At 59.5% G+C, this 57,671-nt stretch carries 51 protein-coding genes and 2 pseudogenes (1 of these 53 running past the window's edge); 22 read left to right on the plus strand and 31 right to left on the minus strand.

Annotation, left to right across the window (positions count from 1 at the left end; genetic code table 11):
* Positions 1–477: 477 nt before the first annotated feature.
* On the plus strand, positions 478–3,324 hold the full coding sequence (locus ACI77D_RS26480) for a valine--tRNA ligase (protein WP_073637252.1): 2,847 nt from the start codon (positions 478–480) through the stop codon (positions 3,322–3,324).
* A 216-nt stretch (positions 3,325–3,540) separates the two neighbouring features.
* Positions 3,541–8,697, plus strand: coding sequence for an RHS repeat domain-containing protein (locus ACI77D_RS26485; RefSeq protein ID WP_407017790.1), 5,157 nt, complete (start codon positions 3,541–3,543; stop codon positions 8,695–8,697).
* A 261-nt stretch (positions 8,698–8,958) separates the two neighbouring features.
* On the opposite strand, the pseudogene ACI77D_RS26490 reads toward ACI77D_RS26485, so the two are convergent.
* Positions 8,959–9,222, minus strand: a pseudogene (locus tag ACI77D_RS26490) (transposase); the annotation flags it as partial.
* On the opposite strand from ACI77D_RS26490, the pseudogene ACI77D_RS26495 reads away from it, so the two are divergent.
* Positions 9,213–9,361, plus strand: a pseudogene (locus tag ACI77D_RS26495) (hypothetical protein); the annotation flags it as partial. The pseudogenes ACI77D_RS26490 and ACI77D_RS26495 overlap by 10 nt on opposite strands.
* 112 nt (positions 9,362–9,473) lie before the next feature.
* Here ACI77D_RS26495 and ACI77D_RS26500 read toward each other — a convergent pair.
* On the minus strand, positions 9,474–9,899 hold the full coding sequence (locus ACI77D_RS26500) for a hypothetical protein (protein ID WP_221294017.1): 426 nt from the start codon (positions 9,897–9,899) through the stop codon (positions 9,474–9,476).
* A gap of 240 nt (positions 9,900–10,139) precedes the next feature.
* On the opposite strand from ACI77D_RS26500, the gene rlmF reads away from it, so the two are divergent.
* Positions 10,140–11,159, plus strand: coding sequence for a 23S rRNA (adenine(1618)-N(6))-methyltransferase RlmF (rlmF, locus tag ACI77D_RS26505; protein WP_064450854.1), 1,020 nt, complete (start codon positions 10,140–10,142; stop codon positions 11,157–11,159).
* 77 nt (positions 11,160–11,236) lie between these two features.
* Here rlmF and ACI77D_RS26510 read toward each other — a convergent pair whose 3' ends face one another.
* Positions 11,237–11,518, minus strand: a complete 282-nt coding sequence (locus tag ACI77D_RS26510; RefSeq protein ID WP_003188840.1) for an HU family DNA-binding protein — start codon at positions 11,516–11,518, stop codon at positions 11,237–11,239.
* A gap of 395 nt (positions 11,519–11,913) precedes the next feature.
* Here ACI77D_RS26510 and yejK point away from each other — a divergent pair, with 395 nt between their 5' ends.
* Positions 11,914–12,918, plus strand: a complete 1,005-nt coding sequence (yejK, locus tag ACI77D_RS26515) for a nucleoid-associated protein YejK (RefSeq protein WP_064450853.1) — start codon at positions 11,914–11,916, stop codon at positions 12,916–12,918.
* Complete coding sequence (locus ACI77D_RS26520) at positions 12,918–13,268, plus strand: glutaredoxin family protein (protein ID WP_064450852.1); 351 nt, start codon at positions 12,918–12,920, stop codon at positions 13,266–13,268. Before yejK ends, ACI77D_RS26520 begins: the two co-directional genes overlap by 1 nt.
* A gap of 139 nt (positions 13,269–13,407) precedes the next feature.
* Here the strand turns inward: ACI77D_RS26520 and ACI77D_RS26525 are convergent, their stop codons facing one another.
* The 6 genes from ACI77D_RS26525 to ACI77D_RS26550 form a co-directional block, all read right to left on the minus strand.
* Entirely contained in the window at positions 13,408–15,648 is a 2,241-nt protein-coding gene (locus ACI77D_RS26525; protein ID WP_407017791.1) for a TonB-dependent receptor, read from the minus strand.
* A 286-nt stretch (positions 15,649–15,934) separates the two neighbouring features.
* Positions 15,935–16,912, minus strand: coding sequence for a FecR family protein (locus tag ACI77D_RS26530; RefSeq protein WP_407017792.1), 978 nt, complete (start codon positions 16,910–16,912; stop codon positions 15,935–15,937).
* Positions 16,909–17,487 (minus strand): RNA polymerase sigma factor, encoded by a 579-nt coding sequence (locus ACI77D_RS26535; RefSeq protein WP_262667091.1) that lies wholly within the window; start codon positions 17,485–17,487, stop codon positions 16,909–16,911. Before ACI77D_RS26535 ends, ACI77D_RS26530 begins: the two co-directional genes overlap by 4 nt.
* Before the next feature lie 7 nt (positions 17,488–17,494).
* Positions 17,495–17,821, minus strand: coding sequence for a DUF3325 domain-containing protein (locus ACI77D_RS26540; RefSeq protein WP_064450848.1), 327 nt, complete (start codon positions 17,819–17,821; stop codon positions 17,495–17,497).
* Positions 17,822–19,396 carry a PepSY-associated TM helix domain-containing protein gene (locus tag ACI77D_RS26545; RefSeq protein ID WP_407017794.1) on the minus strand — a complete coding sequence of 525 codons (1,575 nt, stop codon included), beginning with the start codon at positions 19,394–19,396 and terminating at the stop codon, positions 17,822–17,824.
* The gene (locus ACI77D_RS26550) at positions 19,393–19,695 is read right to left on the minus strand and encodes a DUF3649 domain-containing protein (protein WP_064450846.1); all 303 of its coding nucleotides are present in this window, start codon (positions 19,693–19,695) and stop codon (positions 19,393–19,395) included. The genes ACI77D_RS26545 and ACI77D_RS26550 overlap by 4 nt, the downstream gene beginning before the upstream one ends.
* 170 nt (positions 19,696–19,865) lie before the next feature.
* Between ACI77D_RS26550 and ACI77D_RS26555 the strand changes: the two genes are divergently transcribed.
* From ACI77D_RS26555 to fecA, 3 genes are all read left to right on the plus strand, one after another.
* Positions 19,866–20,354, plus strand: coding sequence for a sigma-70 family RNA polymerase sigma factor (locus tag ACI77D_RS26555; protein WP_407017795.1), 489 nt, complete (start codon positions 19,866–19,868; stop codon positions 20,352–20,354).
* A complete protein-coding gene (locus ACI77D_RS26560) occupies positions 20,351–21,292 on the plus strand; it encodes a FecR domain-containing protein (RefSeq protein ID WP_407017796.1) in 942 nt (313 codons plus the stop codon). The genes ACI77D_RS26555 and ACI77D_RS26560 overlap by 4 nt, the downstream gene beginning before the upstream one ends.
* Positions 21,293–21,394: 102 nt before the next feature.
* A complete protein-coding gene (gene fecA / locus ACI77D_RS26565; protein ID WP_407017798.1) occupies positions 21,395–23,731 on the plus strand; it encodes a TonB-dependent Fe(3+) dicitrate receptor FecA in 2,337 nt (778 codons plus the stop codon).
* A gap of 191 nt (positions 23,732–23,922) precedes the next feature.
* Here fecA and ACI77D_RS26570 read toward each other — a convergent pair whose 3' ends face one another.
* Positions 23,923–24,795, minus strand: a complete 873-nt coding sequence (locus tag ACI77D_RS26570) for a LysR family transcriptional regulator (RefSeq protein WP_407017799.1) — start codon at positions 24,793–24,795, stop codon at positions 23,923–23,925.
* A gap of 106 nt (positions 24,796–24,901) precedes the next feature.
* On the opposite strand from ACI77D_RS26570, the gene ACI77D_RS26575 reads away from it, so the two are divergent.
* Positions 24,902–26,413 (plus strand): MFS transporter, encoded by a 1,512-nt coding sequence (locus ACI77D_RS26575; RefSeq protein WP_064450843.1) that lies wholly within the window; start codon positions 24,902–24,904, stop codon positions 26,411–26,413.
* Positions 26,414–26,472: 59 nt separating this feature from the next.
* Here the strand turns inward: ACI77D_RS26575 and ACI77D_RS26580 are convergent, their stop codons facing one another.
* Together ACI77D_RS26580 and ACI77D_RS26585 are read right to left on the minus strand one after the other, a co-directional pair.
* Positions 26,473–26,883, minus strand: coding sequence for an HPF/RaiA family ribosome-associated protein (locus tag ACI77D_RS26580; RefSeq protein WP_064450842.1), 411 nt, complete (start codon positions 26,881–26,883; stop codon positions 26,473–26,475).
* Positions 26,884–27,096: 213 nt separating this feature from the next.
* Positions 27,097–28,044, minus strand: a complete 948-nt coding sequence (locus ACI77D_RS26585) for a LysR substrate-binding domain-containing protein (RefSeq protein ID WP_407017800.1) — start codon at positions 28,042–28,044, stop codon at positions 27,097–27,099.
* Between the two features lie 137 nt (positions 28,045–28,181).
* Between ACI77D_RS26585 and ACI77D_RS26590 the strand changes: the two genes are divergently transcribed.
* The 3 genes from ACI77D_RS26590 to ACI77D_RS26600 all read left to right on the plus strand — a co-directional run bounded on the left by ACI77D_RS26590 (position 28,182) and on the right by ACI77D_RS26600 (position 31,524).
* Positions 28,182–29,558 (plus strand): L-serine ammonia-lyase, encoded by a 1,377-nt coding sequence (locus ACI77D_RS26590; protein ID WP_407017801.1) that lies wholly within the window; start codon positions 28,182–28,184, stop codon positions 29,556–29,558.
* Between the two features lie 62 nt (positions 29,559–29,620).
* Entirely contained in the window at positions 29,621–30,907 is a 1,287-nt protein-coding gene (locus tag ACI77D_RS26595; protein WP_262667083.1) for a serine/threonine transporter, read from the plus strand.
* 299 nt (positions 30,908–31,206) lie between these two features.
* Positions 31,207–31,524 carry a DUF3509 domain-containing protein gene (locus ACI77D_RS26600; RefSeq protein ID WP_064450839.1) on the plus strand — a complete coding sequence of 106 codons (318 nt, stop codon included), beginning with the start codon at positions 31,207–31,209 and terminating at the stop codon, positions 31,522–31,524.
* Here the strand turns inward: ACI77D_RS26600 and ACI77D_RS26605 are convergent.
* From ACI77D_RS26605 to ACI77D_RS26620, 4 genes are all read right to left on the minus strand, one after another.
* A complete protein-coding gene (locus ACI77D_RS26605) occupies positions 31,521–32,009 on the minus strand; it encodes a phosphate-starvation-inducible protein PsiE (RefSeq protein ID WP_064450838.1) in 489 nt (162 codons plus the stop codon). The genes ACI77D_RS26600 and ACI77D_RS26605 overlap by 4 nt on opposite strands.
* A gap of 165 nt (positions 32,010–32,174) precedes the next feature.
* Complete coding sequence (locus tag ACI77D_RS26610) at positions 32,175–32,447, minus strand: type II toxin-antitoxin system RelE/ParE family toxin (RefSeq protein WP_082895828.1); 273 nt, start codon at positions 32,445–32,447, stop codon at positions 32,175–32,177.
* Positions 32,437–32,625, minus strand: a complete 189-nt coding sequence (locus tag ACI77D_RS26615) for a hypothetical protein (RefSeq protein WP_064450837.1) — start codon at positions 32,623–32,625, stop codon at positions 32,437–32,439. The genes ACI77D_RS26610 and ACI77D_RS26615 overlap by 11 nt, the downstream gene beginning before the upstream one ends.
* 152 nt (positions 32,626–32,777) lie before the next feature.
* Positions 32,778–33,038 carry a DUF6124 family protein gene (locus ACI77D_RS26620; protein WP_407017802.1) on the minus strand — a complete coding sequence of 87 codons (261 nt, stop codon included), beginning with the start codon at positions 33,036–33,038 and terminating at the stop codon, positions 32,778–32,780.
* A gap of 273 nt (positions 33,039–33,311) precedes the next feature.
* On the opposite strand from ACI77D_RS26620, the gene ACI77D_RS26625 reads away from it, so the two are divergent.
* Positions 33,312–33,572, plus strand: a complete 261-nt coding sequence (locus ACI77D_RS26625; RefSeq protein ID WP_016974596.1) for a YebG family protein — start codon at positions 33,312–33,314, stop codon at positions 33,570–33,572.
* Between the two features lie 55 nt (positions 33,573–33,627).
* Here ACI77D_RS26625 and ACI77D_RS26630 read toward each other — a convergent pair whose 3' ends face one another.
* A complete protein-coding gene (locus ACI77D_RS26630) occupies positions 33,628–34,647 on the minus strand; it encodes a Glu/Leu/Phe/Val dehydrogenase dimerization domain-containing protein (protein ID WP_064450835.1) in 1,020 nt (339 codons plus the stop codon).
* A gap of 187 nt (positions 34,648–34,834) precedes the next feature.
* Between ACI77D_RS26630 and ACI77D_RS26635 the strand changes: the two genes are divergently transcribed.
* A complete protein-coding gene (locus tag ACI77D_RS26635; protein ID WP_221294005.1) occupies positions 34,835–35,638 on the plus strand; it encodes a SirB1 family protein in 804 nt (267 codons plus the stop codon).
* Positions 35,639–35,691: 53 nt separating this feature from the next.
* Here the strand turns inward: ACI77D_RS26635 and ACI77D_RS26640 are convergent, their stop codons facing one another.
* From ACI77D_RS26640 to hmgA, 4 genes are all read right to left on the minus strand, one after another.
* Positions 35,692–37,062, minus strand: a complete 1,371-nt coding sequence (locus tag ACI77D_RS26640; RefSeq protein ID WP_064450833.1) for an aromatic acid/H+ symport family MFS transporter — start codon at positions 37,060–37,062, stop codon at positions 35,692–35,694.
* Positions 37,063–37,195: 133 nt separating this feature from the next.
* Positions 37,196–37,840, minus strand: a complete 645-nt coding sequence (gene maiA / locus ACI77D_RS26645) for a maleylacetoacetate isomerase (RefSeq protein ID WP_221294004.1) — start codon at positions 37,838–37,840, stop codon at positions 37,196–37,198.
* A 12-nt stretch (positions 37,841–37,852) separates the two neighbouring features.
* Positions 37,853–39,139, minus strand: a complete 1,287-nt coding sequence (gene fahA, locus ACI77D_RS26650; RefSeq protein WP_221294003.1) for a fumarylacetoacetase — start codon at positions 39,137–39,139, stop codon at positions 37,853–37,855.
* Between the two features lie 3 nt (positions 39,140–39,142).
* Positions 39,143–40,426 (minus strand): homogentisate 1,2-dioxygenase, encoded by a 1,284-nt coding sequence (gene hmgA, locus ACI77D_RS26655; RefSeq protein ID WP_407017803.1) that lies wholly within the window; start codon positions 40,424–40,426, stop codon positions 39,143–39,145.
* Between the two features lie 120 nt (positions 40,427–40,546).
* On the opposite strand from hmgA, the gene ACI77D_RS26660 reads away from it, so the two are divergent.
* Complete coding sequence (locus ACI77D_RS26660; protein ID WP_064450829.1) at positions 40,547–41,326, plus strand: IclR family transcriptional regulator; 780 nt, start codon at positions 40,547–40,549, stop codon at positions 41,324–41,326.
* A gap of 1 nt (position 41,327) precedes the next feature.
* Here the strand turns inward: ACI77D_RS26660 and dacB are convergent, their stop codons facing one another.
* The 10 genes from dacB to ACI77D_RS26710 form a co-directional block, all read right to left on the minus strand.
* Positions 41,328–42,785, minus strand: a complete 1,458-nt coding sequence (gene dacB, locus ACI77D_RS26665) for a D-alanyl-D-alanine carboxypeptidase/D-alanyl-D-alanine-endopeptidase (protein ID WP_407017804.1) — start codon at positions 42,783–42,785, stop codon at positions 41,328–41,330.
* Positions 42,786–43,206: 421 nt separating this feature from the next.
* The gene (locus ACI77D_RS26670; RefSeq protein WP_407017805.1) at positions 43,207–45,627 is read right to left on the minus strand and encodes a TonB-dependent siderophore receptor; all 2,421 of its coding nucleotides are present in this window, start codon (positions 45,625–45,627) and stop codon (positions 43,207–43,209) included.
* A 109-nt stretch (positions 45,628–45,736) separates the two neighbouring features.
* A complete protein-coding gene (locus tag ACI77D_RS26675) occupies positions 45,737–46,672 on the minus strand; it encodes a glutathione S-transferase family protein (RefSeq protein ID WP_407017806.1) in 936 nt (311 codons plus the stop codon).
* Positions 46,673–46,747: 75 nt separating this feature from the next.
* Positions 46,748–47,023 (minus strand): GIY-YIG nuclease family protein, encoded by a 276-nt coding sequence (locus ACI77D_RS26680; protein ID WP_025855645.1) that lies wholly within the window; start codon positions 47,021–47,023, stop codon positions 46,748–46,750.
* A gap of 36 nt (positions 47,024–47,059) precedes the next feature.
* Positions 47,060–47,530 carry a nuclear transport factor 2 family protein gene (locus ACI77D_RS26685; protein WP_407017818.1) on the minus strand — a complete coding sequence of 157 codons (471 nt, stop codon included), beginning with the start codon at positions 47,528–47,530 and terminating at the stop codon, positions 47,060–47,062.
* Positions 47,531–47,630: 100 nt separating this feature from the next.
* On the minus strand, positions 47,631–48,260 hold the full coding sequence (locus ACI77D_RS26690; RefSeq protein WP_407017807.1) for a DUF1120 domain-containing protein: 630 nt from the start codon (positions 48,258–48,260) through the stop codon (positions 47,631–47,633).
* A 95-nt stretch (positions 48,261–48,355) separates the two neighbouring features.
* Positions 48,356–48,985 carry a DUF1120 domain-containing protein gene (locus ACI77D_RS26695; protein ID WP_237140889.1) on the minus strand — a complete coding sequence of 210 codons (630 nt, stop codon included), beginning with the start codon at positions 48,983–48,985 and terminating at the stop codon, positions 48,356–48,358.
* A gap of 95 nt (positions 48,986–49,080) precedes the next feature.
* Complete coding sequence (locus ACI77D_RS26700) at positions 49,081–49,704, minus strand: DUF1120 domain-containing protein (protein WP_407017808.1); 624 nt, start codon at positions 49,702–49,704, stop codon at positions 49,081–49,083.
* A gap of 231 nt (positions 49,705–49,935) precedes the next feature.
* Complete coding sequence (locus tag ACI77D_RS26705; RefSeq protein ID WP_064450822.1) at positions 49,936–50,571, minus strand: response regulator transcription factor; 636 nt, start codon at positions 50,569–50,571, stop codon at positions 49,936–49,938.
* 208 nt (positions 50,572–50,779) lie between these two features.
* Positions 50,780–51,514, minus strand: coding sequence for a response regulator (locus ACI77D_RS26710; RefSeq protein WP_262667073.1), 735 nt, complete (start codon positions 51,512–51,514; stop codon positions 50,780–50,782).
* A gap of 554 nt (positions 51,515–52,068) precedes the next feature.
* Here ACI77D_RS26710 and ACI77D_RS26715 point away from each other — a divergent pair.
* The 6 genes from ACI77D_RS26715 to ACI77D_RS26740 all read left to right on the plus strand — a co-directional run.
* Positions 52,069–52,692, plus strand: a complete 624-nt coding sequence (locus ACI77D_RS26715; RefSeq protein ID WP_407017809.1) for a DUF1120 domain-containing protein — start codon at positions 52,069–52,071, stop codon at positions 52,690–52,692.
* 37 nt (positions 52,693–52,729) lie between these two features.
* The gene (locus tag ACI77D_RS26720; RefSeq protein WP_407017810.1) at positions 52,730–53,353 is read left to right on the plus strand and encodes a DUF1120 domain-containing protein; all 624 of its coding nucleotides are present in this window, start codon (positions 52,730–52,732) and stop codon (positions 53,351–53,353) included.
* Between the two features lie 87 nt (positions 53,354–53,440).
* Positions 53,441–54,070: a DUF1120 domain-containing protein gene (locus ACI77D_RS26725; protein ID WP_407017811.1), complete on the plus strand. Its 630-nt coding sequence runs from the start codon at positions 53,441–53,443 to the stop codon at positions 54,068–54,070.
* 2 nt (positions 54,071–54,072) lie between these two features.
* Entirely contained in the window at positions 54,073–54,816 is a 744-nt protein-coding gene (locus ACI77D_RS26730) for a fimbria/pilus chaperone family protein (RefSeq protein ID WP_082895826.1), read from the plus strand.
* Between the two features lie 56 nt (positions 54,817–54,872).
* Complete coding sequence (locus tag ACI77D_RS26735; protein ID WP_407017812.1) at positions 54,873–57,329, plus strand: fimbria/pilus outer membrane usher protein; 2,457 nt, start codon at positions 54,873–54,875, stop codon at positions 57,327–57,329.
* A gap of 11 nt (positions 57,330–57,340) precedes the next feature.
* Positions 57,341–57,671 carry the start of a DUF1120 domain-containing protein gene (locus ACI77D_RS26740; RefSeq protein WP_407017813.1) on the plus strand. 800 nt of this gene lie beyond the right edge of the window, so only the first 331 of its 1,131 coding nucleotides appear in the window; the start codon lies at positions 57,341–57,343; the stop codon falls past the right edge of the window.

Consider the following 57,671-nt stretch of genomic DNA (forward strand, 5'->3'; position numbering starts at 1 on the left):
AGGCGGCAGCGTTTTGTTTGGCAAACCTCAAGCTGACAGCAACGGTGATTGGAACCTGCAACTGAGTCAGGACATCTACTCCACCTCGACGCCACTGGCCCTGGCGGAATTCAATGCCAACGGTGGTCAGGTGTCTGGCTGGACAGCAGTTATCCTGACCATGAGCAAGACATAAACCAGTCTGGTCGCACGGTAGCTGGTGACGCGCGAAGCACAATGACTCAGCGTGCGATACCAGCGACCAAGCGCCCATTTCACGGGGCTAAATCGGTCTGAACAGCAGCGTATTGCCAGAATGGGCTTACGTAACAATTACCCTCGCTCAAAAAGAGAGTGCCAGCCTGTGTAAACCACATCGAGTTCAACCGGGTGATGCAGTTTTTTACATCGCCCATCACCTCGCCCTACGCGCGCTGGCTCATCCCCGCTATACTTCCCGGCTTTTCCTGAATAAATGCCAATAGGGTCCCGCCGCGCATGGATAAGACCTACCAGCCGCACGCCATTGAAACTTCCTGGTACAACACCTGGGAGTCCGAGAACTATTTCGCCCCGCAAGGCGCGGGCGAGTCCTACACCATCATGATTCCGCCACCGAACGTCACTGGCAGCCTGCACATGGGCCATGGCTTCAACAATGCGATCATGGATGCGTTGATCCGTTTCCGCCGCATGCAGGGCCGCAACACCCTGTGGCAACCGGGCACCGACCACGCCGGTATCGCCACGCAGATGCTGGTGGAACGCCAACTCGAGGCCACCGGCCAGAACCGTCACGACCTGGGTCGCGAGAAATTCCTGGAAAAGATCTGGGAATGGAAAGACCAGTCCGGCGGCAATATCAGCCGTCAGATCCGTCGCCTGGGTTCGTCCGTCGACTGGAGCCGCGAGCGCTTCACCATGGACGACGGCCTGTCGGAATCCGTGAAAGAAGCCTTCGTACGCCTGCACGAAGACGGCCTGATCTACCGTGGCAAGCGCCTGGTCAACTGGGACACCAAGTTGCACACGGCGATTTCCGACCTTGAAGTGGAAAACCACGACGAGAAAGGTTTCCTGTGGAACCTCAAGTACCCGCTGGCCGATGGCGCCAAGACCGCTGAAGGCAACGACTACCTGATCGTCGCCACCACCCGTCCGGAAACCATGCTCGGCGACGCCGCCGTCGCAGTTAACCCGAACGACGAGCGCTACCAGGCGCTGATCGGCAAGTTCGTCGAGCTGCCGTTGGTGGGTCGCCGTATCCCGATCATCGCAGACGACTACTGTGACCCTGAATTCGGCACCGGCTGCGTGAAAATCACCCCGGCCCACGATTTCAACGACTACGAAGTCGGCAAGCGCCACAACCTGCCGCTGTTGAACATCTTCGACAAAAACGCCGCCGTATTGCCGGCCTGTCAGGTGTTCAATCTGGACGGCACGCTGAACGACAGCATCGACGGCAAGATCCCGGCCGAATACGCCGGCCTCGACCGTTTCGAAGCGCGCAAGCAGATCGTGGCCGCCTTTGACGCTGCCGGCTTGCTGGTGAGCGTTGACGACCACGGCCTCAAAGTGCCGAAGGGCGACCGTTCCGGCACCGTAATCGAGCCATGGCTGACCGACCAGTGGTACGTGTCCACCAAACCATTGGCCGAGCCTGCGATTGCTGCCGTGGAAGACGGCCGCATTCAGTTCGTGCCCAAACAGTACGAAAACATGTACTTCTCGTGGATGCGCGACATCCAGGACTGGTGCATCAGCCGTCAGCTGTGGTGGGGCCACCGCATTCCGGCCTGGTACGACGAGTCGGGCAAAGTCTATGTAGGCCGCGACGAAGCCGAAGTGCGCGCCAAGCACAACCTCGGCCCGGACGTTGCGCTGCAACAGGACAACGACGTACTGGACACCTGGTTCAGCTCCGGCCTGTGGACCTTCTCCACCCTGGGCTGGCCGCAGCAGACCGAGTTCCTGAAGAAATTCCACTCCACCGATGTACTGGTGACCGGCTTCGACATCATTTTCTTCTGGGTTGCCCGGATGATCATGCTGACCATGCACCTGGTGAAGAACGAGGACGGCACCCCGCAAGTACCGTTCAAGACCGTGTACGTGCACGGCCTGGTGCGGGATGGCCAGGGCCAGAAGATGTCCAAGTCCAAAGGCAACGTCCTGGACCCGCTGGACATCATCGACGGCATCGACCTGGAAACCCTGGTGCAGAAACGCACCTCGGGCCTGATGCAGCCAAAGTTGGCCAAGAAGATCGAGAAGCAGACCCGCGACGAGTTCGCCGATGGCATTGCCAGCTACGGTACCGACGCCCTGCGTTTCACCTTCTGCTCGCTGGCGTCCACCGGTCGCGACATCAAGTTCGACATGGGCCGCGTCGAAGGCTACCGCAACTTCTGCAACAAGATCTGGAACGCCGCGCGCTACGTGCTGGACAAAGGCGAAGACTGCGGCCAGAACGGCGAAGCAGTTGAGCTGAGCCTGGCGGATCGCTGGATCATCTCGCAGTTGCAGCGCACCGAAGCCGAAGTAACCCGCCAACTTGACCAGTTCCGTTTCGACCTGGCCGCACAGGCCTTGTACGAGTTCATTTGGAACCAGTATTGCGACTGGTACCTGGAACTGTCCAAGCCCGTGCTGTGGGACGAAAACTCGCCGATCGAACGCCAGCGCGGCACCCGTCGCACCTTGGTACGCGTACTGGAAGTGGCACTGCGCCTGGCGCACCCGTTCATGCCGTTCATCACCGAAGAGATCTGGCAGCGCATCGCGCCGCTGGCCGGTATCGAAGGCAAAACCATCATGCTGCAACCTTGGCCGGTGGCCAATGAAGCGCGCATCGATGAGGCGGCCGAAAGCGATATCGAATGGCTCAAGACCCTGATGATGGGCACGCGTAACATCCGTGCCGAGATGAACATCGGGCCGGGCAAGCCGTTGGCAGTGTTTGTGAAGAACGCCAGCAGCGAAGATCAGCGTCGCCTCAGCGAGAACGACGCACTGCTCAAGAAGCTGGCGAAGCTGGAGTCGATCACGGTATTGGCTGACGGCGCCGAAGCACCGCTGTCCGCGACCGCGCTGGTCGGCGAGATGGAAGTGCTGGTGCCGATGGCCGGCCTGATCGACAAAGGCGCGGAATTGGCCCGTCTCGATAAGGAAATCCTGCGCCTGCAAGGCGAAGTGCAGCGAGTGGGCGGCAAGCTGTCCAACGCGGCGTTCGTCGACAAGGCGCCGGCGGAGGTGATCGATAAGGAGCGCGCCAAGTTGGCTGAAGCTGAACAGGCTCAGGGCAAGTTGGCGGAGCAACGCAGTCGGATTGCCAGCTTGTAAGTCAATGCTGGAATAAAAAGAGAGACCTTCGGGTCTCTTTTTTTTGCGCAAAATTAACTGATCTAACTATGGAGACACTTAAGCGCAAAAAGTTATAAAAAACTGTCAACATTGACAGTATCAACCCACTGGAAAGCGGCATTACTCTGAAACAAAGCTCTCTGCCGTGCATCATTTTGCAGCACGGAGGCAGCCTACTTTTTAAGGAGTTTCCAGATGGCTAATTCGACAGCTGTTAAACAACGTGTCGTTAACGAAGGTAGCCCGAATATTCATGGGGTCGACCCCTTTTCGGGCGCATTTTGCACATTTATCCCGATAGCTGAATTAGTTGGAAATAATGGGTTGGGCCCGACTTTGGATCTGAAGGTTTACCACACGTCGGGCCGCGGCACCCACTACCTCGAAAATTGTAGTATCCGATTTAACCATGCTTATTTTTACGAAGACCGTCTACCAACACTTCAGAGCAACAATTTCGGCGAAATTTACTTAGAGAACGGAGCCAGTTGGACATGGGACGGAAAAAGCGATATTGCCTTACCCCACGTCGTTATCAGCCGGGATAGCAAGCAACTTAAATTCACACATAAAAGTGGAAAACAAGAACGTCTTACCAAATTCCAAGCCCCCTCATCCAACCCGCAAATAGATGAAGGCTATTATCTTCCAACTACAATAAGTTCACCCTCTGGGCATAAAATTTACCTCCAATGGGATTTGATTAAAGAAACCAACTCACTCATAAACCTGTGGCTCCCACGCCTACAGTCAGTATCCGACGAGTCAGGAACCCTATTGACCGTTGGTTACACCATGCTCGGCAGCATAATGCAGGTCACTTTCGATGTATGGCCAGGAACCAACGACAATTACACGATGGATTTTCAATTTACCGAGGGCTTGTTGAGTACAGTACGGCAGAGCAACCAGATAGACACGACAGCGTTCGAGTACACCGGCTCTATCAGCAAAATAAAACACAGCAGCGGACTCACGGAGGCAATTAGTTATCAGAACGGCAAAGTTTCCAACCACCTTATTACCGACAACAACGCGACCATCATACAAAACAATCAATATATTTACACCACCTCAAAAGGCAACCAAATCACCTCAGTAACGGAGATAGGCAATAAAAAAACTGAATATCAGTTTTCGACCAACCGCCTACCGACAAAAGAAACAACTTGGGTAGATGGCTTATTATTGAAAACCGTTGAGTTAAGTAGAACCGTGAAAAACGGAGGGACTGTCCTCACGGGTGCCGCTAATGACCCCCTCCCAGACCGTATTGAAAGCACCACTAGCACGACCTACACCAACCCCGACCTGACCGCTCGCAAGGAAGTCGTCGTTATCACAATGGACACCTTAGGCAACATCATTTCAAAGACAGAAAACGGCGTAACAACGGAGTGGACTTATTATCGGGGAATGTTGGAAGAAGACATACTCGTCAAAACAGAAAGAGTTAAAACTCCCATAACGCCTTTGAGTGTTATTGCGGCCACAGGTGATTACGCAAACCCTATCGGCTGGGGATTCCTGCTGTTCGGTAAAGCCGGGTTGACCTGGGGTACACGTGAGCTGCGCCAAAAGGTTATTTCGCCTTACGTCACCAGTAACGGTCAACAGACCTTCAACCTCCCGGTGGCCATTCGTTGCCCTGGCGACCCAAATTACTTCAAGGTTCACGTCGAATCCGAAAAGGTCTATACCCTGAACAACGGCCAACGGACTGACTTGCAGTGGACCTTCTACAGTTACGATGGGCTGCCGGTCAAAGACGCCCTGGTAAAAGGTCCAACCCTCAAACCTTCGAAAAAATTGACAATCTATAACCCGGTTGGGGATGCCAATGGCAGGCTCTCATCATGGGCGAACGGCAACATGGTGCTTGAAGAGAATACTTATGATACCGACATTAATTCACCTCACCATGGGCGGTTATTGAACAGCACGCAATCTATCCTTGACGCCGCCGGCAAGGTCGTTCCGGGCTCTGTAGTCAGTACTGCGATCGACTACGGGCTTTCCAACAATCAACTCACTACAACCACTTATGTGACCGCGGGCACTGCACCTGCAGTCACCGGAACTCAAGTCATTCAAACGCTCACCGGCTTGCTTAAGGCCCACATTGATGCCCAAGACAATACGACCCTTTATGAATACGACGCGCAGCGCCGTATAATCCAACAAACCGTATATGCCGGCGAGCCCGAGCTCAAAGGCACGACCACTTTCACCTACGTAGACGCTGGCACCGAAACTCAAGTAACGCGTACCAGCCCGTTCGGAGAACAAAGCAGAGACGTATTTGATACGTTGGGCCGCCCCATCCGAAACGAGTGGCTACACACTGATGGTTCATGGCTGAAGTTATACGAAATAACTTACGACGCCCAAGGTCGAGAGGCGTCCACGACACAATTCGACTACACCGCCAATAAAACGCAATTGCCCCCGCAAACACGTAACTTCAGCTATGACCGCTGGGGGCAGCTCTCAGAAATCAAGTGGGCCGCGAGTGGTGAGACCGAGAATTTTTCGTACGACCCGGTCAACCGCAAGACCTCAACCTGGGTAGCACAAGGCAGTGAAACGGGCGGGCGCACCATACAGGTATTCGACGAACCCGGTGGAGAACAACGCCACGAGTCGTATCTTCATGCCAATGGTAAGTTCGTGAGCTCACAGACGTATCGCTACAACGCCCTAGGTCATCTGACCACCGAGACTTCAAGCGAGGCATATGCGATTCACCGTAATTACGACGCTTTTGGTCGCGTAAGCCGTGTGGAAACCGCCGGTATCACAACGATTAATGACTTTCCTGCCCATATCCAAGCACCCGTAGCGACAGCTGCCAAGCTGGAATCCAGCGGCCAAACAGTTTCACTGGGCACCCAGACAGTAGATGGCCTGAGCCGCGTGACGGCTACCGTACTCGGCGGCACTAAAGTGAACTATGCCTATATCGGCAGCGGGAATTGGGGCAAAGCAGATACTCAACCCAGCGCAACGAACACCTCATCTACTCGCATTAAGCTGAGCAATGCTTGGGACGCGCAAACCCGTACCCTTACTGAAACCATTACCGGAGGCATTAACCGAGGTAGTGATTCAACTACCTCTCAAGCAAGATACGAATACTCCATTCAAGGCCTCTTACTGCGATCAACTGATGCGTTCGGTAACAGCACTCAATACACTTACGACACCCAAGGCCGTCTACTGAACAGCGCCAGCGCAACGCTGACCGTAGATTTTATATATGGCCCGCTAGGTAGACTGGAATCCGAAACATTGAATGATCTAACCCATGGTAAGACCATGACGACTGCGTACACTTACAACGCATCCGGTCAAGAAATTCAACGTCAATTCAATGCCACAGGTTTTCCACCCCTTACATTAAAAACAACGTATACCACCTCTTTAATCGCTGAAATGGAAATACTGCAAGGTGCATCACTGTTGCGCAAGGAAGAGTACCGTTACGATTTCAGAGGGCAACTCGAAACCTATCTGTGCAGCGGCCCCCATAAACCCTCCACGCCTGACCGCTATGTGATTGACCGACAGGATTTTATATACGACATGGCCGGCAACCTGATTCAATGTACCGTGACAAGCAATGGCAGTACGTTTATCGATAAATACACATTTGGGGCTGCAGACCCCTGCCAACCTCAATCCACTACACTTCAGAGAGGTACGACTCAACAAACTCATTCTTATAAATATGACAGCCTTGGTTATTGTATAAACAAAGACGGCTTCCCACTCACTTACAATATCCAGGGTCAATTAACCGTTCACAGTGACGCACAACAACGTTTCGACTACCATTACGACAACATTGGCCGACTCGCTGGGTGCTCAGGTACGGGCCACTACGACCAGTACTATTATAAAGATGACTTCCAATACGCTCGGAAAGGTGTATTTAGCAGCAATGGAGTTTTTAGCTACCGCACTTCTATTTTGATGAACCAGAGCACTTCCTGCTTATTGCTGCAGCAGAGTATCAACCAAGACAGCAACATGCCAACAACAAGCCGCAGTTTCGAGGTAAAAGACATCAAAGGCTCGGTGATTGCCAGTTACGACCTGTCTACCAATTCAATTTCATACTTTGTTTACACGCCATACGGCTATCGCCCTCATACCATCGATCAGCGCTCGTGGGTTGGGTTTAACGGCCACCCCATGGACAGCGTTACCGGTAATTATCCTCTGGGGAACGGAGCGAGAGTCTACAATCCCGCGAAACAAAGCTTTGACGCTCCTGACCCTATCAGTCCGTTTGGTGCAGGTGGATCAAATCGATATCGGTATTGCAGCAACGACCCGGTCAATAAAAGTGACCCCTCTGGGTTCGCGGAGGTCTTGAACCAATACTCTGTCATTACCCACGCGCCAGCGATCGAAAACCCGGTTGTAGCCGCTGTGGGGATCGGCGTAATCGGTATCGCACTGGCACCCTTTACCGGCGGTGCTTCAATAGGGTGGACGGTAGCAGCGGTAGGTTTAGCTACTGTGTCCGCGGGCTTTGGTATCGCCTCTGCGGCACTACGAGAAAGTGACCCTGACCTCTCAGAAGCATTAGGTTGGGCTGCACTCGGGACCGGTCTGCTCGAAGCAGGCGCAGGCGCCGGGCTAGCTTTGCGCGCTGCAAGAGCAGGGGCAAAGGGGGCAGCCAGGGAAACCAGTCTCGCGTATCAACACAGCAGCATAGCCAAAGGCCAGATGGGCGTTGAAACGCTGACCGTTAAGACACGGAGTCTTGGTTTTCACAATGGACCCGCTTCATATGAGCTTTACAGCGGAGGTCCGAACGCTACTAAAGCGTATATTTACAGCCACGGAGCGTCGCGTGCCGAGAAGTTCCGATTCGCTCTTCCATCAGGAGTGGACCTTCATTTTTTCGCACCTAAAGGCGCGTCAATTGCGACAGATGATAGCCGATTGCTACAGCATCTTTCGGGAAGGCTGAATGGAAACTATATAAGCAAAGCACACAATTCACTTAACCCCAAATTAGCACCCGACTATATCTTGACCGAGTTCAAGCCTAAAGACATGGTAACCAACAATATTCTCAAAACGCCGCAAGACCTGGACAAAGTATTGAAACAATTAGCAGCGGCCCATAGTATCGATATTATTCGCCCAAAGGGTCAGATACCGCTCAGCGAATTGATCACGTCACTTCAAGCGCAGAACTACAAAAAAATATACGGCTCGTTTTGCCGGGGTCCTATTCGGGATTTCGTTGGCGTCGCAGAAATCAAAAGAATAAGACATTCAAAATGGCGCATGTTCGTACTGGACATGGACGCCTCATTGGCTAATCGAGTTTAACCAAGCAACATCTCCTACTCACGATGGAGACCTCGCTAACACCGCGCTCCCGATGCACTCGGGAGCCGGCATCGGCCTGATACACGCCGCCACCAAGTTGAAAGTGCACCCCCTAAGGAAGGTCTGAAGTACCCACCGTTTTTTGATCCCCTCTTTGCGTGAGGTTCAAAAAGCGCTGATTCGGTCGAATCATTAGACCTTTCCACTTCTTAATTCATGATTTTCCTCTAAGTCGCGCTGTTTCAGGGCGATTAGCCCGCATTACAGGCGCACCTCTCCAGTATTCAACAATCGTTTTCGCACCATCCACAAGTTCGACAAGGCGAACAACGTCGTCTGCTGAGCACTGCTTTTCGTCAGACCACGAAAGCGCACTTTCGTATAGCCAAACTGGCGCTTGATCACCCGAAACGGATGCTCAACCTTGGCTCTGACTTGCGCTTTCGCATACTCAAACCCGCGTAGCACACTGCCGATCACTATGTCTTCGCCATGCTCTTTGTACGAGCTTGGCCGTGCAGCAAGTGGACGGCAAGCTGTCCAACTCGGCGTTTTTGGACAATGCGCCGGCTGAAGTGATCGAGAAGGAACCCGCCAAGTTGGCCGAGGCTGAGCGGGCGTTGGGTAAGCTGGCCGAGCACATGTGTGGATCTCCAGTCTGTAAGCTGGAAACCATGTAAAAAAGAGACCTTCTCAGGTCTCTTTTTTATGGGCGCTTTTTGATCAATATGGCAACTATCAACTTGCCACGAGCGAGCAGCAGGTTGAGGGCGGGCTTATTGCGATACAGGCGGAACATTTACCTGGCCCGTACCCGGATCGCCCACTTTCCCATTCACCCTGACCCCTTTAGAAACCCATTTCCCCGAAGTAACAGTAAACTGGACATTTGATCCCGCTGGAAGATTCAGCGGAGAAGAAAGGGTCGTATTCTGGACGCTAATATTAGTCGCCTTTGAACCATTATTTTCAATAAAGAGGTTTTTACCTTCTCTGAGTGAAGCCCCAGCCACTCCAATAGTGAGCGGATCGGCAAAGTCGCCATCACTGACCCGAAACGCAGATGCACCTGCTGACTCTACAATAATGGTCCCGGCAGTTTGACCACTCTGCGTATTCTCCAAAGGAGACTCCCCCGCCGCCCACGCATTCATCGCCAGCAAGATAGACCCAACTAAAATGACAGAAAAGTGCTTTTTCATTGTGTTATTACCTTAAGTAGATTGAGACCAACCTGTGTATTTCAATAAAAAATTAACACACTGAAAAATCAATAATCTACTGTCAGAAATAACAGGTCAGCTAACCATTAAAGAATAACCCTTCACGTTATAATTCCGATTTTACGCGCATTCTGGTTATTCTCCCAAAGCTAGATATTCCTGTTTTCAGTCAGGAATGTGTGACAATGCCCACCACTTTGAGCCAACACCAGAATCAACATGACCGCCCCCAGCACACCCAAACCACCGCGCAAGAAGCCTAAAACCGCCGCCACGGCCAAACCCGTCGCGCCGCGTAAAGAGGCCACCTTGCATCCGCGTAACCGCCACACAGGCCGTTACGACTTCCCGGCGCTGATCAAAACGACGCCGGAACTGGCGAAATTCGTGATCATCAACCCCTATGGCAAGGAAAGTATCGACTTTGCCAGCCCTGACGCGGTGCGGGTCTTCAACCGGGCGCTGCTGAAAGCCTTCTACGGCATCCAGCATTGGGATATCCCAGCCGACTACCTGTGCCCGCCAGTGCCGGGGCGTGCCGACTATGTGCATTTCCTCGCCGACCTGCTGGCCAGCGTCAACGACGGCAAGATTCCGCGCGGTTCAATCGTCAAGGTGCTGGACATCGGCATGGGCGCCAACTGTGTCTATCCGTTGATTGGCTACATGGAGTACCGCTGGAACTTCCTCGGCTCCGAGGTCGACCCTATCGCCGTGGCCGCGGCCAGGGCCATCGTGCAGTCCAATGACCTGAGCAAGGTCATCCAGTTGCGCCAGCAAACCAACCCCAAGCAAATCCTGTTGGGCCTGCTGGAGCCGGGCGAGCGCTTTGATCTGACCATGTGCAACCCGCCGTTCCACGCGTCCATGGACGAAGCCACCAAGGGCAGCGAACGCAAGTGGCGCGCGCTGGGCAAGGCCGATCCCAAGCGCAAGTTGCCGGTACTGAACTTCGGCGGGCAATCGGCGGAGTTGTGGTGCGAAGGCGGTGAAGCGCGCTTCGTCACGCAGCTTATCGCTGAGAGTGCGCATTTTGCCCACAAGGTGTTGTGGTTCAGCACATTGGTGTCAAAAGCGTCAAATTTGCCCGCGATTGAGACGGCACTCAAAAAAGCCAACGTGCTGGAAAGTCATGTGGTGGAGATGTCCCAGGGCCAAAAGCAAAGCCGTTTCGTGGCCTGGACTTTCCAGACCAAGAACGAGCAGCAGATCTGGCGCCAGCGCTGGGTTCGCGACTAGCCCTTCATCACAGTAAACCGCAGGCAACAAAAAACCGTGCCCGGATCGCTCCGAAGCACGGTTTTTTTTGCTGCGTCTTACTTGTTAACAGCGTCGGTCAGGCCTTTGGCCACAACCAGCTTGATAACTTTCTTGGCAGCGATTTCGATGGCGGCGCCAGTCGAAGGGTTACGGCCAGTACGGGCTGGACGCTCGGTCACTTTCAGTTTGCCAACGCCTGGCAGAGTGATTTCGCCGCCGTTTTCCAGCTGATCAGCAACAACTTGGCTCAGTTGGTCCAGCAGAGCGCGCACGGTAGTTTTCGGTGCGTCTACTGCTTCAGCCAGGTCAGCGATCAGTTGGTCTTTAGTAATAGCCATTGTGGTGTTCCTTCCCTATCAAATTCATATGGATTGCAGAGTGCAGTGTCAGCCGTCGAGCCCGACCGTCATGGCCTGGCACCCCCGGCCATAACCACGGAGATCGGGGTTATAGATGCTTGAAACGGGGATTGGTTCGACCTGACAGATGCTGAATGCACGCTTAACGCCGAGACTTGGCGTAAGACGGGGCAAAACTAGCACAGAGACGGGGAAATATCCGCCTCAACATACCCATTTGGTCAGCTTTATCGCTCTAAACCGTGAAAAAAAGGCATATAGGCCGTCGGAGAGCGGCCAAAGCACCCTTGGACACGTGTCTTGGCCAATGGGTGCGGTACACTGGGCAACTTTTCGGGGAGGCCAACCGCTCCCCTCAACCAGCCGAGAAGCCTATGCCGATCCGTCATTGCATCGTCCACCTGATCGACAAAAAACCCGACGGCACCCCCGCAATTCTCCATGCCCGCGACTCCGAGCTTGCCGAGTCGGCCGCCATCGAGAACATGCTTGCCGACCTCAACGAGAGCTACAACGCCAAACAAGGCAAGGCCTGGGGTTTCTTCCATGCCGAGTCCGGCGCGCACCCGTTCAGCGGCTGGTTGAAGGAGTATTTTGACGGCGGCCAGGATTTCACCACCTTCAGCCGCACGGCAGTCGAACATCTGCAAAAGCTGATGGAGGAGTCCAACCTCTCCACCGGCGGCCACGTGCTGTTTGCCCACTACCAACAAGGCATGACCGACTACCTGGCCATCGCCCTGCTCCACCACAGCGAAGGCGTGGCCGTGACCGATCAGCTGGACGTGACCCCCTCACGCCACCTGGACCTGGGCCAATTGCACCTGGCAGCGCGGATCAACGTCTCCGAGTGGCAGAACAACAAGCAGTCCAAGCAATACATCTCCTTTATCAAGGGCAAGAACGGCAAGAAGGTCTCGGAGTACTTCCGCGACTTTATCGGCTGCCAGGAAGGCATCGATGGCCCGGGCGAGACCCGTACCCTGCTCAAGGCATTCAGCGACTTCGTCGAAAGCGAAGACCTGCCGGATGAATCGGCCCGCGAGAAAACCAAGACCCTCGTGGACTACGCCAGCAGCCAGGCCAAGCTCGGCGAGCCGATGGGCCTGGAAGAACTGTCGGGTTTGATCGATGAAGATCGGCCTAAGGCGTTCTATGACCATATCCGCAACAAGGATTACGGCCTGTCGCCGGAGATCCCGGCCGACAAACGCACTCTCAACCAGTTCCGTCGTTTCACCGGGCGTGCCGAGGGGCTGTCGATCAGCTTTGAAGCGCACCTGCTGGGCGACAAGATCGAGTACGACGAGGCCGCCGGCACCTTGATCATCAAGGGTCTGCCGACCCAATTGACTGACCAGCTCAAGCGCCGTAACTGATGCTTGGCGGGGTTCTCAAGAAGGTCCTGCTGGTATTGCTGGTCGTGGTGGTCATCCAGAACTGGGGCAAGATCGAGCGGCTGTTCAACCCCTCGCAGGTGGTGTCGGAGCAGGTACGCGCCTCAGCGCGCGTGGTGCTCTATTCCACCGAGTGGTGTGGCTACTGCAAGCAGATCCGGCGCTTTCTGGATCAGAAAGGCATTCCATACCAGGCGCTGGATATCGAGAAGGACGCCCAGGCGCGCAAGGCCTATGAGGCCTTGGGCGGCGGCGGGATTCCGTTTGTGGACGTGAATGGCACGCTGATTCGCGAGTTCAACCCTGAAGCGATTATGGCCGCGCTGAAGTAACCCAATTTGTAAAACACTGCAGATCAAATGTGGGAGCGGGCTTGCTCGCGAAGGCGGACTGTCAGTCAATGCATCTGGCACTGACCCACCGCTTTCGCGAGCAAGCCCGCTCCCACATTTAGCTCAGCGGCACCTTTAATTAGAAGTTGGCTTCCAGCGACACCATCGCCGTGCGTTCCTCACCCACGTTGTAATACGCCGTGCTCGGCGCCAGGCCGTTTACCGGTGCCGAGTTGAACGACACGGTGCGCGCCGAGCTCAAGTATTCCTTGTCGAACACGTTAAGCATCGAGAACCGCAGGGCCGCGGACTTGATGACTTTCTTGTCCACCGGCAAGTAGATACCGGCGTTGAGGTCAAACACGGTACGGCCGGAGATTTTTTCGTCGTTGGTCAAATCGCCGTAGAAACTGCCGACGTATTTGCCCGCAACGTTGCCGTAGAAACGCGAGTCGTCATAGCCGAACACCAGGTTGAACATGTTTTCCGGCACGTTGGCCAGTTGCTTGCCCGCTGTGGGCAGCAACACATTCTTGCTGAGCACATTGTCTTTCTGCTCAGACTGGGTGTAGGTGTAGGAGGCGTAGTAGTTGAAGTTGTGCGGCAACAGGCCACTCCATTCCAGCTCCAGGCCTTTGTTGTCGACCTTGCCGACGTTGATCACTGCGTAGTCACCGTTCAAGTCGGTGGTCGACAACTGGCGATCCTTGAAGCTGATGTAGAACAAGGTCGCGCTCAGCGCCAGGGTGTCTTCGGTGTAGCGCCAGCCCAGTTCCTGGTTCCAGCTTAACTCAGGCTTCAGGCTGACGGAGTCGCCCTTGTTGTACAGCACGTAGTTCGGCGGCGTACGCATGTTGCGGGTAACGTTGTAGAACGCCTGGTTGCTCTCGTCGACCTGGTACTTGGTGCTGAAGTTCGGCAGGAACTGGTGGTAACGGGTGTTACGTTTTTCCGGCGTGTCGTACAGGCTGCCCAGATTGTTGCCGTCGCGCTCGACGTACTGGTACGCAACGCCACCGACAAAACTCAGGTCCGGCGTGGCTTGCCAGCTGTCCTGAACCCAAAGCTTCTGAGCCGGGGTGATGGTGTAGTAATGACGACCCTGTACGGTCGCGCCGTTCTTGTCGACCACCTGGCCGCCGCTGTTGTAGTCACCCCACACATCATCGGGTGCGCCTTCGCCGTTGATCCCGATAAAGGGCTGGGTCTGGCGCTGGCGAGCACGTTCATACCAATAGCCGTAATCCAGGCTGTGTTCTTCGTTGATGTCCCATTTCATTTTGGCGGTGACGCCAGGGCGCCAGGTTTCGGTCCACGAAGGGCGATAGTAGTTGAGCGATTTCAGGTTGCTCAGGTCGTAGTTGCCGGCCTTGTCGGACTTGGGCCCCAGGTTCGAAGCGGTCTGGCCGCTGAAACTGCCACCGTTGGCCCAGTAGTAATAAGGTGTGACCGTCAGCGACAGGTTGTCTTGCAGTTGCCAGCGCTGAGTGAGCGTGGCGTTGACGCTTTCGAACGGGTTGCGGTTGAGCTTGTAGGACGACGACAGCAAACCCGACTTGTAAACCGGGGTCTCCGAGAAGTCCTTGCGTCGCCCTTCTGTCTCGAACTGCGACTTGCTCAGGGTGTTGTAGTTGTAGTTTTCCTGGTTGTTGTATTTCACCGTGGCCAGGGTCGAGTTGCCATTGCCGTCTTCGAACAGGCTGCTCCACTCGACTTTGTCGCTGCGCAATGTGCCCTTGCCGCGCCACTTGTCACCTTCCAGATGAGACGCCGAGACCCAGGTCTTGAGGCCACCGAAATCGCCGGTATTCACCCGCACGAACGTTTTGCGCAGATCGTTGGCGCCGACGATCTGTTTGGCGAACACCCCGGACTCTTTGGTCGGCCGCAGGGTGATCATGCCGATGTTGCCGCCGCTGGAGCCGATGTGCGGGCCGTCCGCTTCCGAAGAGCCTTGGGTGGCGAATACTTCGGCGAGGTTTTCCGGGTCGCCCAGCTGGTTTGAATAAACGCTGTAGTTGCCCGAGTCGTTGATCGGCACGCCATCGACGGAAACCCCGATCTGGTCGGAGTTCATGCCACGCATGGTGAAGTTGGTGCCGCTGGTGCCGCTGGCGTCATCACTGGAAACGTTGATGCCCGGCGTGTATTTGAGTTTGTCGATGGCGTTGGCGGTCCCCGACATTTCGTCCATGGCTTCCTTGGTCACCGTCGATCGCGCCTTGGCACTTTCTTCGCGAATCATGTGGCCGTTGCCCAGGCTCTGTTTGCCGGCGACGTCCACCGAACCGACATCCTGCGTGGTGTCTGCCAAAACCAGTGGCGCAAAGCTTCCTAGGCCCGAGGCTAACAGCAGGGCAGAGAGTGTGTTGATCTTCACGAGTAGATCCCTTACGTGCATCTATCTGTTGTTATGGAGGGAGGTGCTGGCTGTCAGAACCGGGTGAACGGCGACGCCAATCTTCCTGACCACCTGTTCAGGAATCCGGGGATCATCCTTGGCGCGTGTAACGGTTTGGTGACAGGTTTTGGCAATTGGGATGAAGGTTAAATGAAAGACCTGCAGACAGCGCAATACCTGGCCTACAGCGACATGGAGAAAATAAAAAGAGGAAGATATTTCATACAATCGCCACGCAGGAGGTGGCGACGGAGGGGATTAATGTCTAGCGCAATACAATCATACGGCCCAGCACGGTGTGCTGTTCAAAGCCCAGAACCGCCTGCAAGGCACTCAAAACTGCCACTGGGTCCTTGCTCGGAAAACTCCCGCTGACACGCTTGGCGGCCATCTCGTCGTTGAGAAGAAGGATTCGCCCAGGGTAGTAGCGGCTAAGGTCCTGAACCACCTCGGCCAACGGCGCTTTGTAGTAATTGAGCCAGCCGTCGCGCCAGGCCAGGCGCGATTCGCTGTCGACCGCGTGCAGGGCATCGGCCACACCGTCGGCGTAGGCCACTTGCTGGCCTGCCGTCAGCACCTGCTGCGGCCCTTGCCTGGACGGCGTTACGCCAACCCGGCCGGACAGCACCGTCACCTGGGCCCCGGCCGGTTGCAGGCGCACTTCGAACTGCGTGCCCAAGACCCGCACCTCCCCGCTGCCGGCCTCGACTACAAAGGGCTGGCCGGTGTGGGTCACGCGGAAAAAACCCGCGCCACGGCGCAACTGGATGTGCCGCTCGCCATGGCTGAAATCCACGGCAATGGCGCTGTCGGCATCCAGGGTCACTCGGGTTTGATCCGCCAGCGTTACGGTCTTCACCTCGCCTGGCGCCGTCACGTAATCGGCGCCGAAGTCATCGACCCAGCGCGATGGCTGCCAACCCGCGCCCAGGGACACCATCACCAGCAAACACGCGGCCATGGCCAAGGCACCGGCCCCGCGCGCAACACGCGAGCGTTTTGAGCTGTTCATTGAGTTGAGGTAGCCCTGCAACGCCACTGCATCTTCGTCCGCCAGTGTGCGTGCCGGCACTTCGCTCAACTCCCACAGCACCTGGGCCCGTGAATAGGCTTCGACGTGCGCGGGGTCAGCCCGTAACCAGCGGCTGAACGTGGCTTGGTCACCACTGCTGGGCTGATCGTGCAGCAGGCTCAACCAGTCGAGTGCGGCCTGTTCCTGGGCGGGCGTGGGGGTAACGTTCACGGTGCTTTCCCTGGCGTGCGTGGGCAAGAGGGTTCGCGAATGCTGGCCTTGCAGGCTTCGAGGGCACGCATCATATGTTTTTCCACGGCACTTTGGGACAGCCCCATGGCCTTGGCAATTTCCGTGTATTTGCGGCCGTGGATGCGGTTGAGCAGGAAAATCTGCCGGGTACGCTCCGGCAAGCTGCGCAAGGCGGCTTCGACGTGGCGCAGGTCATTGCCCGCTTCGAGGGCTGCCTGGGGTTCGGAGCCCTGGTTGTCCTGTTGTTCCGGCAACCAACCTTCGCTGCTGCGCACGCGCGCGCCTTCACTGCGCAAATGGTCGATGGCGATGTTGCCAGCGCAGCGCAACAGGTAGGTGCTGAGCTCTTCGACCTGCACCAACGGTCGACGCCAAAAGCGCAGGAACAGGTCTTGCACCAGGTCGGCCGCCGTAGCGCGGCAACCCACGCGTCGACTGACCAGCGCCTCCATTTGCGAGCGCTGGGATAAAAACACCTGCAGGAAATGCGCACGCCCACCGGCCGCATCGGTATGCGGGCTGTCCTGGGATTCGGGTGGCGTGCTGATCATCATGGCAGGCTCAAAACAGGGCGAAGGCAGCAACCGGGCTGGCCAGCAGGCCGACACCCGCCAGGCTCAAGGCCAGCCTTGGCCGATACGGCAACAGCAACACCAGCAACAGTGCGCTGAGCATCAACACAGCGCACCACTCCACCAAACCTTGAGCCCAACCCGAGGCTGCCACCGCTGGCCACGTCGACAGCACCAGCAGCAAACCACCGGCCGTACGTAACGTCAGGCGTCGAGGTGGCGAAGGCTTGCTGTGCAGCAGTTCGCCATGATGACGATCTGTGGACAGGCACAGCGCGGCAAACCCGGCGTAGCACATCAGCAATGCGAGCAGCATTCAGTTCGCCTCCTGCTTGAGCGTCAATGCGGGTGCACGTTCGACCTTGGGCTGCGGCGCCATGCGGTGCTGCATCTTCCAGGCGGCCCACGCCAGGAACAGACCGCTGGCCAGGCAGGTCAGGTCGAAGCCGACCATGGCCCAGTCGCCGCTGGCCAGTGACACGCCCAAATGCTGCGAGGTGGTCAGCGCGTTAAGCAGTGGGACCGCCACAAACAGCAGCGCGCCGAGACTCAATTGCTCAACCCAAGCCTGGCGGCCTCGACGCAGCACGGCGTGCAACAGGCTCAGGCCCCAGGCAATAAAAAAGGTATTTATTTCCCAGTCGGAGCGCTCGGCGAAGCTCACCGGCAACAAGCGGTTGGCCCAGAAAAACCCTGCGATGGCGAGCATCAGCCCGGACATGCTGGCGATATTCAGCACTTCCACCAGCCGCAGTTCAAACGGCATCACCGAGGTTTTAGCGTGCTTGAGCTGACGCTTGCCGAGCCATATCACCAAGCCGGTGCCGATCATCGCCGTACCCGCCAGGCCACAGATAAAGTACAGCCAGCGCAGCACCGGGCCAGCGAAATGGCCCATGTGCAGGCCATAGAAACTGCCGCTGATTGCCGCCGGCAGTGACTGCTCGCCACTCACCCGCAACAGCTCGCCAGTGGTGCCGCTGAATGACAGGGTGCTGCCGAAATCCTGCACCACACTGTCGGAGCCCGCGCGGACCACATTGACCGACGCATTCACATCACTCGGGTTATTCACCACCAAACGACCGACATGGCCGCCCGCCCATTGCGTGCGGGCCTGCTCAAACATTGGCAACAACGGCAGCAATTTGCCGGGCTGGCCGAGCGCCGGCGCATTGTTGATCGCGGGGAACACTTCGTTGAAAAACGCGCGGCTGTCGCTGCCGTAGGAGGCAGCGATCGGCGCAGGCATCACCATGTTCATAAATATCACCAGGCTGCTGTAGGTGATCATCAGGTGAAACGGCAACACCAGCACACCTACCGCGTTATGCCCGTCAAGCCAGGAACGCTGGCCTTTGCGTGGGCGAAAGGTGAAGAAGTCCTTGAAGATTTTCTTGTGGGTGATGATGCCGGTGATTAACGCGACGAACATCACCATCGCGGCAATGGTCGACAGCCAACGGCCCCACGGGTAAGGCATTTGCAGCTGGAAGTGGAATCGGTAGAAGAATTCGCCGCCCATGCTTTCGCGGGCCTGGACGGGTTGGCCGGTGACAGGGTCGAGGACCTTGTGGATGAAGTTGCCGCGCTTGCCGGGGTCGAGTTTGTCTTGCCACATCACCGACAGGCCCGGGTCGCGGCTGTCCGGCAAGGTGATAAACCAGCGCGCGGCGTTGGGCGCCTGTTGCTGCAAATAGGTTTGCGCGGCAGCGAGACTGCGCGCGTCGTCCAGTGGATAGGCCCGCACTTCGGGCTGCATCCAGTGGGTCATTTCGTCCTTGAAATAGGACAAGGTGCCGGTCAGGAAAATCGCAAACAGCAGCCAGCCAAATATCAATCCCGCCCATGTGTGCAACCAGGCCATGGCCTGGCGAAAGCCCTCTTTCATGTGCGCGCCATCCACAAACCCACGCCCGCCAAGGTGGCAAACAGTGCACTCGGCACCATTACACCCGCCCATGCGCGCCACGCCGTGCGGCAGGCGAAACACCAGAGCACCGCCAGCAGGTAAAACACAAATGAACTCATCATCCCGGTGACCACCGCGTCGGCGCGGGAAGTCGGCATCCACAGCGCCAGGCAAATGCTGGCCAGGGACGCCATCAAATAGCCACCCACCACGGCTGCCAGCACGCGCGAGGTGACGGCTAGACGGTAGGTAACAGGCAGTGAGCGTTTGCTTTTCATGCGGGAGGCGCCAGGTTCATCAGCGCGCAATATTAATGATAAATATTCTCATAAGCAAAAGAGAACGGATGATTCATCTGCTCTGGCGGATTGCCGAACCTTGTCACGCCCCCTACAATGCGAACAATTCTTGTTCTCTAGAGCATGCCAATGCTTGTGGAGTGATTGCGTTGCAGCCGTCCAATACCGTCGAAGTTTTGTACAACGACCATCACCACTGGCTCACCGGCTGCTTGCGACGCAAGCTCGGCTGCCCGGAAAGCGCGGCCGACCTGGCGCAGGACACGTTCATCCGCGTGCTCACCGCACGGGAAACCCCAACGCTGATCGAACCCCGCGCCTTCCTCACCACCGTCGCCAAGCGCGTATTGTTCAACTTCTACCGCCGCCAGGACCTGGAACGCGCCTACCTCGAGGCACTGGCGCAGAGCCCTGAACACGTGGCGCCCTCTGAAGAAGAACGCGCCATCATCCTGCAAACCCTGCTGGAGCTGGACCAATTGCTCGACGGCCTGCCCACCCTGGTCAAACGTGCATTCCTGCTGGCCCAGCTTGACGGTCTGACCTACGCACAAATCGGCGCCGAGCTGGGCATTTCCATCGCCACGGTCAAACGCCACCTGAATAAAGCGGCGATGCGCTGCTACTTCGCCCTGTGAACTTTTCAACCCAGGTTGCCGAGCAGGCGGTGCATTGGCTGATGGAAATGCAGCAAGGCGCGCTCAACCCGCGCCAGCAAGCGGCCTGGCAACAATGGCTGAACGCCCACAGCGAACATCAGCGCGCGTGGGACCATATGCAGCGCGTGAACCAGCGCCTGCGCGGCATGCCCTCGCCGCTGGCGCATGCCGCGTTGAGTGCGCCCAAATCCAGCAGCCGGCGCCAGGCCCTGAAGCTGTTGCTGATCCTCGGTGCGGGCTCGGCCGCCGCCTGGGGCCTGCGCCAGCAGCATATTTTGCCGCCATTGAGCGCCGACTACCGCAGCCCCGTCGGCCAACGGCGCAATGTGCAATTGGCCGACGGCAGCCGGTTGCAGCTCAACACCGGCAGCGCGGTGGATGTGCATTTTGATGGCAGCCAACGTTTGATCCGCCTGCTTGAGGGCGAAATGCTGCTGACTGCCCGCGCCGGCAATACGCCGCTGCATGTACTCACCGGCCAGGGTTTGCTCAGCAGCCAGGCCGCACGGCTGAATGTGCGCCAGTTCAACGACCATACCCAACTGGCCGTTTTTGACGGCACTGTCGACATAATGCCCAACGGCTACCGCGGCTTGCCGCTGAGCGTCGAGGCCACGCGCCAGGTCAATTTCACCCGTGAAGGCTGGGACACCCCACTGCCCACCGACGCCAACAGCGGCGCCTGGTCCGACGGCATGCTGGTGGCCGCGCACATGCGTCTGGAGGATTTTCTCGCCGAGCTGGGCCGCTATCGCCGTGGCCAGCTTAATTGCGACCCGCAAGTGGCCAACCTGCTGCTGTCCGGCAGCTACCCGCTGGACGACAGCGAGCGCATCCTCGACCTGCTGGAAGTCAGCCTGCCGGTCAAAGTGCGGCGGTTTACCCGCTACTGGGTGACGGTCCAGGCTCGCGCCTGAAATTATTTCAGCACTTTTTTACCCGCAAGTGAGCCGATTTCCACACCTCGCGTGACAGAGAAGGAAAGCCACCTTGATCTTTCCTTCTCAGGACCGCTCTTCATGCCCCAGCAACCGACGCTTCTCGCCCGCACCTTGCGCCAACTCCTACTCGGCGCCAGCCTCAGTCTTACCGTGCTGCCGCAGGTGATGGCCGCCGATGCCAAGCCGTATCACATCGCCCCGGCGACCCTGGAAGCAGCGCTGAACCAATTTGGGCGCGAGGCTGGCGTGTTGATTTCTTTCGGTTCCGCGGTCACGGCCGGCATGCAGAGCGGTGGGTTGTCGGGCAATTACGGCGCTGCCGAAGGCCTGCAAAAACTGCTGGAGGGCACGGGCCTGCAAGCCCGCGCCGAAGGTGATAACGCCTACAGCCTGCAACCGGCCAACGGCCCCGCTACCGTCGAACTGCAAACCTCAAGCGTGGTCGGGGACTGGCTCGGCGACGCGGCGCAAACCAACGTGTTCGAACACCCTGGTGCGCGTGATGTGATCCGCCGTGAAGCGTTCGAGCGCCAGGGCGCGACCCAGGCCCGTGATGTGCTCAACCGCATTCCCGGCGTCAACGCCCCGGAAAACAACGGCACCGGCAGCCACGACATGGCGCTGAACTTCGGCATTCGCGGCCTCAACCCGCGCCTGGCATCGCGCTCCACCGTGCTGATGGACGGCATCCCGGTGCCTTTCGCACCGTATGGCCAGCCGCAGCTGTCATTCGCGCCGATCAGCATGGGCAACATGGACGCAGTAGACGTGGTACGCGGCGGCGGCGCGGTGCGCTACGGCCCGCAAAACGTCGGTGGCATCGTCAACTTCGTGACCCGCGCGATCCCGGATGCGCCGACGGTCAAAGGCGGCTTGCAGACCGAGACCAGCCCATCCTCCAGCCACGACGGCTTCAAGACCACCGGCAACCTGCTGGCCGGCGGCACCGCGGACAATGGCCTGGGCGGCGCGATCCTGTACTCCGGCACGCGTGGCGGCGACTGGCGCGAAAACAGCAACACGCGCATCGACGACCTGATCCTCAAGGGCAAATACCAGTTGGACGACGCCAACAGCTTCAATGCCATGGCGCAGTACTACGAAGGCCAGGCCGATATGCCCGGCGGCTTGAACGTCAAGGACTACAAGGCTGATCCGTACCAGTCCACGCGCCCCTACGACAAATTCTGGGGCCGCCGTACGATGTTCAACGCCGGTTACCGCTACCAGGAAGACCGCCGCGAATTCACCGCTAACACCTTCTTCACCACAACGTTGCGTAATGGCTACCTGGACCAGGGCAGCTTCCTCTCGCTGTCACCGCGCGAGTACTGGGTACGCGGCCTGGAAACCCGTTTCGCCCAAGGCTTCGACATAGGCCCGAGCAGCCATGAAGTGGGCGTCGGCTACCGCTACATCAACGAAGCTGGCCACGAATTGCGCTACCGCACGCCGATCAGCGCCAACCATCAGTTGCCGACCACCAACAGTCGCAATGACCGCGACACCCGCGGCGCCACCGAGGCCAATGCGTTTTTCGTCGATGACCGCATTGATATCGGCAAGTGGACCATCACCCCGGGCGTGCGCTACGAGATGATCGAATCCCAGCAGACCAACAACCTGACCAACGTGAAGTACAAAGGCGACTACAACACCGCACTGCCGGCGTTGAACGTGCTTTACCACCTCACCGAAGACTGGAACCTCTACGCCAACACCGAAGGCTCATTCGGCAGCGTGCAGTACAGCCAAATGCCGAACCGCGTGACCAGCGGCGAAGTGAAACCGGAAAAAGCCCGCACCTGGGAACTCGGCACACGCTATGACAACGGCACCTTGCGTGCGGAAATCGGCGCGTTCCTGATCAACTTCGACAACCAGTACGACAGCAACCAGACCAACGATTCGGTGATCGCGCGCGGTGAAACGCGCCATCAGGGTATCGAGTCGAGCATCAACTACGCGCTCGACGGTTTGAGCCCGGCGCTCGCGGGGTTTGATGTGTACGCCACTTATGCCTATGTGGACGCGACCATCCGTGAAAACTGCCCGAACAAAGGCCACCGCGTACCCTTTTCGTCCAAGCACAAAGGCACCCTCGGCGTGGGTTACACCGAAGGCCGCTGGAAGCTCAACCTCGACAGCAGCTACCAGAGCAGCCAGTTCGCCGACAACGCCAACACCCAGGCGGAAAGTGCCGATGGCAGCACCGGACGCATCCCCGGCTACATGCTGTTCAGCAGCCGCGCGGCGTATGACTTCGGCCCGCAACTGTCGGACTTGAACGTGGCAGTCGGTGTGAAAAACATCTTCAACAAGCAGTATTTCACCCGCTCGTTCGACGACAACAACAAGGGCAAATACGTGGGCGAGCCGCGCACCGTCTACGTGCAAACCTCCATCGCGTTTTAACTGCCTGAGTCATAGCGCTTCAATTAAGGCGTGGGGCCTTACAAACGATGCAAGACCCTGTGGGAGCTGTCGAGCTTTAGCGAGGCTGCGAAAGCGGTGGGTCAGGCAACTAAATTTGCCTGTGCCATCGCCTTCGCAGCCTCGCAGGGGCTCGACAGCTCCCACTGGAGTTCGGCCTTTTCGATTGGGCGCTAGCTGCCCGCCAAGCAACTCGGCGTGCTGGCGACCAACGCGTCGATGGCGCAGCGCGTCTTGGCCGGCATGTGCGCGGCCGTGGGCCAAATCACATGGATCGGCGCAGGCTGGTCGCGGTAGCTCGGCAGTACCGCTTCCAGTTGGCCACGCAGCACATAGTGCGCAATCAACCAGCTCGGCAACCAGGCCAGGCCCACGCCAGCAATGGCGGCATCGGCCACGGCCTGGAGGTCGTCCAGCACCAAAGGTGATATCACCCCCGAGCTATGCGAAGTAGCGAAACGGTAGGCAATGCCTCGATGACCGGCGAGGTCCTCGATACATTCAATCCGCCCGACACGTTGCAAATAGGCCGGTGAAGCGGCCAGGCCCACGGACTGTTCGCCCAGGCGGCGTGCACTCAGGCGGTCTGTATCCGGGAGCGGGCCGATACGCACGGCAACGTCGAAGCCTTCCTGCGCCAGATCCGTCAGCCGGTCAGAGAAGGAAATCTCGATCTCCAATTGCGGGTACCGGTCCATCAAGCCCCACAAAGCAGGTGCCGCATAGTGGTGACCGAAGGCCAGCGGCAAGCTTGCCCTTAACCGCCCACGCGGTTGCTGGCGGCCACTCTCCAATACCGATTCGGCGGCCTCCAACTCTGCCAGTGCACGCAGGCAATGCTCGTAATAAGCCTGCCCGTCCTCGGTCAGACGCTGGCGGCGGGTAGAGCGCTGTAACAGGCAGGTGCCCAAACGCGCCTCCAACCGCGCCAACCCCTTGCCCACCGCCGAACGCGTGAGGTTCAGGCGTTCGGCGGCTTCGGTCAGGTTGCCGCTCTCGACGATTTGCAGGAAGAGTTCGACGCCATCAAAACGCGGGGTGGCCATAAGTCTATTGTCGCCTTCAATTCCCTTATTGACGGAAAACTTATCACAAATAAAGAACCTTGTTCCCGCGAGAATACTGCTCTCACCCAATCGAAAGGAACCACCCATGCCGCCCGCCGCCGCTGTATCGGTCGTCAGCGCCCCGCGCACTGCCAGAGATGGCGTTGCCCTTACCGCCGTCTGCCTCGTAGCCCTGATGTTCGGCCTGGAAATCTCCAGCGTGCCGGTCATCCTGCCAACCCTGGAACAGCAGTTGGGCACGGGCTTTCAGGACGCGCAATGGATCATGAATGCCTACACCCTGGCCTGCACCAGCGTCTTGATGGCAGCGGGCACACTGGCCGATCGCTTTGGGCGTCGGCGCATGCTGGTGCTGTGCTTGTGGCTGTTTGGGCTGGCCTCGCTGGCGTGTGGGTTGGCGAACGACGCGTCCACGCTGATCGCCGCACGTTTTGTCCAGGGCGTGGGCGCCGGTGCCATGATGATCTGTCAGTTCGCAATTCTTTCGCACCGGTTTCGTGAACCCGCGGCACGGGCGCGCGCTTTCGCAATATGGGGCGTGATCGCGGGCGTGGGCCTGGGCTTCGGACCGATGGTGGGCGCGTTGATTTTGGCGGTAGCAGACTGGCGCTGGGTGTTCCTCGTGCATGCGCCGCTCACCCTGTTGACCTTGGTGTTGCTGCGCATCAGCGTCGAGGAATCCCGCGACCCAGCCGGCCATCGCCTCGACATTGCCGGCATGCTGACCCTGACGCTGTCGGTATTTGCGCTGGTGTACTTCATCACCCAGGGCAGCGAGAACGGCTTCGGCGCACCGGCCATGCTTGGTTGGGCAGGCTTGTCGCTGGCCGGGCTGCTGCTATTTATCCTGATTGAAAGGCGCAGCGCCCAGCCGATGTTCGATTTCTCGGTGTTCCGCATCCAGCGCTTCAACGGCGCGCTGATGGGCTCGATCGGCATGAATTTCAGCTTCTGGCCATTCATGATCTACCTGCCGCTCTACTTCCAGGCCGGCCTGGGCTACGACACGATGACCACCGGCGGCGCCCTGCTCGCCTACACCCTGCCCACGTTGCTGGTGCCACCGTTGGCCGAACGCCTGGCACTGAGCTATGGCGCAGAACGCATCATTCCCTTGGGACTGGGCTTGATGGGCGCAGGATTTATCACCATGGCAGCGGCCAATGGTGCCGAGCATCCGAGCATTGCCTGGGTGCTTTTCAGCTGCGCGATGGCCGGCGTGGGCTTGGCACTGACCAATTCGCCCACCACCAACACCACCACCGGCTCGGTGTCAGCCGACCGCGCGGGCATGGCCTCGGGCATCGACCTCAGTGCACGGCTGATAACCCTGGCCCTCAATATCGCGCTGATGGGGCTGGTGCTGTTGCTGGGAATCAGCCATCACCTCGCGAGCCTGCTCCCCGAAACCACGTCCATGAATTGGCCAGAAATCAGCCAGCATATTGCGGCGGGCAAGCTGGACGTGTTGGCGCTGGCCCCCACCGATGCCCAGGCCGCGCTGCGCCACGGCGTCGGTTGGGCGATGCTCTTTGCGGGCCTGGGCGCTTGCGGGTTGGCGGTGTTGAGCGGGTATTTTTTCCGACGCGCCAAATAAACGAAAACGGGCCTGCAAATGCAGGCCCGTTTTAGTAGGGATGAAAGAACCGTCAGCTATCAGCTGTTAAACACCGCACGTTCTTTTTCCAGAAACTCCTGTTCAAGCTCATCTTCATTGACTTTGGTGGTCGGCTGGCTTTTCCCGGCAGCGCGTGGCTTGCCTTGCAGTTTGCCGAACAGATGTTCCAGCGCATGCTCCAGCTTGACGGCTGCACCGTCGATCGCCTGTTCCAGGGTATCGGCTTTATGCAATACCGACAGCGGTTGATGGCCCTTTGGCCGTGCTTCCAGACGGCAACTTAAATCGTGGGGACCAGGCTTGTCGCCATTTTCGTCCTTCAGGTAGACCTCGACACGGGTCAGGTGCTCTTCATAATGTTCGAGCGTGCTCTCAATGGTAGTACGTACCCACTCCTCCAGTCGGATGCTGCTTTCAATATGGTTATCGCTATTGACTTGGATTTGCATAGTTCTTCCCTTATTTCAGCTAGCTCGCGAGAGGTCACAAACTGCAACACCGGGGTGGTGAAACCATGACCTCTTGATTACACAATTGAGCAGTCAGAAGAACATTTCAAGTCCTTTGCAAAGATAAATCCCACATTACAAATTAAGTCTGACTACGAGCAAAAACGCTGTTAGGGTGGGGAGTTAGTTACATCTTCTTACGCCCAGCGAACCTTACAATTGCCCCTCCCCCAACGGGTGCAATCCGCGAAAAATCCCCGCTTCTTCCACCAGCCAGTCATGCACCGCACGTACGCCCGGATGGCTCAGCGCGCCCGGCGCGTAAAGCAGCACGTAGCGTTTATGGTTGGGCACGGCCAGCCCAAACGGCACGATCAAGGTGCCGCGCTCCAGTTCATCATTGAGCAACGTGCGCCGCGCGATGGCCACGCCCATGCCGGCGATGGCAGCCTCGATGGTCAGGTGATTGCGGTTGAAGGTGTGCCCGCGCCGCACATCGGCTTGGTGATAGCCAATGGCGTTCAGGTAAAACTCCCACTCGGCGTATTCATAACTCCCACGCCAGGCAGTAATGTCATGCAACAGCGGGAAATGCACCAGGTCAGCCGGGCCATGCAAGGGCGGGCGGCCGCGCAGCAGGCTGGGGGCGCACACCGGGAAAATTTGTTCATCGAGCAGGGCTGTGGATAACAGGCCGGGGTAGCTGCCGTCGTTCAAGTCGATGGCCAGGTCGAAGTCACCCTCGTGCAGCGCGATGCTGCTGTCTTCGGCGACCATGCGCAGCTGGATATCCGGAAAACGTTGCTGCAGGCGTGGCAAGCGCGGGGTCAGCCACTTGCCGAGAAACGAGGGGATAGAACGCAACCGCAAGGTGCCGCTGATCATCCCCGCGTCCAACCGCTGCAATTCGGCATCGATGCTGCCGTAGGCCTCCCCCACCGTCGCCGCCAATCGCTGCCCTTCGGCACTCAGTTCCACCCCGCGCGCACGTCGATGAAACAGGCGAAAGCCCAAACGCTCCTCCAACTGGCGGATTTGCTGGCTCACCGCCCCCGGTGTGATGTGCAGTTCTTCGGCGCAGCGGGTGAACGACAGATGCCGCGCAGCACGGGAAAAAACGTGCAGCCAGACATACGTCTGACCATGAAGGGGGCGGGCCATAGGGTTTAGTCCTGCTAAAGGGTGTCTTAGGATAATTCGTTGGTCAGTGCCGATCCAGAGGCTCAGTATCGCGCCAATTCCGCTCGTCCTACAAAACATGGCAGCGATTTCTACTCCATTGCTTGTAAGGCTTTAGCATGGCTATCAGTGTTTTCGATCTATTCAAGGTGGGCATCGGCCCTTCCAGCTCGCATACCGTCGGCCCGATGCGGGCGGCGGCGACCTTTGCCCAAGCCCTCACCGACCAACATTTGCTGAACGACATACGCCGTGTCGAAGTACGTCTGTACGGCTCGTTGTCCGCCACCGGCGTCGGCCATGCCACCGACCGCGCCTGCGTGATGGGCCTGATGGGCGAATGGCCGGACAAGGTCGATCCCACCTCGATCAACGCGCGTATCCAGCAATTGCGCGAGTCCGGCCGTTTATTGCTCGCGGGCAAGCAGGACATTGCCTTCAACTGGCACACAGACCTGCTCCTGCTGGACGAAAGCCTGCCCTATCACCCCAACGCCATGTCCCTGCACGCCTACGGCGACAGCGGCCTGCTCAGCGAACAAACCTATTACTCGGTAGGTGGTGGTTTCATCATCGAAGCGGCTGAAGCTGCCTCAGGCATTGCGCCTGCCAGCGATGTGGAATTGCCCTACGACTTTTCCAGCGCCGTCGAACTGCTGGCCCTGTGCAACACGCACGGCCTGCGGGTTTCGGAATTGATGATGGCCAACGAACGCGCATGGCGCAGCGATGAAGACATCCGCAGCGGGCTGCTGCATATCTGGTCAGTGATGCGCGAATGCGTAGAGCAAGGCCTGCGCCATGAAGGCATCTTGCCAGGTGGCCTTGATGTGCCACGCCGTGCGGCGAAATTGCACCGCAGCCTGTTGGAAATCGGCAAACCCAATGTCATCACCTCGACCTTGTCGGCCATGGAATGGGTCAACCTGTTCGCCCTCGCCGTCAACGAAGAAAATGCCGCCGGCGGGCGTATGGTCACTGCGCCAACCAACGGCGCGGCAGGAATCATTCCAGCGGTGCTGCATTACTACATGAAGTTCAACGCGGACGCGTCCGACGATGATGTGGTCAATTTCTTCCTCGCTGCAGCGGCCGTCGGCATCCTGTGCAAAAAGAACGCCTCGATCTCCGGCGCCGAAGTCGGTTGCCAGGGCGAAGTGGGTTCCGCCTGCGCCATGGCCGCCGCCGGCCTGGCCGACATCCTCGGCGCCACCCCGGAACAACTGGAAAACGCCGCCGAAATCGGCCTGGAACACAACCTCGGGCTGACCTGCGACCCGGTCGGTGGCCTGGTGCAAGTGCCGTGCATCGAGCGCAACGCCATCGCCGCCGTCAAAGCCATCAATGCCACACAAATGGCCCTGCGCGGTGACGGCAAACACTTCATTTCCCTCGACCGGGTAATCCGCACCATGCGCGATACCGGCGCAGACATGCATGACAAATACAAAGAAACTTCACGGGGCGGCCTGGCGGTCAGCTGGGTGGAGTGCTAACCGGAGCACTTTTACCCGCCCCATACGTGAGCCCGCGCAAAAATAATAACGAGGCAATACCGATGACCGATGTACGTACACCTGCTGCCGAAAATCCTGCTTCAGAGACCACCGTAACAACTCGCTGGACCAAACACGACACCACCTGGATGCTGGGCCTCTACGGCACCGCCATCGGCGCAGGCACCTTGTTCCTGCCAATCAATGCTGGCGTCGGCGGCTTCTGGCCGCTGATCGTGCTGGCGTTGCTGGCCTTTCCGATGACCTTCTTTGCTCATCGTGGGCTGACGCGTTTTGTATTGTCAGGCAAATCCGGCGACATCACCGACGTGGTCGAAGAACACTTCGGCGTCGGTGCCGGCAAGCTGATCACCCTGCTCTACTTCTTCGCCATCTTCCCGATCCTGCTGGTGTACAGCGTGGCGCTGACCAACACGCTGAGCAGCTTCATGGAACACCAACTGCACATGGCCACGCCGCCGCGGGCGATCCTGTCGCTGGTGTTGATCCTCGGTCTGATGGCCATCGTGCGCTGCGGCCAGGGTGTGATCGTCAAGGCCATGAGTGTGCTGGTGTACCCGTTCGTCGCCGCCCTGCTATTGCTGGCCGTGAGCCTGATCCCCAACTGGAACGGCGCATTTTTCGCCTCGGCCAGCGAAGGCATGCCGTTACCGCTGTTCTTCAAGACCCTGTGGCTGGCGATCCCGGTGATGGTGTTTTCCTTCAACCACTCACCGATCATTTCAGCGTTCGCGGTTGACCAGAAGCGCGTGTATGGCGCCCAGGCCGAGCGCAAAAGCAGCGGCATCCTCGCCACTGCCCACGGCATGATGGTGCTGACGGTGATGTTCTTCTGCTTCAGTTGCGTGCTGGCCCTGTCGCCAGCTGACTTGGCCGCCGCCAAGGCGCAGAACATTTCGATCCTGTCGTACCTGGCCAACCACTTCCAGACCCCGGTGATCGCCTACGCCGCGCCGTTGATCGCGCTGGTGGCCATTACCAAATCCTTCCTCGGCCACTACATCGGCGCCAGCGAAGGCTTCCAGGGGCTGATCGTCAAATCCCTGCGCGGGCGTAACCGCTCGATGTCGTCCAAAGGGCTGGAACGCTGCACCGCACTGTTCATGGTGCTGACCTGCTGGGCCGTGGCCACTTTCAACCCAAGCATCCTGGGCATGATCGAAACCCTGGGCGGGCCGATCATCGCGTGCCTGCTGTTCCTGATGCCGATGTACGCGATTCGCCGCGTGCCGTCTCTGCGCCAGTACTCGGGCCAACTGTCGAATGTGTTTGTGGTGGTGATCGGGCTGATTGCGCTGTCTGCGATCGTTTTCTCGGTATTGCCCTGAAATAGCCCACCGCCCTCAAGAACAACACAAAACAAATGCGGGAGTGGGCTTGCTCCCGATGGCGGTCCTTCAGCCGAGCATTTATTGACTGATACACCGCTATCGGGAGCAAGCCCCCTCCCACATTGGACTATCACTGGGTGATGGATTGCTTTACGGCACGGCCCTTGCTGTACAGCTCATGAGGCAAACGGACTTTGTGAAACCTCAGCGACGGAGTGGCCGATGGTCAGGCAACGCGAACTAATCCTGACACCGGTCGTCAATGACTGCATGTTCCTATCAGGCGGTAACGCACCATGGACAATCCTTTTCAGATCATCACCGACACCTTCACCCCCAACTACCGCGTCAACCTGAGCATCCAACGGCTGGATGGCAGCATCATGCTCACCCTCTCGAATGAGGACGGCGTGGTGGCCAAACGCATGATCAGCGCCGAACAACGCAACGACCCGCAGCGGCTCAAACGGCTGGTGCAAAGTATTCAATTCGGCATCGCCATCGAGCAGGGCCACAGCGCCATGGAAATACTCACGGTGATGACGGACGGCGACAGCCACAAACTCCTGCAGCCACCGCCCGCCCGCACCCTGCCCTTCAGCGTTGGACTTTAAAGCTCGCCCTTCTCGGTTTCCAGGCTCGCTTCGCCCTTGCGGCGCGGGCCTTCAACCTTCACCGACGGGAACGCCGACGAGGCGTAGCGCACCACCAGAATCGAGAACGCCAACAGCAGAATGCCGCCACACAGGTAGATGATGCCGATGTCAGGCGGATTGTGGTGCGACACGTTGGAAATCAGCAGGCGCGTCAGCGCAGTGATCGCCACGTAGATCAGGAAGCGCACCGGCATGTGGTTGGTCTTGAAGTAAATCCCGACCATCGCGCCCAGTTCCAGGTAGATGAACAGCAGCAAGATGTCATCAATCTTGATGTGCCCGGTCTCCAGCATCCCCAGAAACTCCATCACCGCTGCCCAGGCGGTCACCGCACCAATGGCGAACAGCGCCAGGTAATGGAACGTCTCGACGAACAGATTGCCCAGCGACTCGGCCAGCCCATGGACTTGCCGGCGCAGCTTTTCGGCCCAGTTGATTTTCACGATGATGCTTCCTTAGGTCGGCTCGACCGGATAATGCGGGTTGGACGTGACGGTTGTTTTGCATGCAGAAAAAAGGCCAGAGGCACGTATAAGATGATGGCGGGGTGACATGAGACACTTACGAAGATGAGCAGAGTAGATACTTTACTCATCCGAGAAGCGGATCTATGAAGGATATCGCTGGCGTGCGTGTAAAACCGAGAGAACCCGAATGCTGTCGGTCACCTGATAGACGACCAGATAATTCGGATGCACCACCATTTCTCGCGTGCCGACGACACGTCCAGGGCGGTAAAGGTGGGGTCTACGAGATAGCGCCAGCACACAGGCTTCTATTGCCTGGTTCAGCTCAAGCGCTGCCACTGGATTGCGGTCGCTGATGTAATCAGTAATTTGCCGGAGTTGTGCCCGCGCTGCGGGGGCCCACTCAACCAGCATCGCCTTTCTTGCGTTTGGATTCGATTAGCTCACGCATCTCGGCCATCACCTCATCATGAGGAATACCTGGGCTTGGGTCATCGAGAGCAGCTTGCACTTTGGCGCGAAACCAGCGGTCGTAGCTGTCGGCCTGCGCTTCGGTATCTGTTGGGATGCCTGAGGAAAAGGAAGTGTCCATAAATGCCTCCGTTGTCGATGAAGAGGAAGTCTAGTCGTTGACGTTTTTACTGTCGTGTTCGAAGCGATGAAGTGAGTAACAGAAAAAATCCAAGATTACGCACCGACTTTTTGGATCGTTCCCACTCACGCGGGAACGACCGGGTCTAAATCTCAGGCCGGTGCGACGTGCTCCAGGGCTCGGTCGACCAATAAGCCGCTCATTTCCACCAGTTGGTGAATCGCCAAGACCAGGCTTCGCTGCGGGCCTTCAAGGTCGAATGCCAGCGTATTGGCCAATTCACGGGCGCTGCTTAGGGTTTCGCTGGCGTTTGCCAGAAGGGTTTCTGTGTCCACTGTAGGAGTGACGCCAAATAGCGTGACGGGCGGCTCGGAATTCAAAGCATCGGCGGAACGGTGAGTATTGTTTTCCATGGTGCGGCTCCGGTACTAATCAAGAAAGTTCTCCTTTTCATGTTCGAGCCGCCAAGCTCGGCCCCGCGGTGCAAGGCCCGGAGAAGGTAAGCCACCGTAGGATTACTCGGCAACCTCAGCGTGTTGTCAGAAACTTCCGTTGTAGCAAACCCCTATTTCCCAGCTACATTAAAAAACTGCTACCCAAACCCCAGGGTTTGGCTTACTCTTTTAGCTGTATATAAATACAGTAGTCGAAAAAGACAACTATCGTGAAGGCATGTGAGGTGGTAAATGGCCGTCGAAGTGGTATACCGCAGCAGCCGAGATCTGGAGCGTTTGTTCATGGATAAAGCCGAAGCTGACCGTCATGACAAAATGCTTGAACTCGCTGAGTTGCTGGCAGAAGTGTTGCAAAAAGCCGTGCCGTCCCTGAGCGAGCAGCAGGTGGAAGAAGCCGGGATCTACATGGCGAAGAACCGCGATGTATTTGCCAAGGCGTTCAAGAGCCAACCGGACGCTTTGTCCGAGTTGCTGAACCCAACGGCGGAATAAAGCCCGAATTGAACAGGCCCTGAATCAATGATTCAGGGCCTTTTTAATGCCTGGCCTATTTGTACAGCAGGCGCTCGGCCAGCTCATCCGCCACCCGTGCGGGGGAGCGTTTTTCGGCCTGGGCGTGGGCAAAGATTTCGGTGAGGCGCGTACCGATGTTCGACAGGTGCGCGGTGATGTCCGCCAGCTCGGCGCCGGCGTGTTTGAGGGCGACGTAGATCAGGCCGCCTGAGTTGATCACGTAATCCGGGGCGTAGAGGATGCCGCGCCCTTCCAACTGGTCGGCGATGTCCAGGGTGGTCAGTTGCGCGCTGGCAGAACCGGCTACGGCGGCGCAACGCAGTTGGCCGACGCTGTGCCGATTGAACACCGCACCGAGGCCACAAGGCGCGAGAATGTCGCAAGGCGTGCTGAGCAAGGCGTCGTTGGCGATAGGGTGTGCGCCGAGTTGCTCCATGGCGAGCTGTACCTTGCCGTGGTCGATGTCGCTTACCAGCAATTCAGCGCCCGCGGCATGCAGTTGTTCGGCGAGGGCGTAACCCACATTGCCCAGGCCCTGCACCGCAACGCGCAAGCCTTCGAGGTTGTCACTGCCCAGGCGGGCCATGGCGGCGGCACGGATGCCGGTGAACACGCCCATGGCAGCATGGGGCGCGGGGTCGCCGGCGGCGGTGGTGCTGGTGACGAAGCGCGTGTGCTGGGCGATGCAGTCCATGTCGGCCACTGAAGTGCCGCTGTCGATCGAGGTAACGAAGCGGCCATCGAGTTTTTCAATGCAACGGCCAAACGCTTCAAACAAGGCGGCGCGACTTTCCACGTGCACGGGACGGATGATCACCGCCGTCCCGCCGCCCACCTGCAGGCCGGCCAGGGCGGCTTTGTAGCTCATGCCTTGGGCCAGGCGCGCGGCATCGGCCACGGCACTTTCATCGTCGGGGTAAGCGAGATAACGGCAACCGCCCAAGGCAGGCCCCAAGCGGCTGTTATGAATGGCGATGACCGCCTTCAGCCCGGTGACCGCGTCGACGCTCAGGTGCAGCGACTCAAGGCGGGTGCTGTGCATAAGCGCAAACATCGTCGAGCTCCCGAATCACTTCTGGTAGAGGCCCAAGTATAGGCTTGCGGTAGAAAACTGCCGAAGTGCGCTGGAATAAGCCGCCGGATTTCGTGGGGTCTGCGACATAAGCACGTCGGTTATTGCTTAAGTCACTGGACGAAAATTCACAGCAAGGCTAAAACGGGGGCATCCGCCGGAGAACGCAATGAATCCCCGCAAAGCCTTTTTCGCCTGCCTGGACCGTTCACCCCCTGCGCTGTTTGAAGCTGCGCTGTGGATTGCTGCCGAACACGACCCCGCCGTGCAGCCCTTGCTGATCCTGCAAGAGCTCATTGTGCTGCAGCAACAGGTCAGCGTTGGCATGCCCATGTTGCCGGCGGATGAACTCGGCCAGCCGCTGCTGCGGCGCATGAATGACTTGGGGTTCGCCCAGGATGACTTCACCCCGCTGCGCCCGGCGGCGGCCTTGCTCGACAAGGTATTGCAACGCAAACGCGGGCAACCCCTGGCCATGGGCCTGATCGCGCTTGAGTTGGCGCGGCGCCTGGATATCCCCATGGTGGGCGTGAACTTCCCGGGCCATTTCCTGCTGCGGGTGCCCGGCGCCGATCACCTGCTGGACCCCTGCGGCGGGCGGCGCCTGTACCCCAATGACTGCCGAGAATTGCTGCATCGCCAGTACGGGCCGAATCTCAAGTTACACGCCGACCACCTGCTGACCGCCGACCCGCGCTCGATCCTGCAACGGTTGTCACGCAACCTGCGCCAACTGCACCTCTCCAACGACAACCCGCTGGCCGCGCTGGTCGACGCCGAACGCGTGCTGGAACTGGGCAACGCCAGCGCCGCCGACTACCTGGCGCGGGCCAGTTTGTACCAGCGCCTGGATTGCCCGAGCGCCGAACGTTTTGACCTCGAGCACGCCTTGTTGCTCAGCGAGGACCCGATCCAGCGCCTGCGCCTGACGGAGCGGCTGGGGCACCTGCCGCCCAACTCAGTGGTGCACTGAAATACGTGCTGTGTGGCCAGCCGGCTTGCCACGTAAACCGCGTCAGTCAGAAATCAGTGATTGGCCGGCGCCTTGAGAATATCGCTATACAGCGGGCTCTTCGGCGCAGTCGGTACAGGCGAGCGCACCTGGATGATCAACAGCGCCGCAATCACCGCCGGAATCGCACAGAAGAAGAAAATCTGCTCCACCGGAATATGCATCGCCAGCAACATGCTGCCAAAGAGCGGCCCCAGGATTGACCCGAATCTCCCCACGCCCAACGCCCAGCCAGTGCCGGTGGCGCGCACATGCGCCGGGTAGAAGTTACTGGCGAAGGCATTGAGGGTCAGTTGCCCACCGATGATGCAAAATCCGGCGGCGAATACACAGGCCACCAGATAGCGCGGATTATCGTGGTTCAGGCCCAGCAAAATGGTGCATACCGCCGCCGCTGCCAACACGCCGGACAGCAGCCGTACCTTGCTTTTCAGGCGGTCGGCGAACCAGGCCATGCCGATGGCGCCCAACGTGCCGGCGAACAGGAACATCGAGGTCACCAGGTTGGCTTCGTTCAGCGCCAGGCCACTTTCCAGCAACAACGACGGCAGCCAACTGATCATGAAATACAGCAGGATCAGGCTGACGAAAAAGGTCGCCCAGATCAACACGGTCGGGCGCGCGTAACCATTTCGGAACAGCTCGACCACCGTGAGTTTGCTGCCCCGCTCCTGAAGGTTTTCGGCTTCGCTCGCCAACGGCGGTTGCCAGTCGGGCAGCATGCGACCAGTGACTTTGCGCAAGCGCGCATACGGCGGCGCATCCCGCAGCAGGCGCGGCAGGGATTCCGGCAACAGCCAGATCAGAAAAGGAAACAGCAGCAACGGCGTCACGCCGCCGGCGAGGAATACCGCCTGCCAACCGAAGCCATCGATAAACCCTGCGGCCACGAAACCACCCGCCGCGCCGCCGAACGAGAAACCGCACGCGGCCAGGGTCACCATCAAGGTGCGCATCCGGGGCGGCGAATAGTCCGACATCAACGCCATGGCACTCGGCATTGCGCCGCCCATGCCAATACCGCAGATAAACCGTGCGGCCATCAGCGTGGTCAGCGAATTGGCAAACACCATCAACACCGTGAGGCTGGCGTAGATCAGTACGCAGCCGAGCAGGATGCGCCGCACGCCAAAGCGGTCAGCCAGTGGCGTGACCAGCAACGAGCCCAGCGTCAGGCCCAGCAGGTTGGCACTGAATACCGGGCCGAATGCCGCTTTTTCCAGGCCCCAATCCTTCGCCAATGCCGGAACCACATAGCCCAGCACCTGCGCGTCGTAGCCATCGGTTACCAGCAGCAACGCCAGCAACAGGAGAATCAACCACTGATAGCGCGACACCGGACGGGCGTCGAGTGCCGCGCGAAAGCTGGCAATCTGATTGTGCATCGCAAGGTACCTGTTATTTTTATGAGGATGTCGCCGATCAAAATGTGGGAGCGGGCTTGCTCGCGAAAGCGATGTGTCAGCGACAAATGTTTCGACTGATCCGACGCATTCGCGAGCAAGCTCCTACATTGATTCAGGGTGCTTCTGGGGTATCCGGTTGATTAGCCGGATGCGCCTGCACAAACGCCGGATGCTGCGCCGCCAACGCCGCCACGCGCCCAATGCGCGGGTACGCCGCCAACGGCACCTTGAAGCGTTCGGCCGCATACAGCTGCGGAATCAGAAACGCATCCGCCATCCCCGGCTGCTCGCCAAAGCAAAAGCCTTTATCGCCAATCAATTGCTCGACTGCACCCAGGCCCTGGCTGATCCAATGCCCGATCCACTCCAGCAATTGCGCCTCGTCATGCCCCCACTGGCGCAGCAGGTTCTGGGTGCTGGAGTTGTGCAACGGGTGAATATCGCAGCCGATGATCGACGCCACCGCGCGCTCATGGGCACGGGTTGCGAGGTCTTTGGAAAGCAGCGGCGCCTGTGGATAACGTTCGTCCAGGTACTCGATGATCGCTGGCGACTGAATCAACAACTCGCCCTCGTCGGTACGCAGCGCCGGCACCCGGCCTTGCGGGTTGATCGCCAGGTACGCCGGTTGGCGATTGGCCCCGCCGGGCGGCACCAGCAGGTTGACCGGCACGGCGCTGAAGTCCAACCCCTTGAGCGCCAGCGCGATACGCACCCGGTACGACGACGTAGAACGGTAGTAGGTATAGAGTTCCATCGCCCTGCCCTCTTAGCGCGCCGCGACCACAGTGCCACGGCACTCGCCGAAGCCGATGGAGGCAAACCCTTCGCGGCTGCACCGGGCGCGCAGGATGATCTCGTCGCCGTCTTCGAGGAACTTGCGCACCTCGCCGGAGGCCAGTTCAATCGGCTTTTTGCCGCCTTCGGTGATTTCCAGCAGACTGCCGAATTGCCCCGGTTGCGGGCCGGACAAGGTGCCCGAACCAAACAGGTCACCGGCCTGCAACTGGCAGCCGTTGACGCTGTGGTGTGCAACCATTTGTGCCACGGTCCAGTACATGTGCTGGGTGTTACTCAACGTCAGGCGATGGGCCGGCAGGTTTTGCTCGCGCATCGAGGCGGTGGTCAGCAGCACTTCCAGTTCGATGTCAAAGCCGCCCGCGGCCTGGTCACGCGTGTCCAGCAGGTACGGCAGCGGTTGCGGATCGCCTTCGGGGCGTGCCGGTTGGGCTTTGCGGAACGGCGCCAGCGCTTCGGCCGTCACCACCCACGGCGAGATGCTGGTGATAAAGCTTTTGGACAGGAACGGGCCCAGTGGCTGGTATTCCCAAGCCTGGATATCCCGCGCCGACCAGTCGTTGAGCAGGCAGAAACCGGCGATATGCTCGGCGGCGTCACCAATCGCAATCGAGTCGCCCATGGCATTGCCCTGGCCGATCCAGATGCCCAGCTCCAATTCGTAATCCAGGCGTGCGCAGGGGCCGAAGGTTGGCTCGGTCTGGCCGGCGGGCAGCGTCTGGCCTTTAGGCCGGCGTACATCCGTGCCCGACGGGCGAATGGTCGAGGCGCGGCCGTGATAACCGATCGGCACGTACTTGTAGTTCGGCAGCAATGGGTTGTCGGGACGGAACAGTTTGCCGACGTTTTGCGCGTGTTCAATGCCGACATAAAAGTCGGTGTAATCGCTGATTTTCGCCGGCAGGTGCATCTGGCAATCGGCGGCGCGGTGCAGCACCTGCGCTTCACGGGTTTGCAGCTTGCTGCCTTCGGCGAGCAGCTCCAGCAGCCGCTCGCGCAAGGCCACGCGCGGGCCACGGCCCAGCTCGAAAAAGGCGTTCAACTGGCCACCTACCGTCGCTTCAACTGCGCGACGGGCTTCACCGTCAAATTCGTCCAGCGCGGCATGCAGGTCGAGGATCGCGTCGCCAATTGCCACGCCGCTGCGCGGTGCCGAGCCGTTGATGCTGAACACGCCCAACGGCAGGTTCTGCAACGGGAAATCACGGTGACCGTTGGCGGAGTCCACCCAGCTGCGGGTTAGCGTTAGTTGAGTCATGGGTTATCTCCGGTTCGGGTTGAAGGTGGCGGGCAGCGAGGCCCAGCACGCGTCGTAAGTGTTTTGCAGTTGCGGGCATTCCAGGGCGAACTGTGTGGGGCGCAGCACTTGGCTGGTCTCGAACATGAAGGCCATGGTGTTATCAATCTTGTGCGGCGCCAGCTCCACATTGATGGCCTTGGTGCACGTCTCGCCGTCCGGGCCATGGGCGCTCATGCAGCTGTGCAGCGACGCACCACCGGGCAGGAAGCCTTCGGCCTTGGCGTCGTAGGCGCCCTGGATCAGGCCCATGTATTCGTTCATCAGGTTGCGGTGGAACCACGGCGGCCGGAAGGTGTTCTCGGCCACCATCCAGCGCGGCGGGAAAATCACGAAGTCGAGGTTGGCCAGGCCATGTACGCTGGTGGGCGAGGTCAACACGGTGAAGATCGACGGGTCCGGGTGATCGAAACTGACGGTGCCAATGGTATTGAAGCGGCGCAGGTCGTATTTGTACGGCACGTTATTGCCGTGCCAGGCGACCACGTTCAGGGGCGAATGGTCCAGCTCACAGGCCCACAACTCGCCGAGGAACTTCTGTACCAGCGTGGTCGGTTTTTTGAGGTCTTCGTAGTGCGCGACCGGCGTCAGGAAATCACGCGGGTTGGCCAGGCCGTTGCTGCCGATAGGCCCCAGGTCCGGCAGGCGCAGCGACGCGCCGTGGTTTTCGGCGACGTAGCCGCGCGCTTGGGCGTCCAGCAGTTCGACACGGAATTTAAGGCCGCGCGGCAGCACGACGATTTCCAGCGGCTCAAGGTCCAGTACGCCCAACTCGGTGGCGATGCGCAGCCGGCCCTGCTCGGGGACGATCAACAGTTCGCCGTCGGCGTTGAAGAACACTCGTTCCATGGAACGGTTGGCGCGGTAGTTGTAGATGCTGATGCCTGAGGGGCTTTCAGACCCTGAGTTGGCCACCATGCCTACGAGCCCGTCGATAAAGTCCGTCGGCTCGGCGGGCATATCCAACGGGTTCCAACGCAGGCGATTCGGCGTCACGGCGCCCAACGGCCCACCAGCCAGTTGCCGTTCGAGCTTCACGAAAGCCGGGTGATTGGCCGATGGCTGAATGCGGTACAGCCACGTGCGCCGGGCTTCGCTGCGCACCATGGTGAAGGCGGTACCGGAAAACAGTTCGGTGTACAGGCCATAGGGCGCTTTTTGCGGGGAATTCTGGCCGACGGGCAGCGCGCCGGGCAGGGCTTCGCTGGCGAATTCATTGCCGAAGCCCGACAGGTATTCGAGGTTCATGGATCATCCTCAGTACGGAAGTTGTTTTTATCGTAATCCAGTTACGCATAACGTAATTTGATCACTATCGACCGTCAAGCTATAAAGACGCCCATTCATCTCTCGGATTCTCGCTCCCCCATGGAAAAGCCCCGCGACACCGGTAAACAGAAAGTCCGCTCGGCCGAAGTGGGCACCGATATCCTCAAGGCCCTCGCCGAACTGTCCCCGGCCACCTCGCTGTCGCGCCTGGCCGAACACGTGCAGATGCCGGCGAGCAAGGTCCATCGCTATTTGCAGGCACTGATCGCCTCGGGGTTTGCCGAACAGAACACCGCCACCAACCACTATGGCCTGGGCCGTGAAGCCTTGCGCGTGGGCCTGGCGGCGCTGGGCAGCATGGATGTGTTGAAAGTCGGCGCCCTGCCCCTGGCGGAGCTGCGCGATGAACTGAATGAGACCTGCTTTTTGGCGGTGTGGGGCAACCAGGGCGCGACCGTGGTGCACATCGAGCCGGCGGTGCGCGCTATCACGGTGGTGACGCAGTTGGGTTCGGTCTTGCCGCTGCTCAGCTCGTCCACCGGGTTGGTGTTCAGCGCTTATTTACCCTCGCGGGAGACCGTCGAATTGCGCGAGCGTGAGATCCAGGCCGGTATCGCCCATGCCCTGGCGGATGATCAGGCCTACGCCAGCGCGTGTGAACAGATCCGCAGCCGTGGCCTGCACTTTGTGCATGGCTTGCTGATGCCCGGCGTCGATGCATTGTCGGCGCCGGTGTTCAACGCAATCGGGCACGTGGCGGCGGTGATGACCGTGGTCGGCCCCACCTCGCTGTTCCACGCCGATGAAGATGGCCCGGCGGCGCAGCGCTTGCTGGCCGCGACCCGGGCCGTGAGTTGGCGGATGGGCTATCAGCCCTGAATCAATCGTCCCAACGTGACAGGGCCACCGCCACGCGGTTCTCCAGGCCCTTCACCTGCGCGCCGGCCACCACGTAGTTATTGGTCAGCATCGAGAACACCAACTGGCGCCCGTGAGCATCGGTGATGTAACCGCTCAATGACGACACGCCGCCCATGGAGCCGGTCTTGGCGTGCAGGTTGTTTTCAGCCGTTGTGCCGCGCAAGCGATAACTCAGGCTGCCACCGGTCATGCGGTCGGTGTTGCCGGCAATCGGCAGCGCGTTGTACCAGGCGCTGAACCACGGCTGTTTGCTCGCAGCCAGCAGCAGGTCGGTGAGATTTTGCGACGACACCAGGTTACGCCGTGACAGGCCGGAACCGTCGACCTGACTCAGCGTTGCCGTGTCCAGCCCCTGGTGCTTGAGAAACCCGGCCACCGCCACCACACCCGCCGCCGCCGTGCCGCTATTGGCCGTCTTGCGGCCCATGGCCTTGAGCAGGGCTTCGGACATGTTGTTGTTCGAGAGTTTGAGCAGCGGCGTGATCAGTTCCTGCAACGGCGCCGACTGGTGCTCGGCCAACACCGTCGCCGTGGCCGGGCTGGCGCCGCCCATCACTCGACGCCCCAGCACCGTAATGCCCTGCTGCGCCAACGCCTGTTCAAACAGATTGGCCACCAGTTGCGTCGGCTCCCACACACTGACCAATTGTTCGCTTTGCCGCCCCGGTGCTACGGCGCCACTGAGCTGCAGCAGATTGGTGCCATGGCGGCGGTTGATGCCATAGGTGTTGCCTGGCCCGCTGACGGCGCGGTTGCTCAGTTGCAGGTAGTCGGTCGGCGGGAAGATATCGACATTCACCGGCTGGCCCACACGCGCTGGCGCTTTGGCCGTGACCAGTACGCTGCCCGCATCAAAATCTGCGTTAGGTGACACGGTCAGCGCCGAAATCTGCGCGCCGTAGTAGGTGGTTTCGTCATCGTGGGACCAATCGACACCCAGCCGCTCGGCGTCAAACCAGGTGTCGTCGAACACCAGGTCGCCCTGCACCTGGCGCACGCCCTGGCTGGCCAATTGCGCCGCAAGAGCCTGGTAGTCGGCGAACTGAATGGTCGGGTCGCCCAGGCCACGCAGGTACAAGTTGCCGGTCAGGCGATCGCCCTGGCGTATGCCATTGCTCAGCAGTTGCGTCGCGAAGCGGTATTGCGGCCCCAGCACGTCCATGGCAGCAGCGGTGGTCAACAGCTTGAGGTTGGAGGCCGGCACCAGCCGTGTGCGTGGGTTGTGCTCGTAGAGCGTGGTGCCGCTGCGGGCGTCACGCACCATCAGCGAAACCGTGGCGCCGTGCAGCGCCGGGTCGGCCAGCAGTTGATTCAGGGTCGCCGGGGTGGACGTCGGCGAGACACTCGCACAGCCGCCCAGCAAAATACTCAAGCCGACCAGCATCGCGCTGGTGTGTATCCATCTGCCCAACTGCATCAGTACCGTTTTCCCGCAAAGTCTTCAGTGGCGGCAACGCTACCAGCTCCTTAACTTTGTGGCGAGCGGGCTTGCCTCGCGTTGGGGCGCAAAGCGGCCCCTTGTAAGACCTCCACGGTTTCCAGGCCCACCGCAGCGCTTGGTTTTGGCGCTGCTACGCAGCCCAACGCGGGGCAAGCCCTAATGCCGTTCAGTTAAGCGCAGATCCCCTGTGGGAGCGGCGGTGCGACGATTCGACTTGCCCGCGAAAGCGGTGGGGCAGTCAACATCAATGTTTGCTGGGCCGACATCTTCGCGGGCAAGCCCGCTCCCACATTTGATCTTCGCTGCTTTTAGCATTGCGTTCGCTTGACTGAACGGCATTGGGGCAAGCCCGCTCGCCACAACCGCCCCGCTCACTCTGTGAAGCCCGCTTGACCGATTAAAACTGGAGGGTACTGGACACCGACACCTGCCGCGCATCGCCAAGCGAGACAAACACCCGGCTCGCGGCCGATGCGTAGTACGTGCGGTCGAACAGGTTCTTCACATTGAGCTGGAACTTGACCTTCTGCCCTTCGATTTTGGTGTCGTAGGTGGCAAACGCATCCGCGACGGTGTAGCCAGGCAGGTTGAAATCGTTGGCGGCATCGCCAGCGCGCTCACCGACATAACGCGCACCTGCGCCCACCCGCAGTTGATCGCCACCGAAAATATTGCCGAAGTCGTAGACCGCCGAGAGTGAGCCTGTGTGCTTGGCCACGTTTTGCAGGCGGTTGCCCTCAAGGGTCGGGTCTTTGTCCTTGGTGTCCAAGGCGTCGGTGTAGGCATAGCTGCCGATCACGCTCCACTGGTCGGTCAACTGGCCGCTGGCGTCCAACTCCAGGCCACGCGATCGCACTTGGCCGGCAATGCTGTAGACCGTGTTCGCGCCGGAACCCACCGACACCAGCACGTTGCGTTTGTCGATATTGAACAACGCCGCGCTGGCGGTAATACGCCCAGGGATGTCGAGCTTGGCCCCCAGCTCCCAGGACTTGGACTCCTCAGGCGTGAGGTCGCCGGTCAAGGTGCTGCCATCGGCCAAGGCGGCGATGGTGGAGTTGGGTTTGAACGACTCGGTGTAGCTGCCATAGAACGACAACTCATCCGTGTAACGGTACACCAGGCCGGCACGCGGCACCCAGGCCTGGCCATTGCCGTTGGTATTGGCCGTAAACGGCACGCCCTTGCCGGCGTACTGGTCGTACATCTGATAGCGCACACCGCCTACCAGAATCCATTGGTCGGTCAGGTGAATAGCGTCCTGGAAGAACAGCGAGTCGCTGCGCAGCAGGTCAGTCTGGGCGCTGTCCTTGGCGCTGACGGTGGTGCCTTCCACATCTTTGCCGTAGACCGGATTGAGGTAGTTGAAGGCGCTGCGTTGCGCCTGGCGAATCAGGTCGGCGCGATAGATCTTGCGGTACTCATCGTCCAGGCCGAACACCAGGTCATGCTGCATTCCACCGACGTTCACCTTGCCTTCCAGGCTCATCGTGGCGAAACGATCGGTGGTCAACGCGCCCCGCGTGCCGTCCATGCTGCGGGTCAGCGTGCCGTTAGGGTTGACCGACACAATGCGCACTTGGCTGGCGTCGTAGGTTTCGCGGTTCCAGCTGTAGCCGAAGTGCGCTTTCCAGTCGTCGTTCAAATCGTGGTCGACTTCCAGGCGGTACAGGTCGGAGCGGCCTTCCATATTGTTGAACGGCTCGTCCAGGCGACGCGTCGTGGGGATGTTCAGCGGATGGTTGGTCTTGGGGTCGATGGCGGTGCCACGGTCGAACGGCGAGAGGAATTCGCGGTGTTCATAGGCGAAGACCACCTTCGTTGTGTCGCCGTACCAGGCCAGGGACGGCGCCACCAACGTCTCGCGGTGGGTACCGAAATTGCGCCAGTAATCTTCGTCTTCATGGTCGACGATCAAGCGATAGGCCAGGCCGCTGTCACCGATGGGCCCGGTGGTGTCGAGGCTGCCGCCGCTGCCGTTTTTGCCGTTGCCGAACGTCGAGCCACGCGCGGTCAGGGAGGTGGATTGCACCAACTCGGGCTTTTTGCTGACGATATTCACCACGCCGCCCGGGTCCTGGATGCCGTACAGCAGCGATGACGGGCCCTTGAGCACTTCAACACGCTCGGCGGTGGCGTTCAACGCACGGCCCTGCACCACCGGCATGCCGTCCTGCATGATTGAGCCGTTACGGTTGTCGCCGAAACCGCGCAGCATCACCGCGTCCTGGGTGCTGGCCAAGGTGTTGGCCTGGGTGATGCCGCTGATATTGGCGAGGGCGTCATCGAGGTTGCGCGGGGTCTGGTCGCGCAGCACTTGGGCAGGCACCACGTTGACGGTTTGCGGGGTTTCCAACAGCAGGCCATGGGAACGCATCACTGAGCTGGTGGGCGGTGGCTGGTAGCTGGTGCTGTCCTGGGCCGGGCTGGCGCCGCTGATGGTGGTGGCGCCGAGGTTAACCGCGCCGTCAGTGGGCGCGGGCTCGAGGACCAGCGTGCGGGCGTCGATCTGGCGGAAGGTAAAGCCTGAATGACCGAGCAGGCGTTGCAGGGCCTGGGTCGCGCTCATCTGCCCGCTGACCGCCGGGGCGCTGAGGCCGTAGGGCGCTTCGTCGGTGTAGATCACGCTGATGCCGGTCACCCGGCTGAACTCGCTCAGGGCCTGGGGCAGCGGTTTGGCTGCCAGCGCAAAGTTGAACTGGGCGCTTTGCTGTTCCTGCGCCTGCGCCACGGCCAGGGGCAGCAACGCCAGCCCCGACACCGTCAATACCGAGGCTCCCAGCCACTGTTTTACCCAACCGCCCGCCGTCGACTTCATGCTGTGAGAACCCGTGTAGAAAACGCTGTTAATGCGAATTAATCGCAGTTTCAAGCACTACACGGTTGAGCGGTGGATTTACCTCACCTTTGTTTGCAAATATTTTTACTTATTGCGCTTGAATGCGAAAACCCAGGCGCGGGAAATGCACGTGCACGGTGCCCGCGCGCTCGTCGGTACGACGCAGGATCAGCTCTTCACGCCCGGCAAACAGCAGCTCTCCGGCCACCGGGTCGGTGCCGTAGTCGGTGGCCGAAATAGTCACCTGTTGCCCGGGCTTGAAGCCGTTCAAGTCCTCGAACCGTTCGTCAGGCAAGACGGCAGGCGTGGCGTTGCGCGCCACTTCCAGCGCGTGTTCGGCAGTCATCTCACTGGCGGTGCCATGGCCAAAGCCCAGCACCCGGTCCAGCCAGGCGGCAACGGCCGGATACGCATCCACCAACGGCGCCGTCACCGAAGAGCCTTTGAGGAACCACAGCGGATGGGCCAGGGCAAAGTCGGCAATCGACGGTTCACCGAACAGGAAATCCCCAGCCTGGTGCTGCAATTGCTGATCGATGCGGCTGATGATCGCCGGCCATTGATGCCTGGTCTGGTCCAACTGCAAGCGGGCTGCGGTGCCGCCGCTGAACAACTTGCTGCGGTCGGCCACCAGCACCTGGAGCATTTGCGCGGGCACGTTGGCAAATTTCACGGCCAGGGATTCCGGCTGGAACACCAGCGCCACGGCATGGGAAAACACCACGGAGTCCGCCCAGGCGGCAAACCCTTGGGTGACCAGTTCCAGGCCTTGGGGAAACAGCGCCGGGGCGGCTTTTTCCTGTTCCAGGCGGCGGGCGATCAAGGCAGTGTCACAGTAGATATCGGCGCCGACTTGCAGCACGGGCGTCTTGCGATAGCCGCCGGTCAGGGCCGTCAAGTCGGGTTTTGGCATCACTGGCGAGATGCGTACGGAGTGCCAGGACAAGCCCTTTAACCCAAGCATCAGCCGGGCTTTTTCAGCGAAAGGTGATTGCGGGTAGTGGTGAAGGATCAACTCAGACATGCCAGGCTCCGCCCAATAAGTGAGCCACTAGCTTAGCCTGCAAAAACACGCGCGGGGGCGATGGGAACCCATCAGTCAAATCAATGAGCCGCTCGCCGCCAGGCACTCCTTGGCGCTTTTCTTCAATTTTTTGATCAGCCGTTCCTGGCGCAACGCCTCGCCCTTGCTCGCACATTGCTCGGTGTACACCAGCGCAACCGCCGGGCTGGACAAAAAGAACCGCGCGCCCTTGCCGCTCTGATGAGAAGCAAAACGGCGCACCGGGTCGTTGCTGATGCCGCAATACAGCGAGCCGTTGGCGGCGCGCACCAGGTAGACGAACCAGGGTTTGGGTTCAGGAAGATCAGTCACGGGTCTATTCGGCAAACCAGAAGAGCGCCAATCTTATCAACGACCAGCCTGGAATGCCTTCAAGCCTTTAAGCGCCTGGGCACGCACGGCGTTTTTCAGCGCAGGCGACCAGCCCAGCAACAGCCCCTTGAGGCCCAACGCCTGGCGCGACCAACGCCACAGATCGAAATGGTCATGGTGCTCGCAGATCTTGCCATCACGGAACACAAACCGTGCGCCGATATCGTTGACCACCGTATTGCCGGTGGCGCTGAACAGGTACGTCGCCACCCAATGCGCGCTGCCGGTGGTTTCGTCACTGCGTACATGGTCGAACGTCAGGGAAAAGTCCTTGGCCCGCGTAGTGAGCATGCGCCACATGTCCCCGGCATCACGGCCACGCAGCTCGCCGAAGGCCGGGTCGCTGAACACCACGTCGTCGGTGTAACAGGCGGCCATGGCGTCGGCGTCCAGGCATTGGAAGGCACTGTAGAACTCGGTGATCAGGGCGTTGTGGGCATCACTCATGGGCAGGTTTCGCACGGTGGTCAGGGGTGCTGAACGATAGTCCGCGCGGCGGTGGAAAGCCATGGCTATTCGCCTTGGGAATGAGTGATGCCCGGTGGGGTTAGAGGTAGACGACGTCGATTGTGGCGCTGCCGTCTATCTGGATTTCTTCGGTAATCGGCAGAGTGTTCTTGTCCATGAGGGTGGTGTAAACCTCCAGATCGACCTTGAGGGTCGTCAACGGCATGGGGTTCCAACCCGTGCCCTGGGCAGTGCGCATCCGGCCCACTCCCCAGTACGTATTATCCGCAAACCTCCAGGACTCACCATCATCGGATTCGATAACGGAGCGCGTTATATCGTCAGCGATAGCATTGCGCGTTACCAGCATGTACCAACCGATCTTTTCACCGCCACTCGCCAGGCCCAAACCAAAATATTCCGGATAATCATAAAAGGTAGAACCCGCCCGGTTATCCGTCGGTTTGACAGCCATCAACATCGCCGCCTTACAGCTAACCACCAACTGCAGCGTCACCTTTGGCAGGTGCTTGTTACCCGCATCAGGAAAGTCCTGAGCCGAGATTTTGCCGTGATCCACCATACCGTTATTGGACAAGGTTGGCGTACACGCCGACGGCGTTATCACCCCGACAACACCGAGGTCCACGCTGGACGCGGCCATCACATTGGAAATACCTGCCAGCAAAAAAGCAGCCGTTATAAGTACACGAGAGGGTTGCATAGTCATGCTCACTTTCGGTCGATAATTAACTGGCAAAACAGACGCGCAGAAGCGCGCTGCCGGCCTGTCAGTTCGACGCAACTAAATGGATGCCGGCGGGGTTAGAGGTAGACGACGTCCAGCGTGGCGCTGCCGTCTATCTGGATTTCTTCGCTAATTGGCAGAGTGTTTTTGTCCAAGAGGGTTGTCTCTACAGACACATCTGCCTTGAAGGTCGTCAACGGCAACGGCGCCCAGCTCGCGCCTTTGACCGTACGCATCACACCTACCCCCCACCACGTATTCTCTGCATCCATCCACTGGCCTTGAACGAAGTCGATCAAGGCAGCAGGCGTATCGTCAGCGGTAGCATTGGCCACTAGCAGGTGGTACCAACCGATATTTTTATTACCGCTCGCCTGGCCCAAACCAAAAAAGTCCCCATAAGGATTCACATGCACTGAGCCGGCACGGTTATCCGTAGGCTTGACAGCCATCAACATCGGCGCATTGCAGGTCACCACCAACTGCAGCGTGACCGTTGGCAGTTGCTTGTTACCTGAATCTGGAAAGTCCTGAACGGAGATTTTGCCGTGATCCACCACACCGTTATTGGACAAGGTTGGCGTACACGCCGACGGTGTTATCACCCCGACAACACCGAGGTCCACGCTGGACGCGGCCACCACATTGGAAATACCCGCCAATAACAACGCAGCAGTTATAAGTACACGAGAGGGTTGCATAGTCATGCTCACTTTCGGTCGATTATTTACAGGTTAAACAGGCGCACAGGAGCGCGCTGCCGGCCTGTCAGTTCGACGCAACTAATTGGATACCGGCGGGGTTAGAGGTAGACGACGTCCAGCGTGGCGCTACCGTCTATTTGGATTTCTTCGGAAATTGGCAGATTGTTCTTGTCCACGAGGGTGGTCTGCACCTCCAGATCTGCCTTGAAGGTGGTCAACGGCAAGGGAGCCCAGCCCGCACCTTTGACTGTGCGCATCATGCCTGCCGCCCAATACGTATTATCGGCCCCCCACCAGTACTTACCATCATCGGAGTCGATAAAGGCACCCGGTGTGTCGTCAGCGCTAGCATTGTATGTTACCAGTTGGTACCAACCGATCTTTTCACCGCCGCTTGCCAGGCCCAAACCAAAATATTCCGGCCAACTATAAGGTGCTGTACCGGCGCGGTTATCCGTAGGTTTGACGGCCATCAATATCGGCGCATCACAGGTCACCACCAACTGCAGCGTCACCTTTGGCAACGCCTTGTTGCCCGACTCGGGAAAGTCCAGAACCGAGACTTTCCCATGGTCCACCACCCCATTATTGGACAAGGTTGGCGTACACGCCGACGGCGTTATCACTCCCACTACACCGAGGTCCACACTGGACGCGGCCATCACATTGGAAACACCCGCCAACAAAAGCGCAGCCGTTATAAGTACACGAGAGGGTTGCATAGTAATGCTCACTTTCGGTCGATTATTAGCAGGTTAAACACACGCACAGAGGCACGCCGCCAACCTGTAAGTTCGACTCAACTAATAAACCAGGAATGTTATACCCCCCACCACACTCATGGCAGGGCGACCGTGACAAGTTAAAGAATTGTTAGTTCAAACTACATACAAGTAATACGAATCCTGTTCGCTGCGCTTTTACGTGATGAGTCGTCATAAAACTGCAACTTTCTACGGCACCATCCCCGCCGCACGCGCATACGCGAACAAGTCCACATCCGTCGAGATGCACAGCCGTTGCATGGCCGTGCTTTTCTGCTTGCTGATTGTGGAAATACTGCGATTGACCCGTGCCGCGATCTGGCTGACGGTCATGCCGCTGGCCAGCATGCGCACCACCTCGCGCTCCTTACCGGACAACTGCGGCTGTTGCGACTGATCGCCTGCACCCGCTTCCACCAGTTGCTCGCGCAGGCACTCACTGGCAAAGGACTGGCCCGCACACACCGCCTTGATGGCGAGGGGTAACTCCTTGGCCGAGGCTTTTTTAGCCACGATGGCTCGGGCGCCATGAGCAAAAGAAGCGCGCAAGGTGGCGATATTGGCAAACATCGTAACCAGAATCACCGGCAACTCCGGGTACTGGCGATGCAACAGGCTCAGCAACGAGTAACCGTCGGGCTGCTGACCGCCGGGCATGGCGAAGTCAGTCACGAGTACGTCGCAAGGGATCTCAGCCAACAAGCTGAGCAGCTCATCGGGACCGCCGGCCTCACCGACCACTTTGCATTTACCGCCCGCCTCAATCACCACCCTTTGCCCGATACGCACGAGGGGATGATCGTCAGCAATAATTACACGAAGCATAGCTACCCACGGATGATGGCAAATTGAATTCGCGCAAAATACCCCCACCGGCGCTCATCAACAACCGCCCGGCGGAGGCACTTTTCAGCCGCGCCCAATGCCAGATAGCGGACGACTTTAAACTTACAAAATAAAAGGAAACTACCCACATCCAAAAACTACAGTTCAACGGTATTAATTCCTACAGCGCAGCCCACCCAGTGAAGCGTCATAGCGTGCTCACATAAGCGAAGTAACGTTTGAGGTCATGTTCAAACGCCTCCAGCCTGGACAGGTTCGCCCCCACGCCCTGTGTGCGGACCCGCTCAATCAGCACACCCCCCCGCGCCTCCAGATCGTCGCAGCCTAAAAACGCCAAGCTTCCCAACAGACGGTGCAGCCGCTCAGCCGCGACCTGGGTGTCAGATGCAATGCGCGCTTGGGCCAGGGCCGCACAGTCCTTGCGAGCTTCGCGCAGCAGGCTGCCGAGCATCAGGTTCACCACGTGTTCGCTGCCGAAGGTCTGGATCATGTCCGCTCGAGTTGGCCAGCCCCTTGAGCTGCCGGGCTCGGGCGGCGACATGTTGCAAGGCGGCCCGGGCAGCCAACACCCAAGCACCTCGTACAGGTGTGCAAATGTCAGAGGTTTGAGCAGCCAGGCGTCCATTCCGGCATCGCGGCAACGCCGGGGATCATCGAGCCGCAGGCTGGCGGTAAGCGCGATGATCGGAACCCGTCGGTGGCCGTTCGCCTGCTCATGAAGGCGTATCGCGCGGGCCAGGGCATAGCCGTCCATGAGCGGCATATGGCAGTCGGTAATCACCAGGTCAAAGCGTGTGCGCGTGATGGCGGCCAAACCTTCACAGCCATCCCCGACCACCTCGTGGCCCAGCCCGAGCTTTTCCAGAAACCAGCCCAACAGCGCCCGATAGGCCGGGTGATCTTCCGCCACCAGTACCGCCATGTGTTTCCAGTGATCCGGGGGGCACAAATGCAAAGGAACGTGCTGCGAAGAGACATCGCTCGAAAGCACTCTCGCTCACCTCGTTGTGGTTGTCGGTGGTGCAGCGCCCGTGATCCAGGAACATCGCATGGGACGGGGTGAGGAGCGCTGACGCGACAATCAAAGGCAGAGCACTTTTGCAGCGCCCTTCTGACGCACAAATGACCGCCATCGCAAAGAGAACCTATCTCTTCAAATGTGTGCTTGGCGATACAACAACTACGAAACTGACTGTTTACCTACATTTGTCTGTTCATTTATCTGACATAAATCAGTCCTTTTTCCCTCCCCGACACCATTGTCGTAATAGTTGCATGTCACCGGCGCCAGCCCGTCGCTAGATTACTGCCCACTCTTGCCAGGGACGGTTCGCCGCCCGCGAGCAGTCCTGAAACATATGAAAGCCGCCTTGCCTGCGTCGACACCTTAAGCGGGTGCCACCACGGCGTGACTCAACAGGCCGGCGCGTACTTGAACGACGGGTAAACCCCCTCTAACCCACAGGATGTGAAGCTATGGTTCGACCCCTCTCTACTCTCGCCGCGACACTGCTGATTATCGGCGCCGGCCCGGTATTGGCCGCCAGTAATACGGACTTGAGCGTCAGCGGGATCATCACCCCCGCGTCCTGCACGCCGACCTTGTCCGACGGCGGCATCGTCGACCACGGCAAGCTGACGGCCAGGGACCTGAACGCGGACACGCCCACCAGCCTGCCAGTCGCGGAAATGAGCCTGCAGGTGCAGTGCGAAGGGCCGACATTTTTTACCCTGACCACCGTGGACAGCCGCGCCGGCAGCGCAGCGCTCAACCCCGCGCACCAAGGGCTGGGCATGGTCAACGATGACCAGAAACTCGGCAATGTGGCGTTCGGGCTGTTCGACCCGGTGGCCGACAGCGTGCCGGTGCAGGCCATTTTGTCGCGGGACGGCGGCGCGAGCTGGTACCCCTCTTCGTACCTGGGCCACACCGCCTTGAGCTCGTTCGCCCCCGCGAGCGGCCCCTACGCACCGATGGCCCTGCAAACCCTGAGCGCACGGCTGCGGGCGTTCACCACGATCGCGCCCGCATCCGGCCTGACCTTGCTCGACGAGGTGCCCATCGACGGCCTGGCCGTGATGCAACTCAAGTATTGGTAAGCCCTTTTTCTCGTCTCCCTACTCAGGAACCCACACCATGAACACCGCATTCAAATCCGCAATTACCGCCCTGTTGCTGCTCGGCAGTGCCAACGCATTGGCCGCATCCAGTGTCGACCTGACGGTCAAGGGCCTGATTACCCCAAGTGCCTGCACCCCGGCGCTGTCCAACGGCGGGGCCGTGGACTACGGCAAGATTTCGGCCCAGGACCTGAACATCGACACGCCGTTCTATCTGCCCCGCCAATCCGTGCAACTCGTCGTCACCTGTGACGCCACCACTCAGATAGCCCTGGAGGCCAAGGACAACCGCGAAGGTTCGGACTACACGAACGACAAGATGTTTTTCGGCCTGGGCCTGATCAACGGTACCGAAAAGCTCGGAGCCATGGAGCTATGGCTGGTGTCGGCGCTGGCCGACGGTGTATCGGTCGACGTCATCGGTTCCCAAGACGAGGGTAACAACTGGATCGGCTGGGAAAACATGGGCCGCGACGTCATTAACTCAGTCGCGCTCACCGGCAGTTCGGCTCCCATCCCGGTACAGAACCTCACCGCAGAGTTGGTCGTGCAGTCGAGAATTGCCCCCTCTAGCGGCCTGACCCTCACCAACGAAGTCGCCATCGACGGCTCGGTGACTATCACCGTGCGCTACTTGTAACGGCCTCCAGATCGCACAACGGCAGGCCTTCACGCCTGCCCTTGTCAAGTACTCAACACTGAACCAGGCAACCGGTGAACCTCCCCCATGAAGCACTTCTCTTCACGCCTTCTTGCCCTGTTTTACCTGCTCGGCGCCAGCTCGCTGGTATTGGCATCGTCCAGCACCGAGCTGAACGTCAGCGGCCTGATTACCCCCAGTGCCTGCAACACGACCTTGTCGTCCGACGGTGTCGTCGACCACGGCAGGGTGCCGGCGCGCAGCCTAAACCAGTACGAGTTCAGCGTCCTGCCCACTCAAGAACTGGACCTGAATGTGAGCTGCAACGAAGCCGTGCTGTTCGTGTTGGTCGGCGTGGACAATCGCGCCGACTCCTCCCTGGGGCCGGGATTTTATTACGGCCTGGGCACCAATATGCATGCGCCCACCGAACGGCTGGGCACTATTGCCCTGGCCTTTCGCGAGGCCATGGGTGACGGCGAGCGCGTACTCGTACTGGCCTCCAGCAACAAAGGCGAGACCTGGTTCCCCGAGTCCAATGCCTTCCCGAACAACTATATGGGGTTCGCCCGCCCAGGCACGCTGGTGCCGGAGCCCCATCGCCTGGTGAACGCCACCCTGCAAATCAATACGTCCATCAATGCCGCCGCCTATTTGACCCTCGATCAGGAAGTGCCGCTGGACGGTTCCATCGTGCTTGACCTGAGGTATTTGTGACCATGACTGCCCTGCCCTTTTTCACCCGAGCCTTCACCTTCGCTCGCCTTGCAGGTTTGTACTTCGCTGCGCTGGCGCTGGCGATCAGCGCCCCTGAGTGGGTACTCGCCGACGGCATGGTGCCCGACACCTCGGTGGTCATCGTCAACGAGGCCGATGGCGAAGCCTCGGTTACCGTGACCAACACCGACGACAAGCTGGCCCTGCTGCACGTAACGCTGGAAGACATTCCCGAAGACACGGCGACGCTGCTGTTTGTCACCCCGCCTTTGGCCAGGGTCGAACCGGGCAAGAGCCAGCTCATCCGCTTCATCCTGCAATCGCCCGAGCCGTTGACCACCCAACGCTTGAAACGGGCGATATTCGAAGGCATGCCCCAAGGCCGCTCGACGGCCCAGGCCGGGCACGCACAGGTGGGCGTGACGGTGCGCCAGAACCTGCCAGTGATCCTGCACCCCAAGGGCCTGGCACCCAACCGCACACCCTGGACCGGATTGGAGTGGCGCCTGAACAGCCACCAATTGAGCGTGCACAACCCGACCCCTTATGTGGTGCGCATGGCCCAGGAACTGCGGCTGCTGCCCGGCAGCGGTTCGGCCTTGTTGCCGCGCACCTATGTGCTGCCGGGTGAAACCCTGAACGTGACGGTTACCGGCACGGGCACCGACGCCAACCGCGTGCAGCTGCAACCGGCCACCGTGTATGGCTTTGCCGTGGCGCCTTACGAAGCACCGATCACCCTATAAAAAAGAGTGGCTTGCCAAAGCCACCAACACTTGAGTACGACCTTGTGAGCACAGCAATGACTGATCGCGACGGCAGCGCCGCGCCTGGCGTTTCACCCCACCGCGCACGCAAACTACTGACGGGGCTGGCGCTGACCCTGGGTGGCGCACTGCCGTGCGAGGCGGTGCTGGCGGATGAGATGCTGATCGCCGGTTCCTTCGACCCCCAGACGCTGTCCCGGCGCGGCATCGACCCGGAGCTGGCCAACCTGTTGCTGCAAGCCCCGCGTTTTGCAGCAGGACGGCATGCCGTCAACCTGAGTATCAACGGCCAGCGCCGTGGGCGAGTGGATGTGGAGTTCGACCGCCAGGGCGGCCTTTGCTTCAACCGTGCCCTGCTGGATGCGGGCAACCTCACCGTGCCCGATGACGATGGCGCGCCCACCTGCCAGCGTTTTATCGAACGCTACCCGCAAACCGTGATCGAGCAAGACCCGGCAGGCCTGGGCCTGGCCCTGGTGGTGCCGACCGATGCACTGCGCCCCGCCCAGCAGGACATCTCTGGCTACCAGACCGGCGGCAACGCCTTCCTGCTCAATTACGACCTGACCGGCCTCTACAACGAGTTTGGCGACAACAGCAGCCGCTTCGGTTCGGCCAACACCGAGGTCGGCTTCAACGCCGGCGACTGGATCGTGCGCAGTCGGCAGGTGAAGACCTGGCAGGACAGCAGTTCGCGCACCACCCACCTGGACGCCTACGCCCAGCGCACGTTTGCCGAGCAACAGGCGGTGTTGCAGGCAGGGCAAATCAGCCTCTACAACCCGGTACTGGCCGGTACGCAGATCACCGGCGCCCAAGTGCTGACCGAAACCGCGCTGCAAGACCAGAACCAGGGCGCGACCATCACCGGTATCGCCAACAGCCCGGCCCAGGTGGAGATCCGTCAGAACGGCGCGTTGATCCACTCCACCGTGGTGCCGGCCGGGCCATTTGCCCTCACCGATGTACGACGTTTGAACAGCCGCTCCGACGTGGAAGTCACGGTCAAGGAAACCACCGGCGAAGAGCGCCGCTTTACCGTGCCCGCTGCCATGCTCGGCCTGGGCTTGCCGGCGCCGGGCTATTCGGTGGCCGCCGGGCGCGTGCGCCAGATCGGTGACAGCGACGGCCGCGAACCCTGGGTAATCAGTGCGGGTTGGAGCGGCCCGCTGCAGCCGCAACTCAGCGTCAGCGCCGGCGGGCTGGTGGCGGATGCCTATCGCTCGGCGGGTGCGAGCCTGGGGTGGTTGCCCTGGCAAGACAGCCAATTGCAGTTCTCGGCGCAGGCGGCACAAGCCAGCCCCAAGCGCGAGGGCACAGAGCGCGGGGTGCAGACCGACCTGTCCTGGTCCCAGCGTTTGAATGACAGCTGGTCGGTTGGCACCGCAGGGTCGTGGCGCTCCCAGGGTTACCGCGACCTTGAGGACTCAACCTACGTCGGCAATAGCCAGGACCAACAACGTACGCGCTACCGCGACCAGCAAAGCCTGACCGCATCCTGGACACATCCGGCGTTGGGTGCGTTCAGCGCCGGCGTCTCGCGCACGGCCTCGTATAACGGTGAAAGCAGCAGCCGCGCGCTGGCGTCCTGGGGCACCAGCTTTGGCCGTGTCTCGGTGTCAGCCAGTGCCGAATGGCAAGTGGGCGGTCGCCAGCAAAATGACGACAGCCTTTACCTGAACATCAGTGTGCCGCTGGGTGAAAGCCGACGCGGTCGTGCCTGGGCACGTAACACCGGCGGTGAACATCGCCTCGGTGCAGGCGTGAGTGAGCAAATCAACGACCAACTGAGCTACCGGGTAGGCGTGGAACGCGACAGCCGTGACCGTGAAGTGGAGTCGTCGTTCGGTGTGTCGGCGCTGCCGTGGTACAGCCAGCTGGATTTCAACTACACCCGCAGCGACGACGAGCGTGCCAGTTATCAAGGAGGCGCTCGCGGTGGGGTGGTGGTACATGGCGACGGCGTGACCTTCTCGCCGTATCCGGTGCGCGACACGTTTGCCGTGATGTCGGTGGGCGAGATGGCCGGGATCAAAGTCACCACCCCAAGCGGCCCGGTATGGACCGACTGGCAAGGCCAGGCGGTGGTGCCGCAAGTCAGCCCTTACGGTCGCAGCCCGGTGGAGGTGCAGACGCGTTCGTTGCCGCGCAACGCCGATATCCACAACGGCCTGGCGGTGATCGCCGCCGGGCGCGGGGCGGTCGACAAGGTGCACTTCGGCGTGGCCCTTACCCGTCGTGCGCTGCTGAACGTGACCACCGATAACGGCCAACCGTTGCCACGCGGGGCGACCGTGAGCAGCGCCGACGGCGAGTTCATTACGCTGGTGCAGGAAGGCAGCCAAGTGTTCCTGCCCGACGTGCTCGACCCACGGCCGCTGTGGGTCAAGGCACCGGGGCAGCCACGTTGCCGCCTGGACTTTGAACTGCCGAAAAACGCTGACCCCGAGGTGTATTTCGAAACCGCACCGGCCCGGTGCCGCCAGCCATGAGGACTTTCACCATGGGCCTGAAACACACGTTGTATCCCTTGGGTTTTGTGCTGCTGAGCAGCGGCGCGTGGGGCGCCGAAGAATGCCAGCTCAACCTGAGCCAGGCGCAGTTGGACTTTGGCCTGATGAACCGCGCCGTGGCGTTGGTCCCCGCGCCCGAACGCTTGCTGGGGGAGCGGCGTATCAGCCTGACGCTGAACTGCCCGCAGCCCACCGACATGAGCGTGTTTTATCGCGGGCTGGGCGCAGGGCTCGAGCGCTTTCGTTTTACCGAACTCGGCAGCTACGGCCTGCGCATCAGCGAAGCGGTGCTGGACGGCCAGGCGGTGGACCTTGGTTTGA

It is taken from the genome of Pseudomonas sp. O39, from assembly GCF_045447295.1.
GTDB classification, from domain to species: Bacteria; Pseudomonadota; Gammaproteobacteria; order Pseudomonadales; family Pseudomonadaceae; genus Aquipseudomonas; species Aquipseudomonas antarctica_A.

Coding starts and splice junctions, on each gene's coding strand:
- ACI77D_RS26480 (WP_073637252.1), top strand. CDS start 478: ATGGATAAGACCTACCAGCCGCACGCCATTGAAACTTCCTGGTACAAC.
- ACI77D_RS26485 (WP_407017790.1), top strand. CDS start 3,541: ATGGCTAATTCGACAGCTGTTAAACAACGTGTCGTTAACGAAGGTAGC.
- ACI77D_RS26500 (WP_221294017.1), bottom strand. CDS start 9,899: ATGAAAAAGCACTTTTCTGTCATTTTAGTTGGGTCTATCTTGCTGGCG.
- rlmF (WP_064450854.1), top strand. CDS start 10,140: ATGACCGCCCCCAGCACACCCAAACCACCGCGCAAGAAGCCTAAAACC.
- ACI77D_RS26510 (WP_003188840.1), bottom strand. CDS start 11,518: ATGGCTATTACTAAAGACCAACTGATCGCTGACCTGGCTGAAGCAGTA.
- yejK (WP_064450853.1), top strand. CDS start 11,914: ATGCCGATCCGTCATTGCATCGTCCACCTGATCGACAAAAAACCCGAC.
- ACI77D_RS26520 (WP_064450852.1), top strand. CDS start 12,918: ATGCTTGGCGGGGTTCTCAAGAAGGTCCTGCTGGTATTGCTGGTCGTG.
- ACI77D_RS26535 (WP_262667091.1), bottom strand. CDS start 17,487: ATGATGATCAGCACGCCACCCGAATCCCAGGACAGCCCGCATACCGAT.
- ACI77D_RS26540 (WP_064450848.1), bottom strand. CDS start 17,821: ATGCTGCTCGCATTGCTGATGTGCTACGCCGGGTTTGCCGCGCTGTGC.
- ACI77D_RS26545 (WP_407017794.1), bottom strand. CDS start 19,396: ATGAAAGAGGGCTTTCGCCAGGCCATGGCCTGGTTGCACACATGGGCG.
- ACI77D_RS26550 (WP_064450846.1), bottom strand. CDS start 19,695: ATGAAAAGCAAACGCTCACTGCCTGTTACCTACCGTCTAGCCGTCACC.
- fecA (WP_407017798.1), top strand. CDS start 21,395: ATGCCCCAGCAACCGACGCTTCTCGCCCGCACCTTGCGCCAACTCCTA.
- ACI77D_RS26570 (WP_407017799.1), bottom strand. CDS start 24,795: ATGGCCACCCCGCGTTTTGATGGCGTCGAACTCTTCCTGCAAATCGTC.
- ACI77D_RS26575 (WP_064450843.1), top strand. CDS start 24,902: ATGCCGCCCGCCGCCGCTGTATCGGTCGTCAGCGCCCCGCGCACTGCC.
- ACI77D_RS26580 (WP_064450842.1), bottom strand. CDS start 26,883: ATGCAAATCCAAGTCAATAGCGATAACCATATTGAAAGCAGCATCCGA.
- ACI77D_RS26585 (WP_407017800.1), bottom strand. CDS start 28,044: ATGGCCCGCCCCCTTCATGGTCAGACGTATGTCTGGCTGCACGTTTTT.
- ACI77D_RS26590 (WP_407017801.1), top strand. CDS start 28,182: ATGGCTATCAGTGTTTTCGATCTATTCAAGGTGGGCATCGGCCCTTCC.
- ACI77D_RS26595 (WP_262667083.1), top strand. CDS start 29,621: ATGACCGATGTACGTACACCTGCTGCCGAAAATCCTGCTTCAGAGACC.
- ACI77D_RS26600 (WP_064450839.1), top strand. CDS start 31,207: ATGGACAATCCTTTTCAGATCATCACCGACACCTTCACCCCCAACTAC.
- ACI77D_RS26610 (WP_082895828.1), bottom strand. CDS start 32,447: ATGCTGGTTGAGTGGGCCCCCGCAGCGCGGGCACAACTCCGGCAAATT.
- ACI77D_RS26615 (WP_064450837.1), bottom strand. CDS start 32,625: ATGGACACTTCCTTTTCCTCAGGCATCCCAACAGATACCGAAGCGCAG.
- ACI77D_RS26620 (WP_407017802.1), bottom strand. CDS start 33,038: ATGGAAAACAATACTCACCGTTCCGCCGATGCTTTGAATTCCGAGCCG.
- ACI77D_RS26625 (WP_016974596.1), top strand. CDS start 33,312: ATGGCCGTCGAAGTGGTATACCGCAGCAGCCGAGATCTGGAGCGTTTG.
- ACI77D_RS26630 (WP_064450835.1), bottom strand. CDS start 34,647: ATGTTTGCGCTTATGCACAGCACCCGCCTTGAGTCGCTGCACCTGAGC.
- ACI77D_RS26635 (WP_221294005.1), top strand. CDS start 34,835: ATGAATCCCCGCAAAGCCTTTTTCGCCTGCCTGGACCGTTCACCCCCT.
- ACI77D_RS26640 (WP_064450833.1), bottom strand. CDS start 37,062: ATGCACAATCAGATTGCCAGCTTTCGCGCGGCACTCGACGCCCGTCCG.
- maiA (WP_221294004.1), bottom strand. CDS start 37,840: ATGGAACTCTATACCTACTACCGTTCTACGTCGTCGTACCGGGTGCGT.
- fahA (WP_221294003.1), bottom strand. CDS start 39,139: ATGACTCAACTAACGCTAACCCGCAGCTGGGTGGACTCCGCCAACGGT.
- hmgA (WP_407017803.1), bottom strand. CDS start 40,426: ATGAACCTCGAATACCTGTCGGGCTTCGGCAATGAATTCGCCAGCGAA.
- ACI77D_RS26660 (WP_064450829.1), top strand. CDS start 40,547: ATGGAAAAGCCCCGCGACACCGGTAAACAGAAAGTCCGCTCGGCCGAA.
- dacB (WP_407017804.1), bottom strand. CDS start 42,785: ATGCAGTTGGGCAGATGGATACACACCAGCGCGATGCTGGTCGGCTTG.
- ACI77D_RS26670 (WP_407017805.1), bottom strand. CDS start 45,627: ATGAAGTCGACGGCGGGCGGTTGGGTAAAACAGTGGCTGGGAGCCTCG.
- ACI77D_RS26675 (WP_407017806.1), bottom strand. CDS start 46,672: ATGTCTGAGTTGATCCTTCACCACTACCCGCAATCACCTTTCGCTGAA.
- ACI77D_RS26685 (WP_407017818.1), bottom strand. CDS start 47,530: ATGAGTGATGCCCACAACGCCCTGATCACCGAGTTCTACAGTGCCTTC.
- ACI77D_RS26690 (WP_407017807.1), bottom strand. CDS start 48,260: ATGACTATGCAACCCTCTCGTGTACTTATAACGGCTGCTTTTTTGCTG.
- ACI77D_RS26695 (WP_237140889.1), bottom strand. CDS start 48,985: ATGACTATGCAACCCTCTCGTGTACTTATAACTGCTGCGTTGTTATTG.
- ACI77D_RS26700 (WP_407017808.1), bottom strand. CDS start 49,704: ATGCAACCCTCTCGTGTACTTATAACGGCTGCGCTTTTGTTGGCGGGT.
- ACI77D_RS26705 (WP_064450822.1), bottom strand. CDS start 50,571: ATGCTTCGTGTAATTATTGCTGACGATCATCCCCTCGTGCGTATCGGG.
- ACI77D_RS26710 (WP_262667073.1), bottom strand. CDS start 51,514: ATGGCGGTACTGGTGGCGGAAGATCACCCGGCCTATCGGGCGCTGTTG.
- ACI77D_RS26715 (WP_407017809.1), top strand. CDS start 52,069: ATGGTTCGACCCCTCTCTACTCTCGCCGCGACACTGCTGATTATCGGC.
- ACI77D_RS26720 (WP_407017810.1), top strand. CDS start 52,730: ATGAACACCGCATTCAAATCCGCAATTACCGCCCTGTTGCTGCTCGGC.
- ACI77D_RS26725 (WP_407017811.1), top strand. CDS start 53,441: ATGAAGCACTTCTCTTCACGCCTTCTTGCCCTGTTTTACCTGCTCGGC.
- ACI77D_RS26730 (WP_082895826.1), top strand. CDS start 54,073: ATGACTGCCCTGCCCTTTTTCACCCGAGCCTTCACCTTCGCTCGCCTT.
- ACI77D_RS26735 (WP_407017812.1), top strand. CDS start 54,873: ATGACTGATCGCGACGGCAGCGCCGCGCCTGGCGTTTCACCCCACCGC.